This window comes from Rothia koreensis (genome assembly GCF_004136575.1).
GTDB lineage: Bacteria > Actinomycetota > Actinomycetes > Actinomycetales > Micrococcaceae > Rothia > Rothia koreensis.
Window position 1 is genome coordinate 1 of sequence record NZ_NOIQ01000015.1, and the last position, 57671, is coordinate 57671.

Here is a 57671-nt window from a genome sequence, read left to right on the forward strand (position 1 = left end):
GGCCGGGACCGGGGGCCGCCGACGGATTGCGTTCGGTGGTGGTTACCCGATTCGGTGCCTGTGCCCCCTCGGCGTTCGGTGGTGGTTACCCAGCTGGCCAGCCGTGGCCCGGCGTTCGGTGGTGATTACCCGATTCAGAGCTGGCTTCCGACGTTACGTGGGGGTTTGGCAGCCACCTTACAACGGAAAACGCCTCCCAGTCGGGTAACCGCCACGCGACCGTGGCGCGCAAGGCCACGACGTCGCCACCACCCCAGGCCATTCGGCGCGAGGTGGCAATTTTGAGCGAATTTGAGCCTCAAAACTGCACAAAACTGCCACTTCGGCCCGGAACGCAGTAGGCCCGGAACGCCGCCGCAGCCTGGCTAGAGCCGGCCCGTGCGCATGAATTCATCGAGTCGCGCGGTGTGGGCGTCGACGTCGAACCCCTCCTCGCGCAACCAGTCGGCGTTGTAGTACTTGTCGAGGTAACGGTCGCCGCCGTCGCAGATGAGTGCCACGACGCTGCCGCGCTCCCCGGCCGCAACCATGTCGGAGACGATCTTCAGGGCGGCGTAGAGCCCGGTGCCCGTGGATCCGCCCGCTTTGCGTCCGATCAGGCGGTCAAGCAGAACGATCGCCGCGATGCTTGCGGCGTCGGGGACGTGCATCATGCGGTCGATACTCGCGGGCATGAAACTGGCCTCCATGCGCTGGCGCCCAATCCCCTCGATGCGGGACCCCCTGTCCGTGGTGGCATCGGGATTCTCGTCCCGCCAGCCGGCGAAGAACGCCGAGTTGTCCGGGTCTGCCACGCAGATGCCCGTGGTTCGGCCCGTGTATCGGACGTACCTGGCCAGAGTGGCCGAGGTGCCGCCCGTCCCGGCGGTGGCCACGATCCACGCGGGTTCGGGGTGCGGCTCCAGCCGGAGCTGGTCGAAGATCGACTCGGCGATGTTGTTGTTGCCGCGCCAGTCGGTCGCCCTCTCGGCGTAGGTGAACTGATCCATGTAGTGCCCGTCCGTCTCCCGGGCCAGATCGGCGGCAACGGTGTAGACCTGGTCGGGACTGTCCACGAAGTGGCATTGTCCGCCGTAGGACTCGATCAACTCGACCTTGCGAGCGCTCGTCGTCTTCGACATGACGGCGATGAACGGCACGCCGATCAGACGGGAGAAGTAGGCCTCCGAGACCGCGGTGGACCCGCTCGATGCCTCGACCACCGGCCTGTTCGGGCGGATCCACCCGTTGCACAGGGCGTGGAGGAACAAGGACCGGGCCAGCCTGTGTTTGAGAGATCCGGTCGGATGGCTGGATTCGTCCTTGAGGTACAGGTCGATGCCCCACTCCTCGGGCAAGGGCACACGGATCATGTGCGTATCTGCCGAACGCTGGGCGTCGGCCTGCACAGCCTTGATGGCTTCGGCGGTCCAGCGCCGGGCGTCATCGCTGTACCTGTTGATGTCTTCCACCACGGTCGAGCGACCGGGATTTTGGGTAGTCATGGGAGTTGTCCCTCCGTGCGACCTGCAACTCGTTGAGATAGTTACACATCGTAGGGCCAACGGCGCGGAATACGGCGGAGGCCCACGGCCATTTGCCTCCTGACCGGGCGGAACGACCGCACCCCCGCCGTATCCCTGCGGGCTGGACCCCGCAAGCTGAGAACGGACGACGACCGCTCGATCAGGGTTCCACGATCTGCGAGTAGTCCGAGGAGTCGCCTTCCACCGAGTAGCTGCGCTCCCCTTTCACGTTGACCGGAACGTCCCCGGCAACGGTGATGCGGTTGAGCTTCCGGGGCTGTCGGTCGTAATTGTCGATGGCGTAATGCTGGGTGATGCGGTTGTCGAACAGGACCAATTGTTCGGGCTCCCACGTCACTCGCACCACGTATTCCGGCTTGGTCACGTGTCGTTGGAGGATCCGCAGGATGTCCAACGATTCCTCGGCGGTCACCCCCAGGATTTTCAACCGTTGGGCAAAGGCACCGATGAACAGGCCGCGTTCACCGCTGAGCGGGTGGACCCTCACCACCGGATGCACAGTGCGGAACGCGGAGGACACGAATTGTTCCTGATAGCTCCGCTCCGCATCCGAGGTGACGCGGTCGGGTCGGACATAGTCCGAGTCATTGCTGTGCACCGCCCAGAGTCGTTCCGCGAATCCTCGCAATTCCTCGGGGAGGTCGGCGTAGGCTGCGGCCGCGTTGGCGATCAAGGTTTCCCCGCCGTACTCGGGCAGGACCACGCTGCGCAGGGTCGAGAGCTGGGGAGGATTGATCACGAAGGTGACATCCGTGTGCCACTTGTTGGCGACCGAGGACTCGCTGTCCACGGGAAGCACATTGCTGGAGCTCTGCCCGGTAAAACGTACCGTCGGATGTGCCGCCGTGAGTGGGCCGAAATGCTCCGCGAATCGTGACTGTTCCTCGTCCGTGGTCAGCCCGGTGTTCTTGAAGACGAGCGCCTTGTGGCGGTTCAGCAGTTCCCGGATGCGAGCCACGGTGTCGGGGGCGAGTTCGCGGCTGAGGTCGAGACCTCGGATCTCGGCGCCGATGTGTTGCCCGAGGGGCCGGACGCTGAACCCGTGGTCGGTCGCACCGCTCGTACCGGTCGTAGAAGTCGAGGTGGTCTGCGACGTCGTGCTGGTATCGGTCATGGGATTCTCCTTAGAGGGTCGTGTTCCACCGGGAGACCCGGCGTTCCAGGGCGACGAGGGCGCTGTTGACGATCAGCCCCAGGAGGGAAATGGTCAGCACGCCCGCGTACATCTGTGGGATGAGGAAGCTGTTCTGGCTCGAGGTGATCAGGAACCCGAGTCCGGATTTGGCTCCGACCATCTCGGCCGCCACGAGGACCAGGATCGCCGAGGAGCCGGCAATGCGGATCCCCGTGAAAATCGTGGGAACGGAGGCCGGGAGGACCACCTGCGTGAACAGCTGGTACCGGTTCAGTCCGAGAGTCATACCGGCCCTGATCAGCAGCGGGTCCACGGTCTTGACGCCGGCGGCCGTGTTGAGCAGCACGGGGAAGAAGGCGGCGTAGACGACGATGGTGACCTTGGACAGTTCCCCAATGCCCAGCAGCAGCACGAAAACCGGAAGCAGGGCCAGTGCCGCGGTATTGCGGAACACTTCGAGGAGCGGATTGAGCGTTTCGTACAGCGCGCGGTACCACCCGATGAGCAGTCCCAGCGCGATCCCTGCGGCCGTCGCAATCGCGAATCCGACGATCGATCGGGCGAAGCTCGCAGCGAAGTGTTCCCACAGTTGTCCCGACACCAACAGCTCCCACCACGCCAGGGCGACCTCGTGGAAGCGAGGCAGAAATACCTGGAATGCCGGCGACCCGAGCAGTGGGGCAAATTCCCAGAGAAGTATGAAGGCGAGAATCGCGTACGAGCCGCGGAGTCGCGCGCGCCAGGCGGGCGCCGCCCGCCGTGAGGGTCCGGGTGTTCGACCCGCGCCGGACCGCTTCGGGTTCCGCCGTTCCCTCGACCCGACTCCGGGCGTCGTCCCGGACGACGTGAGGGTGTTCGTTCGCGAGTCGAGGGGTTTCTCGGTCGTCGTCGTGCTCATGAGGGGTTCCTTTCAAGGCGGTGCGCGTCTCCGGTCGGGCCGGCGATGGAGAGGTCGTGGGTTGCCGGAACGTGGTGAGCATCCGGATCCTCGGGGGCTTCGGCCAGGTGGTCCCGCCCGTGGAGAAGCTCCCAGACGCGTCGTCGGTGGGTGATGAACTCCGGCGTCGATCTAGGATCCGTACCGGCCGGGGGTTCCGGACGGTCGACGTCGACGACCGCTTTCACCCGTCCCGGCCGTGCCTCGAGCACGACGACGCGTTGGCCCAGGTACACGGCTTCCTCGACCGAGTGGGTGATGAACAGAACCGTGGTTCCCGTGCTCTTCCAGAGCCGGAGCAGCTCCGACTGCAGGAGTTCACGAGTCTGTGCGTCCAACGCCCCAAAAGGTTCGTCCATGAGCAGGATTTCGGGCTGGTACGACAACGACCGAGCGATCGCCACCCGCTGTTTCATCCCGCCCGAGAGCTGATGCGGGTAACGGTTCGCGTAGTCCTTGAGACCCACGAGCTCCAAATATTCCCTGGCCAAACGGCGCCTCTCCGCCCGGTGACGACCCCGACCGGCAGCTTTGAGGGCAAAGACGATGTTGTCCAGCGTGGACTTCCACGGAAGCAGGGCATACTGCTGGAAGACGACGCCGCGGTCGCGCCCGGGCCCGTTGATCGGCGTCCCGTCCACGAGAATGCTGCCGGAGGTCGGTGTCGTCAGCCCGGCTACCAGGTCGAGGATGGTGGTCTTTCCGGAACCGGAGGGACCGACCATGGTCACGAATTCGCCGTCGTGGACATCGAAGTCGACTCCTTCGACGGCGGTCGCGAGGTGCCCCGGTACTCGACGCGAGCCCGGTACTTCAAAGATCTTGTTCACGTCGCTGACGCGGATCTTGGCGCTGGTCATGACGATGCCTCCTTCGACGGTGTGGTGTGGATCAGTGAATTGGTGAAATAGCGGCGCGGGGAGGGCGGACCGTTGAGGATGTGGTTGTCGCGCAACCAGGTTTCCCACCGCGAGAAGTCCTCCGACTCCATCACCCCGCCGCGGGGCAGGCCGGTGGACTTCCAGTACTTGAGCGGGGAGGGGTCCTCTCCCCTGTCACGCTCGGAGACGATCCGCGTGAATCGTTCGACCACGGCTTCCCGGGGCTGATCGTTGGCCCAACGGATAGCGCGGTCGACCCCTTGCGCCAACTCGGCGGCGGTCTCGGGATGGTCATCGATCCACTCCTGCCGCATGACCATCTGCCCTGCGGGGAAGCTTCCGAAGAGGTCGACGTCGCGCCCCAGCGTTCTGAGGGTGCCATGGTCCATGGCGACGTCCTGAGCGATCCCGTCGATCACCCCCGCGTCCAGGTGCCCCCGAATAATGGATATCTCGAGGTCGCTCGGCGGGATGGGGACGAAAGTAATGTCGCTGATTTCCTGCGCGTTCAGGCCGCTTGTCGAGAGAAATTCGTAGAGGAAGGCTTCGGAGTGGGCTCCCAGCGTGTTCATGCCCACGGTCTTTCCGATCAGGTCTCGCGGTGAGGTGATGGGGCTCTTTTTGTCCACGAATACCCCCACGAACGTTTCGTCATCCGAACCGTAATAATTGGATACCCCGCGAATATCAATTCCTGCTTCCACCAATTTGATGACTGCACCGGAAAAAGCGTGGCCGATTTCGGCGTCCCCGGTCGCGACCGTCTGAATGTCCTGGGGGCCGCTCGTGGTGCTTCCAATATGTTTGAGGGTGACATGGGGGATGTACCCGAGATCCTGGGCGAGCTCAGCGAACAGCACCGTCTGGGGCCAGCCTTGATAACGGACGACGTCGCTGCTTTGGGCGGCCTTCGCGTCACCACCACAACCCGTGAGCAGCGCCCCCGAACCCAACGCCGCCAGGGAACCGAGGCCCAGAAGCGCAGTTCGCCTCGTCAGGCCTCCATCGAGGGACGGCGACGGGTCCGGTCCATGGCGTGAGGCAAGACCCTTCGGGAAAGATGGCATGGTGTGTGACCTTTCGCCCGAGACCCGAAATCCTCAGGTCCCGGTGACTGCTCGTGATGCATGAGTGATGCGTGGGCGCTTTTTACAATTCCTGCTGTCCAACAGGTATTGATTGAGGACGCTAGAGGAGCCAAAAAAGCCCGGTCAACGGCCTATTCACGCGGAGACTCGCAGGGAAATCCGTCATGGAATGCAATAGTTGAACGGGCGCTGACCAACGCCGTTTTCCCGTCGCGGAAAAGGGGACAAAGGACGGTCAATACGAATTATGTGGAGTGGTGTTTCGGCGGTGACGTCATGCGCCGTCGCGCAAGGACATACCCGAAAGTCACTCCCGGAGAGCGACTCACCGGAACGGCGACGAGTCCGGCCCCTCCTCAGCAGCGGTTGTGGAAGATAGCCTGAGACCATGCGCAGGCTTCTTCCGCTCTCCGCCCACGTACGTCTCCTGTACTCCCTTGTTCTGGGGATTCTGGTGGGGTTCTTCACGACCCTCGGCGTGAATGTGTCCTGGGGCGTTCTGGTGGGCCTGACCGTGGTGGCCCTGGCATTCGTGGTTCTGAATTGGTTGGTTCTGTGGCCCATGGATCCGGATCAGACGCAAAGACATGCCATGCGCGAGCGGTACAACCCGGTCTTGGAAGAACTGTTGATCACCATCGTCGCTGTCATCAGCATGGTGGGACTGGTCATGGTGATGGTCATCGACGATTCGGGGTACGGATCCCTTGCCGCACTCGTCGGATTGGCCGGGGTGTTTCTCGCCTGGGCGATGCTTCACGTGATGTATACGACCCAGTATGCTCACGTCTATTTCAGCGGCCATGAGTCCGGCGGCCTGGATTTCGGGAAGCCCGGAAAACCCCGTTACATCGATTTCCTCTACTTCAGTTTCATGGTCGGGATGACGTACGGAACCACCGACGTCGGGGTACTGACCACCACGTTGCGTGCCTTTGTGCTCCGCCACGGACTGCTGTCCTTCGTCTTCGGAACGGTGATACTCGCGACCGGTGTCAGCCTCGTGTCCGGGATCTTTACCTGACCTTCGCCTGCCATCAGCAAGCAGCGGGCCGGAGCGGTGCTTGCCGTCCGCCCGAGGTCACCGCGTCCCAGCATCCACCGGCCGGACACTCACGACGCCGATCCTGGAGGCCACGGCCCTTTCCAGGCCGCGGCACGTCAGGTATTCCGGATCTGACCGGCTCACACGCAGACCGACGTCGAGGTCGGTCTGGTTCGGTCGTCGGCCGCGGACACGCACCGTCCACAAGCCGTCGTCGACCGCAACGTCCGCGATCGTGTAGTCGAACCGGCCGGCAGGACCGTTGCGGTTCAGTGCGGCGCGGATCGCCGCCTGCTCCATGGGCCCATGGTCCGTGTATCCGCGCAGATATTCGCCGACCACCCGGCCCGAGAGGTAACGGTCGACGACGCCCACCGCCGAGTCGGCGTCCACGTTTCCGTAGTAGACGCCGTCGGGAACGAGGAGAATATTCGCGGCAAAACGGTCTCCACCGACGTGTGTGCATTCCCAGACGCACTCGGGCCACCGTTGGTCCAGGGCAGCCGCCACCGGCCGCCCCCGGATGGCACAGCAGACGTCGTGTTGGCCGTGGGCACAGACCAGGACGAGCGGGTTCTGCACGGCCCGCGAAGATGCGGAAGCCTCCGTACACCGTTGCAAGGCGGAGACGATGCCGAGCAAGTCCGAGTCCTCGCTCCAGGTCCCCCAGAGTTGTACCAGGTTCCCGGGCCCGCCGAGGTGCATGACGGCCCAGTGTGCGCTTCCTTCCCGGGCCCGCTTTCCGTGTCGCCTGATCAGCAGGATCCTGGCGCGAAGGGCCCGGGCAGCATTGAATACGTCGGTTTTCACGTCCGGATCGAGGTCGAGCCCGTCGAAGCCGTTAACAGGCCAACCGCCGCGGTATTCGATGAGTACCCAGTATGTTCCGCGGGGTGCCGTGCCACCGATGGAGTCACCGCGTTGCCGGGCCGCATCGGCGCAGCGGGCGGGGAATGATGACGCCGACACGACAGATCAGTGGGCAACCGGCACGAGCACGCCCGCTCTGACGAGACGTTCGGCGAGGTCGACGCCGAGGTTCCCCGCAGTCGTGATCCGGGCCGCGACCAGGGCACGGACATGCTCGAGATCCTCGTCCGAGAACTCCAGCCAGCCCACGCGGGTCCACAGACGTGAGCCGTCGAATCTCGCATCGAGGCTGTCGCGCAACTGGAGTGGCGTCTCTGCGGTCAGGTTCTGCAACAGTTCGTGCTGTGCCAAGGGCCCCAGTGGTCCGGGCCGGGCTTGGGAACGGTGGACTCGGGCCAGGTCAGGATAGGGATCAGCTTCCGGCACCGCGGAGAGGATTGCTTCCTTGACCATGTCCAGATCCGCCGAGTCCGGGGCGTCGATTCCGAGCGGCAGGCTGGCGCGCATCCGCGGATCGTCGCGCAGGTTCGCCAGAACCGAGGCGACCACCTGTTCGGCGACGGCGTATCGCGTCCTGTTGTGGATGCCGAGAGTCAGGTGGATCGATACCTCACCTTGGGCCGTGGCCGCGTGCAGCCACCCTCGAGGCAGGTAGAGCGCGTCTCCCGGCTCGAGGACGGCGTCGATGTAGGGTTCCCCAGCGGCCGCGGTGGCCACCGCATCCCGACGATCGGTCCATGGCTGGTCCCGCAGAGGGGAATCGAGAACCGGTTCGTGGATGACCCATCGCTTCGTGCCTTCAATCTGGAGGACGAAGACGTCGTGGACGTCGTAGTGGTCGTCAAAACCTTGATTCTGAGGAGGCGTGATGTAGGCGTTCGCCTGGATCGGGTTCGCGAGTTCGGAACCGAGCCGGGCCGAGAAATCGCCGACCGGTCCCCACGTTCTCTGGAGTGCCTGGAGAACCAGGGTTGCGCCGTCGTCGAACTGGCGCCACAGGGCCGTGTCATCGAGCTGGTCCGCAATCGTGGCCCCCACACCGGCCGGCCCGGTGAATGAAGAGGTAGGGAGAGTCGACCCGTCCTTTGCCACGCGCAGAAACGGTGACCGCAAGCCACGACGTGAGATGAGCTCGTCCACGGCCCGGCCCGAGAAGAGGTCGGAGAAGTCGCTCGCGCCCTTGGAGAGCAGGGCTCGTTTGCCCCAGACCTCGCGGGCGAAGGTGTCTTGGTCGCAGTTCGTGAGCAGAGAGTCCAACACCCCGGTCCCTGTTCGGGATCCGGGGCGTTGGGAGGTGCTATCGAAGGGATTCAAGAGCGGTCGGCTCCTCCATCGGCTCCGCCGTCGTGAACACCCGGGGTACCGGCAGCTCCGCCGTCAGCAGGACCCTCGGCCCCACCATCAGCACCACCGTCGTGAACACCCGGGGTACCAGCAGCACCACCATCGGCAGGACCCTCGGCCCCACCATCAGCACCACCATCATGAACACCCGGGGTACCAGCAGCACCACCATCGGCAGGACCCTCGGCCCCACCATCAGCACCACCATCATGAACACCCGGGGTACCAGCAGCTCCGCCGTCAGCAGGTCCTTCGTCTTCGTTGAAATTGTTGTTCGACTCAGTCATGGTTCCTCCTGAACTCGTTGACAAGAGCGGGACTCACAGTGGGTGCCGGCAAGGCGCCAGCATCAGTGGAAACGAGTCGCTCACTTGTCAGGCTACTCGTGAACCTGCCCTGAGTGAACGGGGCAACATTTATCTCTTGCCCCAAGGCACGACCGCGGCCTAGAACCCGCCGCCGTCGTTGGCCATGTTGGCGAACCGGGAGTAGTGGCCCTGGAAAGCAACGGTGATCGTCTTGGTCGGACCGTTGCGGTGTTTGGCAACGATCACGTCGGCTTCACCGGCTCGAGGCGATTCCTTGTCGTAGATGTCCTCGCGGTGCAGGAGGATCACCATATCGGCGTCCTGCTCGATCGACCCGGATTCACGCAGGTCCGAGACCATCGGTTTCTTGTCGTTGCGCTGCTCCGACCCACGGTTCAGCTGGGACAGGGCGATCACGGGAACCTCGAGCTCCTTCGCAAGGAGTTTGAGGGACCGAGAGAATTCGGAGACCTCTTGCTGGCGGGATTCGACGCGCTTGCCCGACGACATGAGCTGCAAGTAGTCCAGAACCACCAATTGCAGGTTGTTCTTCTGTTTGAGTCGGCGGCACTTCGCTCGGATCTCCATCATGGACATGTTCGGTGAATCGTCGATGAACAGCGGCGACTTGTCCATGCGGCCCATGACTTCCGCGATCTTCGACCACTGGCTGTCTTCCAGCGAGCCCCGCCGCAGGTCGGAAAGGTTCAGGGAGGCTTCCGCGGAAAGCAGTCGCATGGCGATCTCATTGCGGGACATCTCGAGCGAGAAAATGACGCTGGCCATGTTGTGGTGGATCGACGCCGAACGGGCGATATCCAGTGCCAAGGTCGACTTGCCGACGGCCGGACGGGCGGCGACGACGATCATCTGGCCACCCATGAGACCGTGGGTCAGCTCGTCCAACTCGTAGAAGCCGGTCGGCACGCCCTGCATACCATCCGTCTTGTCACCGTTCGCCTCGATCTCCTCGACCGTTTCGCCGATGATCTCCTTGAGGACCACGTAGTCCTCGGAGGTTCTCCGTTCCGCGACCTGATAGACCTCGGCCTGCGCTTGGTTGACGACGTCGTCGACTTCGCCGTCCGGGGTGTAGCCCAACTGGACGATCCGCGTGCCCGCCTCGACCAGCCGACGGAGCACGGCGCGTTCGCGCACGATATCGGCGTAGAAGCCGGCGTTGGCGGCGGTCGGGACAGAGGAGATCAGCGTGTGAAGATAGGCGGCGCCGCCGACTCGGCTCAATTCGCCGCGTTTGGTCAGTTCGTCGGCGACCGTAATGGCGTCAGCAGGTTCGCCCTTGCCATACAGGTCGATGATCGCGTCATAGATTGACTCGTGGGCGGGGCGATAGAAGTCGACCCCGCGCAGCACCTCGACGACGTCGGCGATGGCGTCCTTGGACAGCATCATGCCGCCGAGCACCGATTGCTCGGCCACATTGTCCTGGGGCGGCGTGCGCCCTACATCCTGCTCCTGGACCGCATCAGACATCGGTGGTGGTCTCCTCTTTCTGACCCTCGTGGTCACGCCCGGTGGGCATCACATCATAGTTCTTGTGGAAAACCTGTGTACAAGTTTCTTGCAGTTGTGGAGTCATTGGGGACAGCGCTGTGGACAAGGCCCTGCCACATACCGAAGACCCCGTCATTCCGCGCTCATGACGCCACACATCCTGTGGATAACAATCCCACGACCGTCCAACCATCACCCCTCACGTGAGGGTTGAACCTTTGGATTCTGCGGGTTGTCCTCAAGTTATCCACAAGGAGTCTACCGTTCGCTCATTCCATGTTCGAGGCGATCCGTCGCCCCAGCCTCCGAATGAGCGGCAGGGGTTCGGACAGACACCGCGCGACGTCGGGCTCCACATCGGTCAGCGCGTGGATCTCCTCGATGCCGACCCCGCGGACTTGGGCCGCGGACAAGTCCGTTGCCCCGCAGATCGCCACGGTTCGCACTCCCGCCTCGCGAGCCCGCTGGGCCACCCGCGCGGGCGCTTTGCCCTGGAGGGTCTGGGTATCGAAGCGTCCTTCGCCCGTGACCACGAGGTCGGCGCCGTCGACCGATCGGTCGAAACCGACCAGATCGAGCACCAGGTCGGCACCGGATTCCATCGTTCCGCCGAGCACCGCGAGGGAAGCAAAGCCCAGGCCACCTGCCGCGCCCGCACCCGGCGTTTCAGCGAAGGACCCAGCACGAACGCCCAGTTCCTCTTCCACGAGCCCCGCGAATCGGGAGAGGGCGTCGTCGAGGTCAGGTACATCGGTTGCGGCCACGCCCTTCTGCGGCCCGTAGACCGCGGCGGCACCCTCGTCCCCGCACAAGGGATTCGTGACATCGGAAGCGATCACGATCTCGGCCTCCGCGATCCGGGGGTCGATCCCCGAAAGATCCACGGTCGCCAATTCCTTCAGACCCGCGCCTCCGGGGCCGACCTCGTCTCCGGAATCCGTCAACAGTCGAGCACCGAGGCTGGCAATCATGCCCGCACCGCCATCCGTGGTTGCGCTGCCGCCGAGGCCGAGAATGATTCGTCGAGCCCCCTTGTCCAGGGCGTGGGCAATCAATTCACCGACGCCGCTCGAGCTCGCGTCCTTGCCGTCGGCGGTTTCGGTGCCGACCTCCGAGGCGGGAATCAGCCCGAGCCCGCAGGCTTCGGCGACTTCGAGGACCGCGGTGCCGCTTCCAGGATCGTAGGCGTAGACGGCCTCGGTGGGCCGCCCGAATGGACCAGTCACTCGGCATGTATGCCGTTCAAAGGATATGGACAAGGCGGCATCTGTCGTACCGTCGCCCCCGTCCGCCACCGGTACACACGTGATCTCGGCGTCGTCGAGCACGTCCGAGATACCCAGACGCAGGGCTTCCGCAACTTCGGAGGCCGTGGCCGAGCCTTTGAATTTGTCGCAGGCGATCACAATGTGTGCCATGAGTTCTCCTTGGTCGGTCCGGTCAGGCGATGGCGCTCGTCGCGAGCATGATCAGGATGAGGGGGTTCGTTGCCACGGAAATGATCAGGAGCAACAGGTTGAGGATCTTCCGGCGTCGGTACTTGAACAGACCGAAAAGGGCCAGGAAGCTCGCGAACGCTCCGGCGATCGAGGAGACCACCAGACACACCAGGAAGAACGCAAGGATCGAAGAGTTGGTTCCCGTATTTCCTGCAACGAAGCCGAGAACAATCAGGAGAACAGCGGCGATCCAGAACCCGGTCGCGATGACCAGCATCTTGGTGCTCGGGAGCAACGCTCTGCGCCCGTTCTTGCCTCGGCGCTTGCGCGGCGTCTCAGTCCGGGCGTCGTTCGTCGCTTCGTCCCACATGGTCTCCCAGTCGGACTGTTTGTCAGTGTGCGCCATGTACTCATCTTTTCATGCGAATCTCGGGATCGGATGTGACCCCCTGTCCGGGAATACAGCAATGCCCGGCATGTCCCCGAAAGGATATGCCGGGCATCACCGGATGCGCGGTGGAACACGATTTACGCGCTCCCCGCAGAGCCCATCGAACTAGGACGCAACAACGTCCAGTTCGACGCTCGCAACAACGTCTTCGTGAAGACGGACGGCCACGGTGTGGCGTCCGGTCTTCTTGATGTTGTTCTGGATGGTCACGGCCCGCTTGTCGACGGAACCGAGGCCGGCGGCCTCAATCGCTTCCGCGATCGAAGCAGGCTTGACGGTACCGAAGAGGCGACCCTCGGCGCCGGCCTTGACCGGGACGCTCACGACCGCAGCCGAGAGCTTCTCCGCCTGGACCTGTGCGTCCTCGAGGTTGTGCTGGGCACGTGCGGCGCGAGCCTGACGAATCGACTCGACCTGACGCTCGCCGCCCTTGGTCCACACCACGGCGAAGCCGCGGGGCAGCAGGTAGTTGCGTGCGTAGCCGTTCTTGACGTCGACGACGTCGCCAGCGGCACCGAGGCCGTTGACTTCCTGAGTAAGGATGATCTTTGCCATGTTCTTCTACTCTCCTTCTCTTTAGCGACCGGCGCCGGAGTAGGGCAGCAGAGCAACTTCGCGGGCGTTCTTGATCGCCTGCGCGATTTTGCGCTGTTCCTGCACGGTCACGCCGGTGACGCGACGGGCACGGATCTTGCCGCGATCGGAGATGAACTTGCGCAGGAGAGCGACGTCTTTGTAATCGATCTCAGTGACTTCAGCAGCCTTGAGCGGGTTCTGCTTTGGTTTGGGCTTACGAATTTCAGCCTTAGCCATCGTGGTGCTCCTTCATTGTTGTGGAGCCCGCAGGTTGTGTACCGCGGGATGGGTTATTGATTGGTTCGGAGGGTTGGCCCCGGATTAGAACGGCGGTTCGTCGTCCTGACCGGCGCTCCAGTCGTAGTTTCCGCCGGAGCTCTGGCCCCAGGGGTCCGCCGCGGGAGCCTGCTGGCCGCCCCGCGAATTGCCCTGGTTGAATCCGTTGCCGCCGTACCCGTTGGAACCCCCGGAGTTGCCTCCGAAGCCTCCCTGGTTGCCACCGGCGCCGTTGCCCTGGTTGAAGTTTCCACCGGGCCCGCCCTGGTTGCCTCCGAAGTTTCCTCCTCCGGAGCGCTGGTTGCGGTTGACCGACGCTGTGGCGAAGCGGAGCGAGGGGCCGATTTCATCGACGTCCAGCTCCATGGAGGTACGGCGTTCGCCCTCCTTGGTTTCATACGACCGAGCTTTGAGACGACCCTGCGCGATCACGCGCTGTCCCTTGGTCAGGGACTCCGCCACGTTTTCCGCGGCCTCGCGCCAGATCGAGCAACGAAGGAACAGGGCTTCCTGGTCCTTCCATTCGCCGGTCTGACGATCGAAAGTGCGCGGGGTCGAGGCGATCGTGAAGTTCGCGACTGCGGCGCCCGAAGGGGTGAACCGCAGTTCAGGGTCGGCGGTGAGGTTTCCGACAACCGTGATGATGGTTTCTCCAGCCATCATGACCTCCTGAGTCGTATTGAAGAGTGTCTCCAGTCAAGCACCGGTCGCGGTCCCTTGAGACCCCATCCGGTGAATGTGTGGAAACTTTAGGAGATCTTCTGCTCTTCCGGGCGGATGATCTTGGTGCGCATGATGGACTCGTTCAGGCTCAGAACGCGGTCCAGTTCCTTGGCAACTTCGGGATCCGACGTGAAGTTGACGACGGCGTAGATGCCCTCGGACTTCTTCTGGATCTCGTAGGCCAGGCGGCGGCGACCCCAGATGTCGATGTTCTCGATGGTGCCGTTGCCATTGCGGACAACGTCGAGGAACTTGTTGAGGGTCGGCTCAACGGCACGGTCGTCAACCTCGGGGTCGATGATGGCCATGAGTTCGTATTCACGCATGTTTGAACCCACCTCCTTTGGTCTTTGGCGGCTACGGTCTTTCCGCAGCAGGAGGTTCGCTTGCGCGTTGCCTGCGGGCTCGGGGGTTGGCCGAGTCGGCACAGACTTCACAGAGTTTACAGCACACAACGCCGCCTGACACCCACGGTGGGACGGAGTTCACGACGTCGTCGTCGACAGCGGCTCCGATGGGCGCTTTTGCCGGGGCTTTCGGGGCTCTCCCGGGACGGCCTCCGCGGTCGAGGTGGCAATCCCGTGCGGATTCCAACGCGAGACGGCACTTTTGTGCGGTTTTGGACCCAAATATCGCACAAATCTGCCACCTCGCGACGAAAACCGCACGGGATTGCCACCTCGGCCCGAAAACCGCACAAGGCTGCCACCTCGCCAGGAAAACCGCTCAGAAGCGACGACGATTGTTGGCGCGGGAGATCTCGGCCGCATTGATCAGGCCGACTCTGAACGGCATCGTGAACAGGTCGATGAACATCAGCAGACCCAGGAGAGCGAAGAAGAAGTAACCGACGAAGATCGGGGCCAGCAGCCATCCGAGACCGTGCAGGATCAGGTAGAAGATGCCCATGAAGGGCGCCCGCAGGTAGAACTTGTGGATCCCGAAGATCCCAAGAAAGAACCACAGGATGTAGGAGAGCAGAATGCTCTTCCGGACCACGTAGACGGGCCCCGGATTGGGACCGGGCCCGGATCCGTGATTGAAGTACTGGGGTGTGTGGTGTTCGGGGGTGGGGTGGCTCAAGGTTTCTCCTCCATGAATGGGTAATGGGCACGACGCCGGGTCGGTTCGGCCTCGCCCGCCGGTCGCAGGACCAGGTCGGGTTACCACCGCGTCCTTCTGCCCATGGATACAACGATGGCGACGGGTTTGTTCCCGTCGCCATCGTCACAGGGGTTCCGGAGCGATCCGGGTCCGGTCCTGCTTCTACTTCGGGTCACGCTGCGTGAAGGAGAAGTACCCCAGGATCAGGGGAACCAGTGACCACACCGCGTACCAGACGCCGGACTCCACGTACTTGGGGTCCTTCATCGGTTCGACCGGGTTGGTCAGGTTCGCCGCCAGGGCCGAGGGAATGTAGTTCTGGAAGTCCCTGACCCATTCCCACTGGAACGGCATGAGCAGCAACGGCAGGATGAAGAGCAGGACCACCAGGATCACGATCGCTCCGGCGTTGTTCCGGATGATCGCTCCGAGGCCGACGCCCATCCACGCCGTGAGCACGAAGACGACGATGAGACCAAGAATGTTCATCAGCGTCTGTTCTTCGAAGAGTTTGAACGTGATGTCCATGTCCGAGGTGGAAAGGACCCACTGCGTCACGGCCCAGGCCAGAACTCCCGAAACGATCGCGACGATCGCCGCGACGACCGTGATCTGCACGGTCTTGGCAACGTAGACCATGCCGCGCCGGGGCGAGGCCGTCAGCGTGGAGATGACCGACTTGGTACCGAATTCCGAGGCGATGAAGACCACGGCCATCGCGCCCAGGATGATGTATCCGAACACGTAGCCGGAGTCCACTGCCTGTCGGGCGAACTCACTCGGGTCACCGAGCTGCAGGTAGTACTCGGGGATCTTCTTTCCCCCAGTCATGGCCTCGTGCATCTGATCCGCGTAGTCCTTGGCCTGGAACGCGCTCAGCGCCGCGAAACCGATCATGATGACCGCAGTCACGATCATCAGGACCCAGCTGGAGACCAGGGTGCGGAACTTGAGGGACTCGGACCTCAACGCTCCGAAGAACGAGAGTTTGTACTTGGACGACGCCGAGCGCGCGGTGTCCGCGCCTCGGGGAGAATTCGTATCTGCGACAGTACTCATTGCTTACTTCTCCTCCTGGTTCCAGGGAGCCTGTTCGGTGGAGTGCGAAGGCTGGTAGTTCTCGCCCTGGCCGGTCGGGGTGGCCTCCGGCTGGGCCGCGGTGTGCGCGCCGCCGCCCGAATGCCCACCAGTGGATTCGGCACCCGCCGTCGAATTCGCGGCACCCGAGCCCAAACCGGCGTTCGGGTCCGAGGAACGGTACTCGACCGAGTCGCTGGTCATGGACATGTAAACCTGCTCCAGGGATGCCTGCTGAGGAGTGATTTCCCACAGCAGGACGCCTTGCGACTGGGCACGCTGGGCAACGTCGCGGCCATCGGCGCTCACGACGAGGGCACCGTCGTCCTGCTTGTTGACCCCCACCTGGTCCCTGCGAAGAGCCTCCGCGAAACCATCCGGGTCGTCCGTGCGCACCAGGACCTGGTCATCACCGGTCTGGTTGAGGAAGTCCTGAAGCGGCTGGTCGGCGAGGACCTTGCCCTGACCGATCACGATGAGGTGGTCCGCGGTCTGGGACATCTCCGACATGAGGTGGGAGGAGAGGAACACGGTCTTGCCCTGTGAGGCAAGGTAGCGGGCCATCTGGCGAACCCAGATGACGCCTTCGGGGTCGAGCCCGTTGACCGGTTCGTCGAGGATCACGGTGCTGGGGTCACCGAGAATGGCAGTAGCAATGCCCAGGCGCTGGCCCATACCGAGCGAGTACCCGCTGACCTTTTTCTTGGCCGCGCTGCTCAGTCCGGTGATGTCGATGACCTCGTCCACCCGGGAATTGGGGATCCCGTGAGTTCTGGCGAGGGCCCGTAGGTGGTTGATTCCGCTACGGCGGGGGTGCACGGCACGCGCTTCCAACAGGGCGCCGACCGAGGTGAGCGGCGATGACAGCTGACTGTATTTCTTGCCGTCCACCAGCGCCTGTCCCGCGGTGGGCCGCTCAAGGCCCAGGATCATGCGCATCGTGGTGGACTTGCCGGCACCGTTCGGGCCGAGGAATCCGGTGACCTTGCCCGGTTGAACGGTGAAGGAAATGTCGTCAACGGCGCGCTTGGACCCATAGTGTTTCGAGAGACCTGAGACCTCGATCATGGGGGCTCCTTTCCGGACCCGGAACACCCGGGTCCAACGTCGTCTGTGCCCCACCCTATAAGCAAAAACCTCCTCGCCCCCTGAGAATCCGGGGAACGAGGAGGATTTCATACCAGGGTATGAATGACAGTAGAGCTGTCTCTACCTCAGGTCAGTAGCCATCAAAGTCATGGCTGTCGTCAATCGACATGTCATTGGCTGAGATGTTGATCTTGAAGCTTCCGCTGATGGAACTTGTCGAGTCCCGTGACTTCCACTCGTCATCGTAGGACTTGTGCTGATAGTCGACCTTCGCATCTCCACTCTTGGTAGTACCGAGGTAGAGATCATGTGACGGATCGATTTCCTCAAGGTCGCTCGAGGACCGAGAGTAGATCGATCCAGCGGTATTCGAGAACCCATAGTCGGGATACTTCTTGATGCTCCACTGCGGGTCTTTGTCATCATCAGTGGATGAATAGGTCTTGAACCCGCATGCGTCGACTTCAAACTTCTTGACCTGTGTACACTCATCCAGCTTGGCGTTGGCCCGGGTAACGGCGTCGGCCAATGCTTGATCGGTCAGCTTCTGTTCGAAGGAAACCTCTTCAGACCCGCCGTCGATCGTCGAGTCCACCTTCTGGTCCGAGCCGTAGGTGATGTACTTTCCGCCCTCCGGTGCCGAGAACTTGTACTGACCCGGGAGCACAGTGAATGTCATGGTTTGAGCGGACGAGGAGTCGTCAGAACCGTAGAAACCGTAGGACGACGAACTGGGGCTTGGGGAAGCTGTCGCTGATTCCGGCAGTTTGACGTCCGTACCGTTGACCTTCACCGAATCCACTCCTTGAGGCACTTTGTACTCCACCGTTCGGTACAGTCCCGACTGATCCTTGTCGATTTCCCACGTGACAAGCCCGAAGGATCCGCCCTTCTTTCGCAAGTTCACATCGACGTCGCTGGTCTTCTGATCCTGTGTCACAGACACCTTGGCGACGGCCGTCTCCTTGTCATCACTGATCTTGACATCCTCTACGTCGTAGTCAGTGATCTTCTTGTCGGCCTTGTCATAGACGTCCTTGGTGAGCAAAGCCCTCTGATCGCTCTTAACGTTGGGATCAATCGTGTCGACGGCTTTCTCGACGTCACCCTTCTTGACCGCGTCAAAGTATTCCTTGACAACCTTGTCCGGGTTGTTAATCGTTGCGTTCGCAATCTTGACGCCTCCCAGAGCGAGCGCCAGAAGAAGGACGATGACGCCAACGACAATCGCCCCGACCTTAATTCGTTTTTTGGTCTTCGGATCCAAGGGCTTTGGTTCGCGGAGTTGTGCCTGCTCTGCCGCACCTCCACTCGCTGACCGGTTCGTCTTGTCGTGGGGGGCATCAGGCTCAGAGACGGTGCTCGTGCCCTCGGAGCCACCAGCAATTAATCCATCTGAAGCTCGAGGATGCCCGGAAAGAGCCAACAATGCGGGTGTTCCCATCAACCACGTTCTGGACTTCTCAGGAAGAACACGGGACAGTCCGAGCCCAGCGTAACGTGCAAGCGCCTCGACCAAGAACCCCCAGATCAAGAAAACGATGGGGGTCCACCAAGCCGGTCGAACTGTACCGCTACCACTCTCTCCGCTGAATGCTCCCCCGATGCCCACTGTTCCCATCCAGAGGATGACGAATCCAAGGAGCAGAAAGACTATGGGCATGACGAACCAACTCGATGTGGAAAAGGTCCGCGGGCGGCGGCCAAACCAGGCTACGGAGAGCAGGAGAATGCCGACCACGATGACAAGCCAGATCAGCATCGGCCATGCAGTCAGCCCATCGACGAAATCATCAGACCACAAGTACATCGTCGTATGGTCGCTACCTCCCACAGTTCCCCATGAAGACTGCACACCACTGATATGCCCCATAGCCAGGAGGTCGACGGCCCCAGGCCACCCGTAAAAGAGTGCCAGAGCACCAGATCCGATGCTCTCCCGTACGGCTGCTACGACGGACGCAACGATCGCTACGAGTGCGGTGACGGAGGCCGCGTAGGCCCCGGTTAGGTTGGCAGCAACCGCCACCCCAGGACAGAAGCGATGAATAACGTCGGACACGCGGTTCGGCATCGAGCCACTCGCTGACCGGCGCCCCCATACGGAAATCAAGGTTCCGAAGATCAGCGGGTAAAGTACCACCTGTGGGCTCATGGCGGTGAAGTGATACTTCACCGGCGACATGATCACCTCGATGCTTCCTCGCCCAGCGAGTGCAAGAGTGAGGATCACTGTGACCGCCACGAGCATGACTGCAGAAGCAAGCGCAGACAGCCAGATGCCCACGCTCGTGATGTGGTGACCGTTCCTCAGCTGCCACTTAGTCACCAAACGTGACGCAACAAAAAGGACGATTGCTCCAACCGCTGTAACCACAAGAGGCAGGATGTGTGCGGAAATTGTGATGGAATCGCTCGAGTAGCCGGTTCCATCCGTCAGTTTCCAGTGAAGTGTTCCGCCCATCGACATTGCGACGAGCTGGAAGATCAACGCCACGGCAGAGTACACGCCGGAGAAATCACCGAAGATTTGGCTGTAGTCGCCCACTTCTGCAGGAACATCCGACATTCCGCTCTTTATGCTGGCCACAAAAATGATCCCCAGGACCACGGATGCGATGAGCATGGAGACATACGTCCCGACAGCCACAACCAGTGACGTGGTCCAGGTTGAAGCTCGCGTCAAGACTCCTTTGGCCCCGTCTTGAGGCACTTGGCCGTTGGTCGCCTCATGCTTTTGAGTGCCAGACGATTCGTTTCGATCAGTGCCAGATCTCTGATCGGAATCCTCAGCGTCATTGCGCAACTCGGGGTCTTGGTTCTGGTCCTGAGGCTCGGAGTTCCCTCCGTCTGCCGAATGTGCCATGGGATACCTCTGAATTGGTGGTACGAGTGATCTTCACAACGTATCCACCAGTAAAGGGTATTTCCAAGTCAGTGCCCTAATTCCGCATCATGAGTCGTCGGAGGAGGCCCACCATTCTTTCAGGCGTCGTTCGGCCTCTTCCTCGCCGAGGGAACCTTCGTCCAACCGGACATTGAGCAAATAGTTATATGCCTTGCCGACCATAGGTCCCGGATCGATCCCCAGAATCGCCATGATCTGCTGGCCGTCGAGGTCCGGGCGCATCGAATCGAGTTCTTCCTGCTCGGCGAGTTCCCCGATGCGGCGCTCCAGGTCGTCGTAGGCGTGGGCCAGGCGCTGGGCCTTCTTCTTGTTCCGCGTCGTCACATCGGACCGGGTCAGACGGTGAAGCCTCTCGAGCTGCTCCCCCGCGTCCCTCACGTAGCGGCGAACCGCAGAGTCGGTCCACCCGGCCTCCCCATATCCGTAGAAACGCATATGCAGCTCGACCAGGCGCGCCACGTTCTTGATCGTCTCGTTGTCGAACCGGAGGGCGCGCATGCGTTTCTTGACCAGTTTCGCTCCCACGACGTCGTGGTGACGAAAACTCACCGCCCCGGTACCGTCCAGTTTCCGTGTGGCGGGCTTCCCGACGTCGTGCATGAGGGCCGCGAATCGCAAGGTGAAGTCGGGGGCGGGAACGGGGCCGTCGCCGTCGGTCTCCCGGTCCTTCGCCTGCATCAACACGGTCAGTGAGTGCTCGTAGACGTCCTTGTGGTGGTGCTGAGCGTCGGTCTCCAGCTTGAGGGCAGGGATCTCCGGCAGCACATAGTCGGCGAGCCCCGTGCTGACCAGGAGTTCGACGCCGCGACGCGGGTTGTCACCGTTGATCAGTTTGATCAGTTCGTCCCGGACCCGTTCTGCGGAGATGATACGGATGCGCTCGGCCATGTCCGTCATGGCCGCAACCAGGTCCGTGGACGGGTCGACATCGAGCCGGGAGACGAACCGCGCGGCCCGCATCATCCGCAAGGGATCATCGGAGAAGGAGTCCTCAGGCTTGCCCGGTGTGCGAAGAATGCCTGCCGAGAGGTCTTTGATGCCGCCATAGGGGTCAACCAGGTCCAGGCTCGGAAGCCTCAGCGCCATCGCGTTGATCGTGAAGTCGCGCCGGAAGAGGTCGTCCTCGAGCTTCCGTGCGAACGCAACCATGGGTTTCCTGGAGTCCGGGTCGTATGCTTCGGCGCGATAGGTGGTCACCTCGATCATCGCGTCACCCTTGCGCAGACCGATGGTCCCGAACTCGCGGCCTATTTCCCAGTGGGCATCGGCCCAGTCGCGGGCGACGTCGAGCGTCTCGTCGGGCGTTGCATTGGTGGTGAAATCGAGGTCCAGCGCCGCCGACCCGAGGAAGAGATCGCGCACGGGGCCACCCACGAGCGACAGCTCGAATCCTCTGGCTTCGAAGAGCTTTCCGAGGTCCAGGGCGGCAGGGTGAATGGATGAGCTGTCAAAGAGGTTAACCATAGTCCTTAAATCGTGCCAGAAAACCCCGCCATGGGGCGCTTCAAAGCGCAGAAGGACCCATTGAACAAAGGTCACACACGCGGTCTCCCAGCACGTGTCAAGGTGTGACTCTGTAAGGTGGACGTATGACTTTTCCAGTACCCCGGGCGCCGAAGAAGCGGGCATTCACCCCGCCTTCCCCCTTGCCCACGGTGGAAGAAGTCTCTGCCGGGGGTATCGTCGTCGATCTGGAGACCCCGGGACATCCTGTCGCGATCATCGCCCGCATCAACCGAGGGGGGCGCCTGGAGTGGTGCCTGCCGAAGGGACACCCGGAGGGCGAAGAGAGCAACGAGGAAGCAGCATGTCGGGAAATCGAGGAGGAGACCGGCATCGCGGGTCGTATCCTGGCCCCGCTGGGCTCGATTGACTACTGGTTCACCGTTTCCGGTCACAGGGTCCACAAAACGGTGCACCACTTCCTGCTGAAGGCTACGGGCGGCTACCTGACCACCGAGAAGGACCCCGACCACGAGGCGATCGACGTGGCATGGTCCGACATCGACGATTTGGGGCGTAAACTCTCGTTTCCGAACGAACGTAGGATTGCGGACATCGCTCGGGAATACATCATCCACCAGATCTAGAACCGCAGGGCTGGCTTTCCGGGCGGGTGCCGATCCGAAGAATTCATCGATAGGGCTTAGCAAATATGGCACGAACTGGTGCTCGTTCCAGCGCCATCATGGCCGCGGGAACCATGGTTTCCCGCCTCTTGGGCTTCGTCAAGACCATGCTCCTGGCCATTGCCATCGGAGCCTCGACGACGGCCGGCAACGTCTTCGCACTCGCCAACACCTTGCCGAACCTGATTTACGTGCTGGTCGCTGCCGGCGTATTCAATGCCGTCCTGGTCCCCCAGATCATCAAGGCGTCCAAGAAGCCGGACGGCGGCGCCGATTACATCTCCCGCCTTCTGTCTCTGGCGGTCATCGGTTTGTTCGTCATCACCGCGATCGTGGTCCTGTGTGCGCGCCCGATCATCACCATCATGGCCAATGGTTGGTCGCCCGAGAAGATTGATTTCGGCACGACCTTCGCCCTCTGGTGCTTCCCGCAGATCTTCTTCTACGGCCTCTACACCGTGGTCGGGCAGATCCTCAATGCGCGAGGCGCGTTCGGCGCCTACATGTGGGCTCCCGTGTTGAACAATCTGGTGGCGATCGTCTCGCTCCTGGTGTTCATTTTCATGTTCGGCTCGTGGGGCACCGCGCACCACGACCCGTCCAACTGGAACGCGAACAAGACGTTCTGGCTCGCCGGCATGGCGACCATCGGCGTCGCGGCCCAGGCGCTGATCCTGTTTATTCCCCTCAAGGCATTGAAGCTCGGTCTCGGCATCAAGCTGGGATGGCGGGGTATCGGTCTCGGCACGGCGGCCCGCATCGGAAGCTGGACCCTGGCGACCGGCGTCGTCGCCAATCTGTCCTTCCTGTTCCTGGCCCGTATTGCCACCAAGCCCGAGGGAGCCCAACAGGACTTCTCCCATCCGATTGCCGGCAACAACGTTCTCGACCAGTCCACCATGCTGTACCAGTTGCCGCACGGCGTCATCGGGCTGTCTATCGCCACGGTTCTCTTCAACCAGATGTCTCGCTTCGCTGACGAGAACGACGACGCCTCCCTGGTGCAGACCCTCTCCCGCGGTCTGCGCGTGGCTTCGGTCGCGACCATTTTCTGCGCGGTCGCCCTCGTGGTCTACGCCGGCCCGGTCGGCATGCTGTTCGGTGGTGGAGATCCGGCCCAGGGTGCGGTCATCGGACAGGTCATTTCGATCATTGCCCTCGGTGGGCCGTTCCTGACGATCGCCTTCATGATGGGGCGTGCGTTCTATGCCCACGAGGATGCCAAGACGCCCATGATCAACCAGGCGATCTCCGCGGTGATCGTGATTGTCCTGGGTTTCGCGGTCGGCAAGCTCCCGCCGCAGTACATCGTGTTCTGTCTTGCTGGGCTCTACGCGTTGCAGAATATTCTGGCCACGCTCCTCTTCCACCGGGGGCTGCGTCGCTGGCTCGGGGACTACGACCTCGGAAGCATCGTCAAGACTCACCTGCGGGTCACAATTTCCGCGATCGTTGCCGGCGTCGTCGGCTTCGTGGTCCTGCACCTGATGGGTGGCGCCGCGTTCGACGGCTTCGCCTGGCGCAACCAGATCACGGCCCTCGTAACGATTCTGATCGGTGGCTTGGTCATGGGAGCCGTCTACTTCTGTGCCCTCCGGGTCTTCCGAGTCCGCGAGCTGGACAGCATGCTCAAACCGTTGATGTCGCGTCTCGGCAGGTAATTCGGACCACTCGGACCGTGACGCCGGTATCATCTAACTGTTACTACGACCCAACTCAGCGCGGGGGTATTCTTGACGCAGGCGATTCAGCTCGGCACCGTACTCGGTGGCCGGTACAAAGTGACCGCTCAGATCGTTACCACCGCGGCGCAGGACCAAGTGCTCGACGGCAAGGACCAGGTCCTGGAGCGCAAGGTTTCAATTCTCGTTGCCAGCGCTGAGCACAGTGATCTTCTGATCGAGAATGCCCGTGACATCGCGACCGGTTCGCGCTCCGGGAGTCTCCAGGTCTTGGACCTCGGGCAATCCGACGAAGTGACCTACCTGATCACATCCCACGCTCCCGCCAACGATCTCCTGGATCTGCTCCTGACAGAGAGCCGGGAAGAAGAGGGCTCGGAGAACGAGGAACTCGGCGGCGAGATCTTCGGCGCGGACAGCGCACCGGCAGCGACGTCGTCCGACTACGAGCAGGTCGGCACGGTGACATCCCCCCAGGAAGAGGTCGCGCAGGACCACGCGGAAGAGACCTCCCCGGTCACCGAGTGGACGGATGCTGATTACGAGGCCTTCGGGGAGGAGCCCCCCGCGCGGCGTTCGTCCCAGTCCTCCCAGGGCGGTGGCACCCTCTTCGACCGTGCCGCAACCGACGTCGCCGGGGGATCCAGCGCGGCCGCTGCGGCGTCACTGCGCGACGAGGACAGCTCCTACGACGGCGACAATCGCTACCAGTACCAGGACGACGACTTCGCGCCGGCCGGGGACTACGGGAACTATGGGGACTACGACGAACCCGAGGAACCGTACTACGATGACGACGACGAATACTACGACGATCGTCCGCGTCGCCGAACTCCGGCGGGCGTGTGGATCACCGCCGCGGTCGTCGTCATTCTGTTGGTCCTGTTGGTGATCTTCGGGTTCAACAAATTGGGCTCCCTGGTTTCGGGCTCCAGCTCTTCACCCAGCGGGACCGTGAGTTCGGCCGAGAGTGGTTCCGAGTCCCCGTCCGAGTCACAGACTTCGACCTCGGGGTCCTCCACCAAGCCCGAAGTCGCGAACGTGTCCCGGGTGATCCCTGACAATCCGGACTTCATGTCCGACCAGGACTCGACCCTGAGCAAAGCTTTTGACGGCAATCCGTCCTCCTACTGGACCAGCTATGGGTTCTCCAATCCGAGCTTCGGTCAGCTGATTCAGGGGCTGGGGATCGCGGCCGAGTTGAAGGAACCGACGAAGGTCAAGCAGGTCACGGTCAACACCCCCAAGAGCAATGGCGGCCAGTTCACCGTCTACACGAGTGACTCCCCCAGCATCGACGGCGCGACCAAGGCCGGCGAAGGTTCCTTCTCCAACGGCCCGACCACCGTGGATCTGTCCGGCGACGCCGCGTCGAAAGACGCCAAGTACGTGATCGTCTACGTGACCCAGCTCCCGCAGGTCAGCCAGCCCATCGGCGGCTACAACTACGGTCTCCACGTCGGAGAGATCAGCGTGAAGTAGCCTCTGGGCACCGCCTTCTGATCTCCTGTGGAGCCGACCACGGGTCTCCGCGGGGTCGGCTCTTTCGATGCGGAATATTTACGGACCTCCTCAGGTTTCAACCATCAGATCATCGTAGGGGCCCGACGCCGGAGTGCGCGGGCCTTCTCGCACAGGCCAGCGCATGGCCCGCACGGAAGGAAATAAGTGACCGACAGCGTGTTCTCCCAGGGATCGGGTTCCCTGATCGACGTGAAGACCCAGAACGTAGCGGAGACCGAACCACGGGAAGACGGTTCGGACCGTGTTCACGACATCGCAATCATCGGGTCGGGCCCGGCCGGCTACACCGCGGCCGTCTACGCTGCACGGGCCAATCTGCAGCCGGTGGTGTTCGCCAGCTCCGTCGCGGCAGGTGGTGACCTCATGACCACCACAGAGGTGGAGAACTACCCGGGCTTCATTGAAGGCATTCAGGGACCCGAGTTGATGGCCAATATGCAGCAGCAGGCGGAGCGTTTCGGCGCCGACATCCAGTACGAGGACGTCGATTCGGTCGAGCTGGAAGGCGAGGTCAAGAAGATCACCCTCCAGGACGGCACGGTTCACTGGGCGAAGGCCGTCATCATCTCCACGGGCTCGGAATACCGGAAGTTGGGTCTGGACGACGAAACCCGCCTGTCCGGCCACGGAGTCAGCTGGTGCGCAACCTGTGACGGTTTCTTTTTCAAGGACAAGCCGATCGCCGTCGTCGGCGGCGGCGATTCCGCTCTCGAAGAGGCCCTGTTCCTGACCAACTTCGCATCGAACGTGACGATCATTCATCGACGCGATTCGCTCAGGGCATCTGAAATCATGCAGGAGCGGGCACTCAACAACCCGAAGATCACCTTCATTTGGGACTCCGCAGTGGTCGGTATCGAAGGTGAGGCCAAGACCGAGGCCCTCCAGGTGGAAAACCTCAAGTCGGGACTGACTCAGCGCCTCGAGGTCGACGGTCTGTTCGTGGCGATCGGTTCGGATCCCCGTACCGACCTCGTGAAGGACCAATTGGAGCTGACTCCTGAGGGAACCATTGCAGTGAACGGCAGGTCCTCCAAAACGAATGTTCCTGGCGTTTTCGCTGCCGGCGACGTCATTGATCCCACCTACAGGCAGGCCATTACGGCCGCGGGCTCGGGTTGTGTGGCCGCGATCGACGCCCAGCACTACCTCGAATCCCTCTGACCGACATCGTTACGACGAGGTCGACGACCAACCACAGCGAAAGGAAAAACAATGAGCAACGCAAAGGCTGTCTCTGACGCCACGTTCGAAGATGATGTCCTCAAGAACGACCGTCCGGTCATCGTCGATTTCTGGGCAGAATGGTGCGGACCCTGCCGCCAGGTTGGCCCGGTTCTCGATCAGATTGCCGAAGAACACGCGGGCAAGGTCGACGTCGTGAAGTTGAATGTGGACGAAAACGGTGAAACGGCTGCGAAGTACGGCATCACCTCGATTCCCGCGATCTACGTGTTCAAGGACGGCGACGTCGCCAAGACCTCTGTCGGCGCCAAACCGAAGGCCGTCCTGGAGAAGGAATTCGCCGAGTTCCTCGGCTGACTCTCTCGTCAGCTGACACCCTGGAACAAAGACGCCGCCTCGTTTCACGTGAAACGAGGCGGCGTCTTTGTAGTTACATCAATCCCCGCTCAGGAGGAATCCGGGACGCCTACTCCCCCTCGATCTTCGGGTCCAGAACAGTAATGATCCTGTTCAGATCGTCGACCGATGCGAACTCGATCGTCATCTTGCCCTTGCGAGCTCCCAGATTGATTTTCACGTTCGTATCGAGCTTGTCCGAGAACGCGTCTGCAATGTAGTCCAGTCGTTCGTGGTGCTTATTCGGGGTCGCGGGCTTCCTTGGCTTCTGCTCGCCCTTCTCTGCCGCGCCCGACTGAATAATCTCCTCGACCGAACGAACTGACAGACCCTCGGCCACAATGCGCTGCGCGAGGCGCTCCATGGCCGCAGGATCGGTCAGAGCCAATAGCGCACGTGCATGGCCCGCGGACAGAATTCCGGCGGCCACCCGACGCTGGACCAAGGCAGGAAGGCGCAGCAACCGGATGGTATTGGAGATCTGCGGCCTTGACCGGCCGATTTTCAGGGCCAGCTCATCCTGGGTTGTACCGAACTCGTTGAGAAGCTGTTGATACGCGGCCGCTTCTTCCAAGGGGTTGAGCTGGCTCCTGTGGAGATTCTCCAGCAGTGCATCGCGCAACAGATCAACGTCTTGGGTTTGGCGAACGATGGCGGGAATGGTCTCGAGACCAGCCCTCTGGGTAGCTCGCCAGCGTCGCTCACCCATCACGAGTTCGTACTTGGCGTCACCCTCTTCCCGACTTGGACGAATCACGATGGGTTGGAGAAGCCCGATTTCCCGGATGGAGTGGACGAGCTCCTCCATCTCGTCTTCATCAAATTCCTGCCGTGGTTGCTTCCGGTTGGGGTGAATGTCAGAGACCGGGATATCCCCAAAATGCGCCCCTGGCACGGGAATCAGGGTGGGACCCTCCGCTTCCCCATTGGCAGTCTCCTCAGGCTGGGCTGTCGATGAAGAAGCGGTCGCATTCTGCCCCGTTTCACGTGAAACGGACTGATTCGTGCCCGACTTCTTGTCTTCTGCGGAATCAGTAGAAGCACCGCTTGCAGGAACGGCGGATTCATCGATCGACTTCTCGGCAGAGCCCAGGGGCTCACGCCGGTTGTCCAGTTCGGAGCTTGAGTCCGGGGCATCAGCACTCGCCGACTCCGACGGTTGGAAGAAGAAGTCCACGGGCCGGCGGCCACCCGCACTCTTTCGCAACGCCGCGCCCATGTCTGCCCTGGGGGTGCCGGATTTCCGCGTACCGCGTGCCTTGCCGTCCGAGCCCGAGGAGCCCTCCGACCCTGCGGTCTTCTGCGACGACGGGCCTTTGGACCCGGATCCCTCGGTTGCGTTCTCAGACACCTTGGGCGATTTGTTCGACGAACTACTGGACGTCCGACGTGACGATGTCTTACCTGACGTCTGGGGCGACTCCTTGCCGTCTGCGCCGGAATTCTCGCGCTTTCCACCTGCCGATGCGGCACTCGCCTTCCCGTTCTTGGCTTTGGACTGTGTGCCGGATCTGTACTCCCGATTCTCGCCGGTGCCCTTGGTCGAGCTTGCGTTCGATTTCTTGGAGGCAGCGGACGTCTTGGATGCGCGAGCAGTCGATGCCTCACTTGTTTCACGTGAAACGCCGCCTTCGGGATCCACCTTCCCATTTGGCCCAGACGTGCTGTCGACCCCTTGTTCCTCGGACTCCCCTGCTGGTGAGCTCGGAATGAGCGATCCCAAGCCCCGGCCCAGTCCACGTCTCTTTTCAGCCACGGTGCTCCTTCTTCATATGTTGGGTACTGACTCCAGTCTATAGTGCCCCAACAGCATTGTTGGCAATGCGGTCGGTCCGGCACCATCTATTTCATGTCATTCGTGCACCTTACGAACTGGAGTCCGTGGCGACCGTTTCACGTGAAACCGTGGACAATGATGCGCAGGAGTCCGGCGCTCAATCAACGGAGTAGGCTGCTGGTCCTGTTCTCTTCGATCCGGTGCGGTCGGACCCTCGGAATCCACTCCTGCCTCGTCCGTTTCACGTGAAACGACGTGCATGCACAACGGCAGGACTAGGCCACGTGACCACACGGACTCCAGGGCCGTTCCCGATATTTACCGACACGCCACAGCGCCACTAGATACTATCGAATGAATCCTTTGCACCCCGCGGCCAAACCTGCGCCTGGCGCTGAACTCACCATGGACCTCGGGGTTCACATTCACAGGCTTCGACACTTTTCTACGTACGAGCGAGTTGGTATTCCTGCTCCCGGTTTCACGTGAAACGGACCAAATGAGCGTACGACCACAGAACCAGCCCCGGAAGGATCTGACGCGCCTCATGCCTATGTTCCGAAGTCGCGATCAGCGTACTGTTCATTGAGCCGGCGCGCCCAAAACCGTCCATATGTCACGCGTGGACAAGCCTGCAGCCCGTTTCACGTGAAACGGTGACCCTCTTGAGGCTCCAGAATGGGGGAGACCCGCTGCTTCCAGATCCACACCGTGGCAGGGACGTAGTAGGGGCATCCGCGGATTGTTTCACGTGAAACGGCCCCGCTTCCAGACCATGTCGGATAGCCTGAACGAGCTCGGCCTCAACCGCCGCGCAGGTCCTCAGGCGTCACTTGCCTTGGCCGTTCTAAGCTCAACCGATTGCGCAGCACTTTCACGGACACCAACGGACGCTCTCTGAGCGACGGGGAAAGAGACCACGCGACGTGCACATGCGCGAGGGGAGCAGAACGTCGATCAGTTGGAACTCAGTTCGCGCCTCGCTGCGCTATTTCCACAGCTGCTTCGAGGTAGGACAATGCACCTGTGGACTGAGGATCGTACGTCAGCACAGTCTGCTGGTAACTCGGAGCTTCGGATATCCGGACGGACCTGGGAATCATGGCATTCAGAACCTCGTCCGGGAAGTGCTGCCTGACCTCGTCTGCGACTTGCGACGCCAGATTGGTTCGACCGTCGTACATGGTCAGGAGAATCGTGCTGACCCGAAGCGTGGGGTTCAAGTGCTTTTGCACCAATTCAATATTCTTGAGGAGCTGACTCAACCCCTCGAGTGCGTAGTATTCGCACTGAATGGGTATCAGAACCTCTTTGGCGGCCACGAACGCATTGATCGTGAGTAGGCCCAGGGACGGCGGGCAGTCGATGAAGATGTAGTCGAGGCGGGGGAATCCCGCTTCCTCGCGAGCCTCCGCGTACTCCCGCAGAGCCCGATCCAATCGCTGTTCCCGGGCCACGAGTGACACCAACTCGATCTCGGCTCCCGCCAAGTCGATATTGGATGGAATGCAGTACAGATTGGGGTAATCGGGGCACTGCCTGACGACATCCTTGACGGGCGTCCCCTCGATGAGCACGTCATAGGTCGAGTCGACGTCCATGCCGTGCTCGATATTCAGTGCCGTCGACGCATTGCCTTGGGGATCGATGTCAACGACCAGGGTCTCGAAGCCACGGTCCGCCATGGCCGCCGCCAGGTTGACCGCCGTGCTCGTTTTGCCGACTCCGCCCTTTTGGTTGCTGATGGTCAGCACTCGCGTGTGATCGGGGCGGGGAACCGGTTGCTTGGCCAGCTGCTTCCAGCGCTTCTTCTCGTTCATTAGCTCTCTCGCAACGGGGGATTTGAGGCGGTCCGATATGGCGATCCGCGACGTGATGGAATCGATCGTTTCATGTGAAACATGGCGTCCCTGATCCGGAACAACCGTTTCGGATTGATCTTGTGGGTTGGGTGGCATCCCGTCGTCGGGTGCCCTATGTCTTCCTACCACCAGGTCTCCATTTCACGATCCGATGCTTGATTACACATCAGTCCAGGGTACCCGTTCAGGCTTTAAGGAAGTGGCACGATCCCGTTGTGTGGACGAAACACACTCGACGGCGCGAACGCCCGCCGGAGTCCGCCTCACAGCGCCACAGGACGCTCAGAGGCCGATGTGGACCACTGTCGTCGGTTGTTCGAGGACATCTTCCCCGACTGTGACGATCTCTGTGGACCTCACCCCGTACTTGTCGAGCTTCTTCTTCGACTTCTGGATCTCTTCCTCGGCCGATTTGCCCTTCAGGGCCAAGAGCTGCCCCGTACCTCGCAACAGAGGCAACGTAATGTCCAGCAGCCCGACGAGGGCGGATACTGCTCTGGCGGTCACGACGTCGACGTCGATGTCACCGACCAATTGCTCCGCACGGCCGCGTCGCAGGTCGACGTTCTCGATTCCGAGGTCCTCGATCACCTCGTCCAGCCATATGATCCGGCGTTCGAGGGGTTCGATGAGCGTGATGTAGAGGTCGGGCCGGGCGATGGCCAGGCACAGACCGGGCAGGCCCGCGCCGGAGCCCACGTCGGCAACACGCTGGTCCGGCCCGATGAGCTCCTGGACCACAGCGCAGTTGAGGACGTGCCTGGACCAGAGGCGGGGGAGCTCTCTGGGGCCTATCAGGCCACGCTCGATGCCGCTGGTCGCCAGGTGCTCTACATAGCGTTCCGCCTGGGGAAGGCGATCTCCGAACACCGATGTCGCCGCGAGGAGGTCTTCACCGGAGAGTTCGATCTTCTCGGAGTTCACGCGTCACCCTCGACGACGTCGTCCCTTGTTGCCTCGACCGAGATGACGATGTGCCGCTTCGATCCCTCGCCCTCGGATTCGGAGTGCAATCCGTTCTCGGCCACGATGTCGTGGACAATCTTGCGTTCGTACGGGCTCAACGGTTTGAGGTGGCATGCATTGCCCGAATCCTTGACCGAGGCGATGGCGTCCTCTGCCATGGTCTTCAGCTCATCTCCACGACGATCCCTGTAACCGGCGACGTCGAGAATCAGACGTGACCGCTGCCCCGTGGAAGCGAGCACGGAGAGCCGAACCAGTTCCTGCAGAGAATCCAAAACCTCACCACGGCGGCCGACCAGCAGTTCCAGGTCCTCTTCGTTCTCCTCGGTCACCACGGAGATGTACGCGCGGTTCTGGCGGACCTCGATGTCGATGTCCCCGTCCAGGTCCGCGATGTCGAGAAGTTCTTCCAGATAGTCGGCGGCGATTTCACTCTCGTCTTCCCCGCTGACCTCGGCGTCACCGGAAACGACCTCGTCGTCGTTTCCCTCGGCGGGCTCTTCTGCCGCGGTCTCGGTCGGCGTCGTTTCCGGCTCTGCAGCCTTGTCCGGGGTGCCGAGTTCATCCGTCCGCTCCTGGTTCGCGGACCGGTCCGGCGTTTCCTCGTTCTGTTCGACCATCGGTTCTCCTGCTCCGCACCGGTGAGCCGGCGCAGTCATCGATTCGACCGCTCAGTGCACCTCGCACGAGCTGCATACGGTGTGGACGGCATGGAACATTCCGAGCCGCCACACGCCCGCTAGTTCTTCTTTTTCTTCTTCTGCCGGTTCTTGCTCACCGGCTGGTTCCGCTGACCGCCCTGGGCGCGCTCACGCTGTGCCTCGAGCTCCGCCTCGTGCTCTTCACGGGACTTGCCGACAGGGGGAAGCCCCTTGGCCGCCCGGCGCTCGTTGAGCTCTTTCTCGGCCTGGGAACCGGCCGTGGGATTGTTGCGGATGACCCACCACTGCTGACCCATGGCCCAGAAGTTCGAGACGGTCCAGTAGACGAGCACACCGAGCGGGAAGTTGATACCACCCACGGCGAAGATGATCGGGAACAGATACATGAGCATCTGCTGCTGCCGATACATCGGGGATTCCTTGGCCTGGGCGCTCATGTTCTTGGCCGTGAGCTGCCGCTGGGTGATGAACTGGCTCAAGGACATGGCCACGATCATGATGATGGCCAGAGCAATCGTGCTCGTGTGGTTACCGTTGCCCGGATGAGTCAGCGTCGAGAACAGGGGGGCGCCGAGGATGAAGGCGTCGTTGAACTGGTGGACCATGTCGGCCGAAAGCACCAGGATGCCTTCGTGATTTCCCGAGGCCGCGGGAACCCCGCGGAGAACCTGCAGGAGCCCGAAGAACACGGGCATCTGCACGATGATCGGGAAACACGAGGAGAGGGGATTGGCTCCCTTGCTCTTGTACAGGGCCATCTGCTCCTGCGCCATGGCCTGGCGGGACAGCTGGTCCTTCTTTCCCTTGTACTTGGCCTGGATCTTGGCCATTTCGGGCTGAAGCTCCTGCATGCCGCGCATGGACTTGATCTGCTTCAGGAACAGCGGAACCGTCAGGATACGCATGACGAAGGTCATGAACACGATGGCGAGGACCCACGTCCAACCGGAGGCCGGATCCATGCCAATGGCAGTGAACAAACTGTGGAAGACCCACAGGACCGCGGAGACGATCCATTTGAAGGGCCACAGAATGATGTCGATTGGGTTCATCAGGAATTGACTCCTAGCCCCGAGGCTGGTGGGGCATCGTGTTCTCCGCTTCTGGCGGATGGTTCAACAGCAAGATCTTCGGTTCGCGTCCCGGCGCGAATTTGCGCCGACCAGCGGGCACGGGGTCCACACCTCCGGTTGCCCAGGGGTGACACCTCAACAATCGTCTCACGGTCAGACCGGTTCCTCGGACGAGACCGTGAAGGGCGACCGCTTCGAGCCCGTAGGCCGAGCAGGTAGGAAAATATCTGCAGACATCTCCGTACAGGGGAGAAACGATCCGTCGGTACGCCCGGAGGAACGCGATCGCGAGGTTCTGAGGGAACGTCCACAGGGCGTGAACCCACCCATCCGGGTGCACGTATTCTCTCGGCGCCGACGCGAGGCGCTCTTCCGGGGAACCGTCCGACGGATTCCGGCTCATTCCGTGTTCACTGTTCATCGCGTGCGCCGACGATCGAGGGGTCACGGCCTTCTTCGACATCCGGCTCGCCGAGCTTCTTCCGGAGGCTGCGCCGTGCGCTGCGATAATCGCGGGCCAGGTCGTCCCACGTTGCGTCGGCCGACGCCGGCAACGCCCGGACCACGAACGCGAGGCCGTTCGGATTCTCCCGCACGGACTCGGCGGCCAGCTCGCGAAGTCGCCTCTTGACCCTGTTGCGCACGACGGCGTTGCCCACGGCCTTCGACACCACGAATCCGGCGATGCTGGGGGATGAGCCCTCTGATCGGCTCGCATATAGAACTAAGTTCCGGCGTCCGCTTCGGACGCCGGAACGTGTAGTCATTGAGAACTGTGTGGACGTCCTCATTCGGTGCTGTTGTGCCAGCACGTCAAGGCTCCTTCAACGCGAACCGGATGGCGCCTGAGCCCCGGAGGAAACCATGACTCAGGAGACGCCCCTTCGAGAGGGGAGTCGGTCAGGCCGAAACGGAAGCGCGACCCTTGGAACGGCGGTTCGCCAGGATGGCGCGGCCGGCGCGGGTGCGCATACGAAGACGGAAGCCGTGCTTCTTGGCACGACGGCGGTTATTCGGCTGAAAAGTCCGCTTGCTCACTGTGGTAACTCCAAGACTGTTTGTTCGGGCCTGCCCGTTCAGGGGACCTTGCGGGCGATGTTCATGCGAAGGAACACGAGGCAGGCGCTTTCGGTTCTGCTGCGCCGTCGGAGTTCTGCTGCCCTCCGGGTCCCAGAAGACGGCGGAATCGGGCACGCGGGCACAATCCGACGCACAGACGACTAACAAACAATACGAGCACACCGAGCTGGTGGTCAAGTCCCGCACCCCGCGAACCGACGTCCCGCGACGAAGAACACCGTCGTGTCCGGCCACGGGGTTCGTTCCTCCGCCGGACCCACCACGTTGTGCATTCGGCTCGATGCACAGCTGTGGATAATCCCAAATTTTTTTGCCGGCCCACAGGCCGCGGGATGACGGGAAACTACAAACCTGTGATTACAGTTTCCCGCGAATTCGAGCGTCAGACGCCCGGATTTATGACCTAAGCTAGCTAGAGCCATCCACGGTTATCCACATTTTCCACAGCTGTGGAGAACGATGTGGAGAACTTGGGTACAGCCCGTGGATGAGCGGCCTGGGCATCGTCATTCTCTGCCGTTTCCGCGTCCTTTGACGGACCGGACGCGGGGTTCGCGGGTGTCGAAGGCTGTGTCAGATGTCCCCCTCGACAACAAGGAGAACAGTGAGCATTCAGGGCAACAACGAGATCCAGGCCCAGTGGGACGCCTGCATTGCTGATCTCCAGGCAAACGCCGCCATCGCCCGCCGCTTGCGCGCTTTTCTTCCCCTCGCCAAGCCCCAAGGCCTTTTCGGGACGACGCTCATCGTTGCTGTCCCGAACGAGTTCACCCGTGGGATCTTCCAGTCGGATATCCATGAGGCGTTCAAGGACGCGATCTCGACGTCCTTCGGCGAGAACATCACGGAAGCCTTCGTGATCGATCCGGAGATGGATGTCTCCGAACCGCAGTCGACGGCGTCGTCGGCCTCTGCCGAACAGCCCCGGAACGAATCCGTGAACAACGCCGACGCCGCTCCCGCCGCCGCGTCGGCTGGAAACGTTCCTCAGCCAGAACCGTCGGTCGCTCACGAGAATTCGGTCACCGTCTCCGGCGTGCCGATCCCTCCGATCAATGAGCTCGAGGCCGAGCGCGGGCACGCCACGTCGCACACGTCGCCTCTGGACAGGCAGCCCACGGATCTCGCTTCCGGGTCACGCAGCGATGAGGTCCAGTTGCCCGCTCCCAGGGTCGATCCGCCCGCCCAGGAACGAGATATTCCGAAGGAATCATACGAGCGTTCTCAGGGCGATATCGAATGGGACAGCTCGGCCCGTCTGAACGACAAGTACATGTTCGACACCTTCGTGATCGGTCAGTCCAACCGCTTCGCCCATGCCGCGGCCCTGGCCGTGGCCGAGAATCCGGCCAGCGCGTACAACCCTTTGTTCGTGTACGGGGACTCCGGGCTCGGAAAGACCCACCTGCTGCACGCGATCGGCCACTACGCCAAGCGGTTCTACCCGAATCACCGGGTCAGGTATGTGAACTCGGAGGAATTCACCAACGACTTCATCAACTCCATCCGCGACGACGAGGGATCGAGTTTCAAGCAGATCTACCGCAATGTCGATCTGTTGCTCATTGACGACATCCAGTTCCTGGCGGGCAAGGAGCACACCCAGGAAGAGTTCTTCCATACGTTCAACGCGCTGCACAACCACAAGAAGCAGATCGTGATCACGTCGGATCTGCCGCCCAAACAGCTCTCGGGCTTTGCAGAGCGTATGCGGTCGCGCTTCGAGTGGGGACTGATCACGGATGTCCAGCCGCCCGAGCTGGAGACCCGCATCGCGATTCTCCGGAAGAAGGCCCAGAACGAGAATCTGGATGCGCCCGGCGACGTCATGGAATACATCGCCTCCAACATCACCACGAACATCCGTGAGCTCGAGGGCGCCCTGATCCGGGTCACGGCCTTTGCTTCGCTCAACAAGCAACGGGTCGATCTTCCGTTGGCGGAGCTGGTGCTCAAGGACCTCATCACGGATGACGGCGTCCCGGAGATCACCGCGTCCGCGATCTTGGGTCAGACGGCCAACTACTTCGAGATTTCTCTGGAGGAGCTGCGCAGCAAGTCTCGCAACAGGACACTCGTGACGGCCCGCCAGATCGCCATGTATTTGCTCCGCGAGCTGACCGACATGTCCCTGCCGAAAATCGGCCAGGAATTCGGGGGACGCGACCATACGACTGTGATGCACGCCGATCGCAAGATCCGGAAGCTCATGGCCGAGCGCAGGCAGATCTTCAATCAGGTCACCGAGCTGACCAACCGCATCAAGCAACAGCAGCGCGAAGGCTGACCCCTGTCCACAGTTCCGCGGGATACCGCCCCAAGACCTGTTTATTAACACCTGTGGACAACTCTGTGGATCAATGCCCTTTTTCTGTGGAGCTTAAGGGGACAGCCGGGCCGGCGCTGTGGAATCGCCGTCAGAGCGCCCGAAAGTCTTCACATCGGCTCCACCGGTGCCCTCGATTTAAACCACAAATTTTCTACAGACTCGATGGCATCCTGGTGCGGATGAAGGCGGTTATCCACAGTATCCACACGGGTTATTAACACTACCCATCGTTTAAAGAGATCATTCCGAATAACAAAGTTCCGCTCCCAGGCCTGCCGGCGGGACCAGGTGCGACCCCAGTCGCCCAAGGAATCGGTAATTACAAGAATCCTATGGAGACTCCGTCTCCGGTAGGCTCTGTCCTAGGACTCACCATCTTCGAGAGAGGGACTTCGCGCACGTGAAATTCTCAGTTGACCGAGACGTACTGGCCGAAGCCGTCACATGGACGGCTCGCTCCCTCTCACCCCGTCCTCCTGTGCCGGTTCTGTCGGGTCTTCTGATCAAGGCCTCCGGCAACGAGGTCTCGATCGCGAGCTTCGACTACGAGACCTCTGCCAAATTGAACATCGTTGCCGAGGTCCAGGAAGAAGGGGAGACCCTGGTCTCCGGCCGCCTGCTGGCCGACATCTGCCGTTCGTTGCCTTCCGCACCGGTCGATCTGGAAACACGTGACTCGAAGGTCTACCTCACGTGCCGTTCCTCGAAGTTCAACCTCGCTGCCATGCCGGTTTCCGAGTACCCGGAGCTTCCGGCACTTCCTGAAATCTCGGGGACGATCGACGGCGCCGCATTCGCGCACGCGATTTCGCAGACCATCGTTGCGGCCAGCAAGGACGACACCCTCCCGATCCTGACCGGTGTCCGGGTCGAGATCGAGGGATCCACCATGACCCTGCTGGCGACCGACCGCTACCGTCTCGCGATGCGGGAGCTCACCTGGGAGCCCACCGATCCGAACATCTCGACTGCTGCCCTGATCAAGGCCAAAACCCTCAATGAGGTCGCCAAGACCTTGGGCAATGCCGGCCAGATGAACATTGCACTCTCGGATTCCCACGAGCTGGTCGGCTTCGAATCCGGCGGACGACGCACCACGAGCCTGCTGGTCGACGGCGAGTACCCGAAGATCCGGTCCCTGTTCCCCGACCAGACGCCGATCCACGCCGTCGTCAAGACCTCCGAACTCGTCGAGGCCGTACGCCGCGTGTCCCTGGTCGCGGAGAGAAACACACCCGTGCGCCTGGCGTTCTCGCAGGGACAGCTTGCGCTCGACGCCGGTACCGGCGAAGACGCCCAGGCCAACGAAATCCTTGATGCCCGACTCGACGGCGACGACATCACGGTTGCCTTCAACCCGGTCTACCTGAGCGAAGGTCTTCACGCCTTCGGCAGCGAGTACGTGCGCTTCTCGTTCACGACGCCGCCCAAACCAGCGGTTCTGTCGGCTCAGGACGACCTCGAGGGCGACGACGGCAGGGACTACCGTTATCTCCTGATGCCAGTACGCCTGCCCAACCAATAAAGGGGCCGCGAGGTGTACATCGATCACCTCTCGCTCATGGACTTCAGGACCTATGGGTTCCTGGATCTCCCGCTGACCACTGGGCTGACCGTCATGGTCGGCCCGAATGGTGTGGGCAAGACCAATATCGTCGAGGCCGTCGACTACAGCGCAAATTTGGCCTCCCACCGTGTCAGCAACGATGCCCCGCTCATCCGAGTGGGAGCTGACCGTTCGTACATCAGGTTTCGAGTGGTCCGGGGGCACCAGCAGACCGTCATGGAACTGGAAATCACTCCTGGCAAGGCCAATCGGGTGCGCATCAATCGTGCCGCTCCCGTGCGGGTCCGGGAGGCGCTGGGCATATGCCAAACGGTCCTGTTCTCGCCGGAAGACCTCGACCTGATCAAGGGGGATCCCGCCGGACGACGTCGTTTCGTGGACGACCTTGCGGTCTCTCTCCGACCCGTTCTGGGCGGGTACCGCGCGGACTACGAAAAAGTCCTGCGCCAGAGGAACGCGCTGCTCAAGTCGCTGCGCAAACAAGGGCCGGGCAAGAAACTGAGCGAGGACGAACGGGCCACGCTCGACGTCTGGAACGGGCAACTGGTCAACCTGGGCTCACGCATCATGCAGGCGCGTTTTCAGATTCTCGCTGCCCTGCTGCCCCAAGCGGACCACGCGTACGGGCAACTGACCGATGGGGGCAAGGATCTCGGATTCGTCTACGAATCCTCCGCACTCGGCCCTCGGGACGGTTCGGACATCACGTCCCTGGCCCGTATTCCGCTTCCGGAATTGGGTTCCATGATGGAGTCGGCCCTCGAAGAGCGAGCGGCCGATGAGATCGAGCGCGGAATGAGTCTCGTGGGTCCGCACCGGGACGAGATCGCACTCATGCTGGGAGATATTCCCGCCAAGGGATATGCTTCTCACGGTGAGACCTGGTCCTACGCGTTGTCCTTGCGGCTCGGGTCCTGGTACCTCCACCAAGCGGATCATGAGGATCCCACGGCATCTCCGATCCTGATTCTCGACGACGTCTTCGCCGAGCTCGATGCCACGCGCCGTTCACGACTGGCTCGCATCGTATCCGGCGCCGAACAAGTCCTGGTCACGTGCGCGGTCGAACAGGACCTTCCCGAAGAATTGGATTCCGCCCGGAGGATTGTGCGGGTCGAGCCGGGCCGGGCCGTCGTCGTCGGCGATGTCACGGCGGCCGACGCCGAACGGGACCCCGAGGGCGATATCGATCCGACGGAACGCGAGGGATCATCGTGAGCTCATTCCGGTCCGACGATCCCAGGGGAGAGAGCGCCCGTCGATCGATGGAACAGAATCGCGTCGATGCCCCGGCGTCGCTCCTTCAACGCCTGCGCACCGCGGCGAAGCAGAGGGGCGAGGGACGGCTGACGGGAAATGCCGCCAAGAAGATCATCCGCGACTTCGGAGACATCGTCTCTGCCGAGCCCGGCACGTCGACCAAGAGGCGTTGGCGCGAGGAAGGCTGGGACCCGCGCACGCTCGGAGGATATACGGGGCCCGGCAAATCCTCGCGGGACCCCCAGGGGCTGGGATCCGTGCTCGATCACATGATCGCCTCACGCGGGTGGAAGGAGCCCGTTGCGGTCAGCAGCGTCCTGGCGCGTTGGTCGGACATCGTGGGCCCCTCGATCGCCGCGCACTCGACGCCGGAGAACTATGAGAACTCCGAGGTCGTGATCCGGTGCGACTCGACCAATTACGCCACCATCCTGCGCACCATGACGCCACAACTCATGCACACCTTCGAGACCGAACTCGGACCGGGCATCGTGACCAAGATCAGCGTGTTCGGACCCAACGTTCCGAGCTGGCGCAAAGGGCGCAGAGTGGCCCCCGGGGGCCGCGGCCCGCGGGACACCTACGGGTAGGCGAGTTCCGTTGCGGGTACCACCCGGTGGTCCCCGCTGTAGATGACGAAGCGGTTGCCGCGCACGAAGCCGGCAAGGGTCATGCCGGCGTCCTTCGCGAGGTCGACGGCCAAGGACGACGGCGCCGAGACGGAGGCCAGCATCGGAATGCCCGCCATCGCGGCCTTCTGGGTGAGTTCGAAACTCGCCCTCCCGGAAACCATCAGCACGTGGTTGCTCAGGGGGAGCTTCCCGTCGAGCAGTGCCCCGCCCAGGACCTTGTCCACGGCGTTGTGCCTGCCCACGTCCTCTCGGATCGAGACCAGTTCGCCGGTTCGCCCATCGAAAAGGCCCGCCGCATGGAGTCCGCCCGTGCGGTCGAAGACCTTTTGTTTGGCCCGCAGGGTCTCCGGCATCCCCAGAACGAAGTCCTCCGAGAGGCGCATCGGGTCATCGGCCACGGGAAAAAGAGATTTCTGGTGCACCTGGTCAATGCTCGTGCGACCGCACATGCCGCAGGCGCTGGACATCAGAACATTGCGTTCCTGGTAGTGGAACGGCGGGAGCACCCACTTGTGCAGGACGACGTCGACCGTGTTGTCGCCGTCCTCGGCTCCCGGGCCGAAGTCCTTGCGGCAGTATCGAATGGACGAGACCTGCTTGCCGTCGGTGATGACGCCCTCGCTCAGGAGGAACCCGGCGGCCAGGGAGAAGTCCTCGGTCGGCGTCCTCATGGTCACGGCGAGACGACGGCCGTTGACCCGGATTTCGAGCGGTTCTTCGGTGGCCACCATGTCGGCCCGGGAATCGCGATGACCTTCCTGATCAACGCGGATGACTCTGGTGCGGGATTCGCTGCGGCTCATTGGACCCTAGTCCTTCGGGTCCGTGTCGACGCCGGCGTCGCGACGGGTTCGGGCGACCAAGTCGCGTACCTGTTCCGAGAGCTCCTTGAGCTGGTCTTCGGCGGGCACGGTGTCCTCTCCCGCCTCGGACTGCGCGGCCAGACGAAGTCCCAGGGCAACGCCCACGAGGTAGGAACTCGTCGGGGCTCCGGGCCGTACGATGCCGTGAGCCACGTCCTTGGTCATCTCGAGAATCGGGCCAGGCGCCACCACGTCGGACGGCAGGTCGAGTTCGACCGCGACCATCTCGAGCCACTCCGTGAGATTCGGCAGATGCTGATCGGTCATTTCGAACTCTTCGCTTTCTTCTCGACCACCGCGGCGGATTGCGGTGGGCTTTTCGGATGGTGAGGATCGGGAATGGGCCGACGGGCTCATTCCGCTTCTCTTGGGCTCGGGACTGTCTGAGTGTGAACCCACAGGTGCGAGGGTCCGACGCCGTCTGAGGGCCGTCGAAGGCCTGTGAAAGCCACTGACCTCCTCAAAGGATGCTCTGAGCGGAGCGAATTGGCCCCTGTGAGCGCCCGAGTCCGGTAGAATGGATGTCAGATCCAACGGTGGCCAGCTTCGCGATCCGACCACATTGCAATGTTATCGATTTCGCGCACCTGCCCGCCATCCCCAGACCGGACCCCTCGTGGGTCCGGAAGCTAGGAGCTGAAACCTCAAAGTGGCAGCCGAAGAAAATCACGAATACGGTGCGAGCGACATTACGGTCCTCAAGGGACTGGAAGCGGTCCGCAAACGACCGGGCATGTATATCGGTTCCACCGGAGAACGCGGCCTCCACCACCTCGTCTACGAGGTCGTGGACAACTCGGTCGATGAGGCGCTCGCCGGATACTGCGACCACATCGAGATCACGTTGCTCGCCGATGGCGGCGTCAGGGTCGTGGACAACGGCCGAGGCATCCCCGTGGACATGCACCCGACCGAAGGCAAGCCGACCGTTGAAGTGGTCATGACCGTTCTTCACGCGGGCGGCAAGTTCGGTGGCGGGGGATACGCGGTCTCCGGTGGCCTGCACGGCGTCGGCATCTCCGTGGTCAATGCCCTCTCCACGCGGGTGATCACCACGGTGCGCAACCAGGGGTACGTCTGGACCACGAGCTTCCACAACGGAGGCCACATCGATCAGCCGCTCGAACGCGGTGCCGAAACCAGTGAGACCGGTACCGAACAGGTCTTCTACCCGGACCCCGAGATCTTCGAGACGGTCGATTTCGACTACGAAACCCTTCGCGCCCGGTTCCAGCAGATGGCATTCCTGAACAAAGGACTGCGTATCACCCTGACGGACGAGCGGGAAGCCGCCGACTTCGACGACGAGGTTGCCGAGGAGAAGAAAACTTCGGAGCAGAAGCTCAACGAAGAAGGCACCACGTCCGAGGGCTACCGCGTGGTCGTCTACCAGTACGACGACGGCCTTCTCGACTACGTCAAGTTCCTCAACGCCAGCCAGAAGACCAACGTGATCCACGATGACGTCATCGCGCTGGAGGTCGAGGACACCGAGAAGAAGCTCTCCCTCGAGCTGGCCATGCAGTGGACCGAGTCCTACAAGGAATCGGTCCATACCTACGCCAACACCATCAACACCCACGAGGGCGGAACCCACGAAGAAGGTTTCCGCACGGCGCTGACCTCACTGATCAACCGGTACGCGCGGGACAACAAGTTGCTGCGGGAGAAGGACGAGAACCTCACGGGCGACGACGTCCGCGAGGGTCTCACCGCGGTGATTTCCGTCAAGATCGCCGAGCCCCAGTTCGAGGGCCAGACCAAGACCAAACTCGGCAACTCGGAGGTCAAGACCTTCGTGCAGCGTGAGGTCTGGGACCAGATGGGGGACTGGCTCGAACGCAACCCCAACGAAGCCAAGGACATCGTCCGGCGTTCGATCACCGCCGCCCAGGCCCGTATGGCAGCGCGCAAGGCTCGCGAGACCACACGCCGCAAGGGGTTGCTGGAGTCCGGCGGAATGCCGGGGAAACTCAAGGACTGCTCCTCCAAGAACCCGGAGATCTCGGAGATCTACCTCGTCGAGGGCGACTCGGCGGGCGGCTCCGCGGTCCAGGGGCGCGACCCCGAACGGCAGGCGATCCTTCCCCTGCGAGGCAAGATCCTGAACGTGGAACGTGCGCGGCTGGACCGTGCCCTCTCCAATGCCGAGGTCCAATCGATGATTACCGCCTTCGGTGCGGGCATCGGCGAAGAGTTCCAGATCGAGAAGGCCCGGTACCACAAGATCGTTCTGATGGCGGATGCCGATGTCGACGGCCAGCACATCACCACCCTTCTGCTGACCCTGCTCTTCCGCTTCATGCGTCCGCTGATCGAAGCCGGATACGTATATCTCGCCCAACCTCCGCTGTACCGGATCAAGTGGTCCAATGCCCCGGACGACTACGTGTTCACGGATGCGGAGAGGGACGAGGCGGTTGCCCGCGGGCTGGCCAACAACCAGCGCCTTCCCAAGGAGAACGGCATCCAGCGCTACAAGGGTCTGGGCGAGATGGACTACAGCGAGCTGTGGGAAACGACCATGGACCCGGAGCACAGGACGCTTCTCCAGGTGACCATGGACGATGCCGCCGCGGCCGACCAGGTCTTCTCTGTGCTGATGGGCGAGGACGTCGAATCCCGCCGCGAATTCATTCAGAAGAACGCCAAGGACATCCGGTTCCTCGATATCTAGCCGAAGCCGAATATTTGGCATAAGGCATATATCGGCACCGAGAGACTGAAGACTTTCAGCAGGACGGAACACAGAGAAACATGAGCACCGAAGACAACGGTTCGAATCAGAATCCTCAGGAGGGCGCCCCCATCGAGGGCGAGGTCGTGGGCGGCGACGTCGCGGCCACCACGGGCACCGACCGAGTCGAGCACGTGGACCTCCAGACCGAGATGCAGCGGTCGTACCTCGATTACGCGATGGCCGTGATCGTCGGTCGTGCACTCCCGGACGTGCGAGATGGCCTGAAACCGGTTCACCGGCGCGTCATCTACGCGATGTACGACGGCGGATACCGGCCGGACCGCTCCTTCAACAAGTGCGCCCGCGTGGTCGGCGAGGTCATGGGTCAGTACCACCCCCACGGTGACTCCGCCATCTACGACACCTTGGTGCGTCTGATCCAGAACTGGATCATGAGGTATCCGCTCGCGCTGGGACAAGGAAACTTCGGTTCCCCCGGAAACGACGGCGCCGCTGCGCCTCGGTACACCGAGTGCAAGATGGCACCGCTGGCCATGGAGATGGTGCGGGACATCCAGGAAGACACCGTCGACTTCCAGGACAACTACGACGGCAAGAACCAGGAACCCGTGGTGCTTCCCGCACGGTTCCCCAACCTGCTGGTCAACGGGTCCTCCGGCATCGCGGTGGGCATGGCGACCAACATTCCCCCGCACAACCTGCGCGAGGTCGCCGAGGGTGTTCAGTGGTACCTGGAGCACCCCGAAGCGGACAACGAGGAATTGCTCGATGCCCTGATCGCTCGCATCAAGGGACCCGATTTCCCCACGGGCGCCCAGATCCTGGGTCACAAGGGAATTGAGGACGCCTACCGGACTGGGCGCGGCTCAATCACGATGCGCGCGGTCGTCGACGTGGAAGAAATCCACGGTCGCACGTGCCTCGTGATCACGGAACTGCCCTACCAGGCCAATCCGGACAACCTGGCGATCAAGATCGCCGATCTGATCCGCGAGGGCAAGATCAGCGGCATCGCCGATCTCCGGGACGAGACCTCGGGCCGCACGGGCCAGCGCCTCGTCGTCGTCCTCAAGCGGGACGCGGTCGCCAAGGTGGTGCTGAACAACCTCTACAAGCACACCCAGTTGCAGGAGAACTTTTCCGCCAACATGCTCGCGATCGTGGACGGTGTGCCCCGGACGCTTTCGCTGGATGCCTTCATTCGCCACTGGGTTCAGCACCAGATGGACGTCATCGTCCGGAGAACGCGGTTCCGCCTGCGCCAGGCCGAGGAAGAAGCCCACATTCTGCGGGGGCTCCTCAAGGCGCTGGACGCCCTCGACGAGGTCATTCAGCTGATCCGTAACTCGTCCACGGCCGACGACGCCCGCACGGGGCTCATGGAATTCCTGGACATCGACGAAGCCCAGGCCCAGGCCATTCTGAACATGCAGCTGCGCCGTCTCGCCGCACTGGAGCGCAAGAAGATCCAGGACCGGCACGACGAACTCATGCGTCTGATCGAGGAATACAAGGAGATCATCGACTCCGAACAGCGCCAACGCGACCTCATCTCGGAGGAAATGCGGGACGTGGTCAACCGTTACGGCGACGACCGTCGGACGCAGATTCTCATGGGCTACGACGGCGACATGTCGATCGAGGACCTCATCCCCGAGGAAGACATGGTCGTCACGATCACGCGCGGCGGATACGTCAAACGGACCCGCATCGACCAGTACAGATCACAACACCGTGGCGGCAAGGGGATCCGCGGGGCCCAGCTGCGCGGCGACGACGTCGTCGAGCATCTCGTGGTCACGACCACCCACAACTGGATCCTGTTCTTCACGAACTTCGGGCGCGTCTACCGCACCAAGGCTTACGAACTCATCGAGGCAGGGCGGGATGCGAAGGGGCAGCACGTGGCCAACCTGCTGGCCTTCCAGCCGGACGAGAAGATCCAGAGGGTCATGGCCCTGCGCACCTATGAGGATGCGCCGTACCTGGTTCTGGCCACCAAGCACGGTCTGATCAAGAAATCGCGCCTCAGCGACTACGACACGAACCGGACCTCGGGCGTCATCGCGATCAATCTGCGGGAGGACGACGAACTCATCTCCGCGCAGCTCACCCACTCGAACGACGACCTCATGCTCATCTCCCGCAAGGGGCAGTCCCTCAGGTTCACGGCGACCGACGACGCGCTCCGGCCGATGGGCCGCGCAACCAGCGGTGTGACCGGCATGAAGTTCCGGGATGGCGACGAACTCTTGGCCGCCAACGTGGTCACCGATGATTCTTACGTCTTCGTGGTGACCGAAGGCGGCTACGCCAAGAGGACCAAGGTCGATGAATACCGGGTCCAGGGGCGTGGCGGTCTGGGCATCAAGGTGGCCAAACTCGTCGAGGACCGCGGAGATCTGGTCGGTGGCCTGATCGTCGGTGCCGACGACGAAGTCCTGGTCGTCATGCAGTCCGGCAAGGTCGCCCGGTCCCTCGTGTCGGAAGTTCCTGCCAAGGGCCGGGACACCATGGGCGTAATATTTGCCAAGCCTGGCAAGAGCGACAGGATTCTTTCCATCGCCCGAAATCAGGACAAGGGCATTGACGAAGGCCAAGAGATTGCCGACGACGGTTCCGTTGAGGTGTTGGACGGCGAAAATGAAGTACCGTTGGACAACGGTACTGAACAGACCGATACTCCGGCCGAGTCGGAAACTTCATCACACGGAGGTAATGAGTGAGCACGAACAATCCTGGTAACGCGGCGGGGAAACCTTCCGCGTCCGCGAGCTCCTCTGCGCAAAAGCCCGCGGACAACCGACGCAAACCGGCCGCTGGTTCCGGACGCGGAGATTCGGTGACCGCTTCCAAGTCCGCTCCCTCGAACGGGCCCGCGAACGGCAACAAGCGCCAGGCCTCCTCGAACGGCCGACCGCTGGTTCGACCCGCGCCCCGTTCCAAGGTGCGTCGCGCGCACCTGACCGTGGCCAAGGTTGATCTCTGGTCGATCGCCAAGCTGGTTTTCCTGTTGTCCGTGGCCGTCGGGATCGTCGTGGTCGTGGCCAGTGTGATCCTGTGGCTCGTCTTCGACATCACGGGCATCTTCGGTGGCATCGACTCGGTGCTCTCCATGCTCTCGAGCCAGGGCAACGCCGTGTCCATCACGGACTACTTGTCTCTGGGTCAGGTGGCGCTCTACGCGACGATCCTCTCCATCGTGAACGTGGTGCTGATGACCCTGCTGGGTGTCATTTCGGCTTTCCTGTACAACATCGCCGCCCGCCTCGTGGGCGGCGTGGGAGTCACGCTGACGGACGACTGATCGGGGTGCCTTCCTGTGCGGGAGGTCACCACTGGCCTGATTTGGCCCGGACCGGGTCGTCATGTAATGTTTAATCTCGGTCCGAGGGCCAATAAGGGCGTATAGCTCAGACGGTTAGAGCGCTTCGCTGATAACGAAGAGGTCCCAGGTTCAATTCCTGGTACGCCCACAATCCTTTTCACGAGGAGGTTCCCATGAGGAAAACGCTGGTGGCTCTTGCAGCCGGCGCGGTAGCCTTTGTGGTGACCAAACGTGTGAAGGACGCTCAGGAAACCAAGGAAACCTGGAAGGCTTCCACAGACACGGTTGACTGACCCTCGGGGGCGTGGCGCAATTGGTAGCGCATCTGCTTTGCAAGCAGAGGGTTAGGGGTTCGAGTCCCCTCGCCTCCACCGAACACAGAGGACCCGGCATCGAGCCGGGTCCTCTTTTTTGTACTCCTACCGTGATGGTACGTCCCCATCGGAACAGGTCACCCGGGGGTTGCGGCTCCACCGCGGCACACCGACCCCGAGATACGCGACCCCGGTCAGTGCCACCGCCACCGCAACCGGAAGCCACGTGGGACGGACCCGTTGCGGCACCACGGGTGTCACCAATGACGCGAGGATTCCCGGGAATGCGGAGAAGGACAACATCCCGCTGTACCGGGGTCCATCCCGGCGTCCTATGCCCGAATCCCGCCACGTGCAGAAAAATCCCGAGCAGATCCAGCTGCTGGGGCACGATGAACACACGCCGGCACACGCCCACGATCGCGGGCATGTCGTCTATCCCTCCACAGGGGTTCTGTCGATGGTGACCGAGGACGGGTCCTGGGTTGCTCCACCCAATCGAGCCGTGTGGATTCCGGCGGGTTTCGTGCATCAGCACCGTGCCCACGGAAGCACCGATATGCGGATCGCGTTCATGTCCGAGAGCATGGCAGAACTCCTGCCCCGGAGGCCCGCGGTGTTTGCACTGACTCCAGTGGCCAGGGAAGCCGTCGTGGCACTGACGGAGCCGTCCTCGCGATCGTTCGAGGCCCGTGACCGGCTGAGGAGACTCATCATCGACGAATTCTCTGCGGCACCGGAACAGCCGCTGCACCTTCCCGAATCGCACGACGACCGCCTGCTGGCGGCAACACACCTGGTGGGCCGGGACCTCGAGGAGCCCATGACCCTGGCGGATCTGGGCCGCCGCATCGGTGCGAGCGAGAGGACCCTCAGTCGGCTGTTCCACCAGGAAACCGGGATGAGCTATAGGCAGTGGCGTATTCAATTGAGGGTCCACAGGTCCCTGATCATGCTGACCGAGGGGGTGTCCGTGGTGGACACGGCTGTTGCTTGCGGTTGGTCCAACCCCAGTGGTTTCATAGAGGCTTTCGTGTCGCTGGTAGGGATGACACCGGGCAAGTACCAGCAATCGTTGCGATGATCGCCACGAACGGTTCAAGCGCGACGATGATTGCCGAAATCACAGTCCGACGGCGGCGAAGTTAACCTTCCGTTCACGTATTCACCTCCAGGACTTCAGTTCCATGTCCGCATAATTCAGGTGTGGCACCTGAACTCATCATCCTCGCAATTGTCATCGTCACGGCGTTGGTCTTCGACTTCACCAACGGCTTCCACGACACCGGCAACGCCATGGCAACGTCGATCGCGACGGGCGCACTCAAGCCCAAGGTGGCGGTCGCTCTCTCGGCGATCCTGAACCTGGTCGGAGCGTTCCTCTCCATCGAGGTCGCGAAGACGGTCGGCAAAGAGGTCGTGAACCTGAATCTCACCTCCGGCAGCGACCTGATGATCATCGTGTTCACCGGTTTGGTCGGCGGCATCACCTGGAATCTCCTGACCTGGTTGCTCGGCCTCCCCTCAAGTTCCTCACACGCCCTGTTCGGCGGCCTCATCGGTGCCACGATTGCCGGTCTCGGACTCAGCGGCGTCCTGTGGACCAGCATTGTCGCCAAGGTCATCATCCCCGCGGTCGCTGCCCCGCTGGTCGCGGGAATCATCTCGACGGTCGGCACGGCCCTCATCTACCGCTTCACGCGCTCCGTGGGCGACGAGCAGAAGGAACGCGGGTTCCGCTGGGGACAGGTCGGCACCGCATCGCTGGTGTCACTGGCCCACGGGACCAACGACGCCCAGAAGACCATGGGCGTGATTTTCCTGGCCCTGGTCGCCTCTTCCTCGATCGATCCGAGCGCCGACATCCCCTTCTGGGTCAAGCTCACCTGCGCCGCGGCGATCGCCCTGGGAACCTACCTCGGCGGATGGCGGATCATCCGCACCCTGGGCAAGGGTCTCGTGGAAATCGAGTCCCCGCAGGGCATGGCCGCCGAGGGTGCTTCCGCAGCCATCATCCTGACCTCCTCCCACTTCGGTATGGCCCTCTCGACGACCCACGTGGCCACGGGATCGATCCTGGGTACCGGTCTCGGCCGCAAGGGTGCCGAGGTTCGGTGGGGAGTAGCCGGTCGGATGGTTGTCGCCTGGATCATCACCATTCCGGCGGCCGCGCTCGTCGGCGCCGTCACCTGGTTCATCGGGCACATGGTTGCCATGGTCTCCAACGAACTCGTGGGTGCGTTGGTCATCTTTGCCCTGCTCGTGGTGCTTGCCGGGTACATGTGGCACCGCTCCCGCCAGGCCCCCGTCACGCACGACAACGTCAACGACCAGTGGGTCGAGGAAGAGCCTGAGACGCCGGTCGTGGAACAGACCGAGACGCCCGACCAGGACAACGCCTTGACCGGAACCATGGTTCACGCCAAGGTGGGCGAGATCATCGGTCACGATTCACGAGCCGGCGCCCACAAGCACTTTTCCAACCAGTAACCCGGGAGTCCGAGCATGAACTTTCTCCACCTTCTCTCGAACCTCGTTCCCGTGACGATCGCGGGATTGCTCCTCGGCGCCGGTCTCCCCGCGCTCTTTGCCTTGGGGATGCGGATCTCTGCCGGACAGACGCAACGGACCGAGGACGGCGGCGTCATCCAGGTGCGCCCTCCCTCCACGGCCATGAGAGCCATCGGAGGGCTGATCTTCGCGATCATCCTGGTGGCCATCGTGATGGGCATCCTCTGGATTGCCAAAGATTTTCTGTTCCACATGACAGGATTCAATTTCCTGGGTCTCGCCAAGAAGTAGGGACCGCACCGGAGCTCTAGGAAAGGGGGCGACATGCGAAACCTTGCTGCCTCCGTGATCAGATGGCTCCGAGCCGGCTACCCCAATGGCCTGCCGTCGCAGGACTACGTGCCGCTCGTCGCCGTCCTCCGGCGGAGGCTGGCCGAGGACGAAGTCGTCGAGATCTGCCGCCAACTCATTGCCGAAGGCGTCATGCCGGCCGGCAGCGTGGACATCGGCGTCGAAATCACGAAAATTACCGACGAGATGCCATTGCCGGGCGACGTCGCCCGCGTCGAGGAACATTTGCGGCACGTCGGCTGGGATCTCTGACCCCACATACCGTGGCCGACTGCGCCGGGCCTCCGCTCCGGATGGTGCCGTCCTCAGACATCCATGGTTCCGGAACAGCCATCAGACCAATAAAAAACGCCGCCGCGCTCGATGAGCGCGGCGGCGTGGTGCGGCGTCCAGGACGCCGGGGCAGTCAGTTATTTATTTGTCATCCTGTCCCGACTTCGGAGCCTGGTGCTTGCCCGCGGGCTTTTCCTCGGTGTTGCTCTGCGAAGCCTCACCCTGGCGAGGAGTCGAGGACTTGGTCTCGTCAGCCTTCTTGGTTTCCGAGGCCTTGTCCGCTGCGGGCGTGCCCTGAACCGGAGTGGCCGGCTTGTCCATCGGAGCACCGGGAGCCGGGTGGCTCGTGTCCTTGGGATCGTTCAGGGACTTGACCTCCTGGTTGGAAGGCGCGGCGGCCGAGGACGGCTTGCTCACCTTCTGCTCCGCAGGATCTGCCTTGGCCCCGGCGGCCGAGGAATCGGCGGAATCCTTGGCGGCGGGCTTCTTCTCTGCATCCGCCGGAGTCTTCCAGGGATCCTCGACCGGGCGGGAGGCACGCCACGCGGCGACGCCGGCAGCGGTGGCCGCAGCGAGCAACCCGAAGAAGACGAGGCCCTTGTGCGACTTCTTGTTGGCCTTCTTCTGCTGCTTGGCGAATTCCTCGGCCCGCTTCGCGGCTGCCTTCTGTGCCTTCTTCACGGACTTCTTGTCACCGGTGACCTTGGCCGCCAGTGCCTCGACCTGAGGGTGGGCCTCGGTGGAGTTCAGCTTGTCTGCGATGGCCGTGGCCGCCTCGCCGGCGCGCTCGCGACCTTTGGCCACGGCGTTCTCGACGGCCGGGGTCGCACGATCGATCTGCTCCTGGATACGGGGTGCAACCTCCTTCTGCGCCCAGTCGTTTGCCTGATCGGCCCGCTGCTGCAACTTGTTGCTCAGCTCGTTGACCTTGTCGACACCCTCGGAGTAGCGGGCGTTCGCCGTCTTCCGGGCCTCTTTCGCGGCCTGCTGGGCCTTCTTTTCAGCCTTCTTCTGGCATCCCATGAGTTACCTCCTCGTGGATCCGGTGCGCAGACAGAATCTCTGTCGGCGCCATCCGTGGAAAACGGGATGTTTTACCGAGTCAGTTGTAGTCCACTCTCAGGATATGTAATACGGCCCGACGTGTCCCCAACCTCAAGGGGTGGGAGCGTGTTGTTTTCACTGTAGGCGGAACAGTGTTGGGGGTAGGGCGGCATCATGGGAAAATATTTGTCATGACTGCGATTCCCACTGCCAAAGCGACCCTTCACACGAACCACGGCGACATCGTGGTTAACCTGTTCGGTCACCAAGCACCCAAAACCGTCAAGAACTTCGTCGGTTTGGCCGATGGTTCCCAGGAATGGACCGATCCCAAGACCGGCGAGAAGAAGAACACCCCGCTCTACGAAGGCGTGATCTTCCACCGCATCATCCGGGACTTCATGGTCCAGGGAGGCGACCCTCTCGGCCAGGGAATTGGCGGTCCCGGCTACCAGTTCGACGACGAGATCAGCCCGGACCTGAACTTCAACGAGCCCTACATGCTGGCCATGGCCAACGCCGGCATACAGAACGGCAAGGGAACCAACGGCTCCCAGTTCTTCATTACTACCGTTCCGACCACGTGGCTCCAGGGCAAGCACACCATCTTCGGTGAAGTTGCCGATGACGATTCCAAGAAGGTCGTCGACGAGATCGAGGGCGTGGCCACGGGAATGATGGACCGTCCGGTCGAGGACGTCGTCATCAAGAACATCGATATCGAACAACTCTGAGTCCGAGAGCATCGGCACCGGGAGAACCCGGTGTATCGAAGAGCGAGGCCCTTCCGCTGTACTGCGGTTGGGCCTCGTTCTGTCTCTGGGCACGTCACCTTCTGAGAGGAACCCCCGTTCATGAATCAGGAACCGCCACAGTACGGACAACGCGACGAAGCCGCCTCCCACGGTGAAGGCCGGCCAGTCTGTCCCCGGCATCCGGACACCGTCTCCTACGTGACCTGCACTCGGTGCCACCGCCCCGTATGCCCGCGCTGCCAGGTCCAGGCCCCGGTCGGTATCCAGTGCGTGGACTGTGTGCACGAGGTCGACCAGAACGCCCGAGGTCGTGACCATGCGCGGGGGAGAGGCGGGGGACTCCTGCCCGGCGGTTCGGGGCTCACCGTGACCTGGACCGTGATCGCTGTGACCGTCGTGGTCTTCGTTCTGCAATGGGTCATCCCGCGGCACCTGGTCCTCAATACCCTGGCCTACGCCCCGATCCTTACCACGGCCGAGCCCTGGCGTCTCCTGACCAGCGGTTTCGTCCATTCGCCGGGGAACCTGCTCCATATCGCGTTGAACATGTACACGTTGTACATCTTCGGTGCCGCTCTTGAACCGCGCATGGGGAGATGGAGATTCCTCGCCGTCTACCTGCTGTCGATCATTGGTGGTTCCTTCGCCGTCTACCTGTTGGCGAGTCCGTACACGCTGGTGGTCGGCGCGTCGGGCGGGGTTTTCGGCCTGTTCGGTGCTCTCTTTGCCTGGACCCGGTTCCGCGGAGGCGACACTCGGGGTCTGTTAGTTCTCGTGGCCGTCAACCTGGTGTTCGGGTTCCTGGTTCCAGGGATCGCTTGGCAGGCGCACATCGGAGGCCTCGTGGTGGGAGCCGTGATGGCGTGGATCTTCGACATCACACAGCATCGTGGCCGGCGAAAGGGACGAGCCGGCGGAAAGATGTGATTACAAGATTTTGCGTGGGCGACAGGTTTTCCACAGGACTTTCCCACAGCTGTTAATAACTACAGGGCTGTAACTCCACATGTGTTAATAACCTTGTGGATAGCGGTCTGTCCCGCCAGATCGAGGAGTTGGGGAGAGAGGTCCTGGGAACCATCCCTCGGTTACCCACACCTGTGGAAAACTCTGTGCACAGTTGGGGATTTCCGGACGGAGCGCAAAGGCCGAAAGTTGTAATTTGTGATCGGCCGGCGGGATCTGTCGATGCGCTGCCGGCGGCCTCCGGGGCCTTCGGACCCCGATCCGGAAGAACATGAACAATTGACTAACTTCGTTCCATTCGAACAAAAAGGTCAATTACAATACTTCTTTCCCTGAGGCAATAGGACAAATCTTCGAATATCGAGAAGGCGTTCCGAGATTCACATAAATCGTGCGCATCGGCATTGTGCCGGGGATCCACTGACTTGCGTTTGACTAGGGGTGACTGGGGATACCTAATAAAAAATCACTGTGCTATATTGAGTCCGCCGATTGAAATTCAGGTCGGCTTCCTTGGGTTGTTTGCCTAACCCTGCCGCGGCCCAGGGAACCTGTACACAGGACAACCTTTGGCGGGGGCGAGGTGTTGGATGAGGGTTCTCTTCCTCACAAGACTCCGAGGGTAAGTGGTTTTGCTGACTGGGGTTCCTTGATGGATCTTGCACCAACCGCGCAGGCAAAGAGGAGAAACCCATTTCTCATGGCTCAGCAAATCACTCGTGTTCGCCCAGTTACCCAGTCACACTTCTTCCGCAACACAGGAATCGGATTGGCGACTCTCGGAGCAGTCGCCGGATCCATGACTTCGGCGAACGCCTTCGCAACCGCAACTCCGTCCACTACTCCTTCGACGCCTCACATCACGCCGAGCCTGGCGCTGGCGACGTCGCCGTCGGTCTCGCACGACTTCGTGTCTGCGCAGGCTTCCGGCCAGGCGGCACCGGCTGTCCAGCAGCAGGCGCCCGAGCAGGCCGCTCCGGCCCCCTCCGTCCAGGCACAGTCGGCCGACAACACGGTCCAGGAACCGTGGGCGCAGCAGTCAGTCGCCCAGGCCGCCCCGGCACCGGCCGAAGCTCCTGCGGCTCCGGCCGCTGACAATGCCACGATCCAACCCGCCGCGGACATCACTCCCGCAGAGGATGCGGCACCTGCCGTTGACGCTGGGGCGGCGCCGTGGGACTCCGGTGCAGCTCAGCAGGATCCGGGTGTGCAGGGCCAGGCCGAGGCGGCCGCTCCCGCCGCGGATGGCACCCAGGTGGGAGCCGATGGCACGATCCAGACGATTCCGGCCGCCGAGACCGACCCGCAGACCGCGGATGGTCAGGCGATCGATCAGACCCAGGCTGCTCCCGCAGACCAGGCCCAGTCGGCCGAGGCCTACAACGGCCAGGCGACCGAGGTCGAGCCTGCAGCGCAGACCGACGCCGTCACCGGTAGCCGTGCACAGGTCGTGCAGGACGCGATGGCGGGCGTGGGCGGTGCCTACGTCTGGGGCGGAAGCGACTACATGGCCTGGGACTGCTCAGGTTTCGTCTCTTATGTCTACGCGCAGTCCGGGGTCAACCTGGATTCGTACACCTACAGCATGGTGAATCAGCTGACCCCGACCGCGAATCCGCAGGCGGGCGACGTCGTCTTCACCAACAACTATGCGCACGTGGGGATCTACCTGGGAGACGGGCAGATGGTTTCTGCTCTCAACCCGGAACAGGGAACCCAGGTCACTGCCGTTGATGGCGGCGGAATGATGACCGTGGACGGGTACTACACGTCCCCGGCCCTCGGCTAAAACCATCGGCAGGCCCTTCACGGGGCGGGGCCGGCTGGCGACCGGACGGGACATCGACTCCCGGACGGGCTCGGCAGCCGGCCCTTTTCCATGTCCACGTGAAGGGGCAACCGCGCGACGTCGTCCGCGCCTCTGCCCGGACTGTGGAGGCTCGAGGGGCTGGGGCCGGGGCGATGTCCCTGGGTCCCAGTGAATGACGGGCTTGGTCGAACCGCGGCATCCCGTACGGCCTCGAACCGGACACAAAAAAACCTGTGGCGGGCCACCTTCTCGGGTGGCCCGCCACAGGCAGGTTCAGGCGATGCTGGCCTCAGCCCTTGAGCTTGTTGCCAATATTGCGGGCCGCATCCTTGACCTTCTCCGCGCCGTCCTTCACGGCGGCGCCGAGCTGGTCGCCCTTTCCTTCATTCTTCAAATCATCATTGCCCACGGCTTCGCCGACTTTTTCCTTGGCGTTGCCGGTGGCATCCTGAAACTTGTTGTTGGCTTTGTCCTCGATACCCATACGGGACTCCTTTCCTTGGGGTTCCCTCAGGAATCATCCGAGGGACAAGCAAGAATGGCCTCAGGAAGAAGAATTAGTCCTTGTTGCCGAACTTGTCGTTCAGCGCGTCCTTGGCCTTGTCGACATGCTCGTCCTTGACGGTGTCCTTGCCGGTCTTGTCGTTGACGGCGTCCTTGCCCTTGTTCAGAGCGTCGCCTGCCTTGTCACCAATATCGAAACCCATAATCGGCTCCTTTCATCCCGGCGATCCATACTCTGTCAGTGATGCGGATCGCCACTTGCCTTCGACATTAGGGCAAATGGCGAGTGATGTGAACCGCTGGTGCGGAACACAGTCCGTTGTTCACCCCTGGCAAAACGTCACGTAGCAATTCCTAAGAATCGCCCAGGTTGTTGTGAGACAAAAGAAAGGTTGTTCAGTTCTTGTAGTGCTGGCATTCGGGGAGACCGAATTACCGCTTGGCGCGATAGAACTGGTCGGGCCATTCGATGTCCTGACGCAACTCCTGCGCCGCCCTGAGCGCCCACCGAGGGTCCCTCAGTGCCTCGCGAGCCAGGCTGACGGCGTCCGCCTGTCCGGTGGCGATGACGTGCTCGGCCTGGACCGCGTCCGTGATGATGCCGACCGCGCTCGTGGGCAGCCCGGTTTCGCGGCGGATGTGAGCCGCGAACTCCGTCTGGTATCCGGGAACCGGGCGCACCTGGGGCTGCGGCAGGTTGCCGCCGGACGAGACATCGACCATGTCGACTCCCGCGGCCGCGGCCTGGCGGACGAACTCGGTGATATCCGCCAAGTCGGCGTCGTTGGCCTCACGAGCTGCTTCCGTGCCCGCTTCTTCCTTCCAGTCGACAGCGGAAACCCTGAGCATCAACGGCATGTCATCGGGGATCGCTTCGCGGACCCGGCGGACGACCTCGAGGGGGAACCGCATCCTGTTCTCCAGATCGGTGCCGCCCCAACGATCATCGCGGGTGTTGACGTCCTTCTGGAGGAACTCGTGCAGCAGGTAGCCGTGGGCGGCGTGGATCTGGACGGTGTCCACCCCGGCGTCGACGGCGCGGCGCGCCGCATCAGCGAAAGCCTGGGCGGTCTCGAGGATCTCGGACTCAGTCATCGCACGGGGAGCATCGAACGGCCCGAAGGGCTCGTCCGTGGGGGCCAGCGTGGTCCAGGCGCCGTCCTCCGGGCTGAGAGAACCTTCCGGGTAACCGGGCAGGGCATGGTACGTGGAGGCCTTTCGTCCGGCGTGAGCCAATTGGATCCCGAACTTCGCACCCTGACCGTGGGTGTGCACGAAGTCCGCGATGTGCGCGAATTCGCGAGCCTGATCGTCATTCCAGAGCCCCAAGTCCCCTGGCGAGATGCGGCCCTCGGGGACAACGCCGGAAGCCTCGGCGATGATCAGCCCGAAGCCTCCGGTCGCGAAGGAGCCCAGGTGCATGAGGTGCCAATCGGTCGGGATGCCGTCGTCGGCCGCGCTGTACTGGCACATGGGGGCGACGAAGGCGCGGTTCTTGAATTCAAGACCGCGCAGGGTCAACGGCTGGAAGAGATACGAATACGCCATGGGGTCGCCTTTCGAGGGACGATGTGTTGCAGAGTGCGCCCATCGCAACTTGGCACGACGGGTTGTTATTCCCCTTCACCGGGTGCAGGGCCCTCACTGTCGCGCATCGCACACCCCGGAGCGACCGAGACGACATCACGTTTTGATAAAGACCCGCGTGCCACCTTGTGAGGTGTACTCGCGAGTGTTTTATTTGAACCCGTCGATATCGACGGATGTGTGCGCACATCGCATATTCGGCCGCATGCGCCTGCAATGCGGCGGAATCAAGGGAATGAACCACGTGA

Annotated in this window: 55 protein-coding genes and 2 tRNA genes; 23 read left to right on the forward strand and 34 right to left on the reverse strand. The window is 62.2% G+C overall.

What is annotated here, in order from left to right:
* Nucleotides 1–365: 365 nt before the first annotated feature.
* The 5 genes from EWU68_RS09790 to EWU68_RS09810 form a co-directional block, all read right to left on the reverse strand.
* Nucleotides 366–1484, reverse strand: coding sequence for a PLP-dependent cysteine synthase family protein (locus EWU68_RS09790; RefSeq protein WP_129315951.1), 1119 nt, complete (start codon nt 1482–1484; stop codon nt 366–368).
* 181 nt (nt 1485–1665) lie between these two features.
* Nucleotides 1666–2640 carry a TauD/TfdA dioxygenase family protein gene (locus tag EWU68_RS09795; protein WP_129315952.1) on the reverse strand — a complete coding sequence of 325 codons (975 nt, stop codon included), beginning with the start codon at nt 2638–2640 and terminating at the stop codon, nt 1666–1668.
* Between the two features lie 10 nt (nt 2641–2650).
* On the reverse strand, nt 2651–3559 hold the full coding sequence (locus EWU68_RS09800) for an ABC transporter permease (RefSeq protein ID WP_129315953.1): 909 nt from the start codon (nt 3557–3559) through the stop codon (nt 2651–2653).
* On the reverse strand, nt 3556–4458 hold the full coding sequence (locus EWU68_RS09805; protein ID WP_129315954.1) for an ABC transporter ATP-binding protein: 903 nt from the start codon (nt 4456–4458) through the stop codon (nt 3556–3558). Before EWU68_RS09805 ends, EWU68_RS09800 begins: the two co-directional genes overlap by 4 nt.
* On the reverse strand, nt 4455–5546 hold the full coding sequence (locus EWU68_RS09810; RefSeq protein ID WP_129315955.1) for an ABC transporter substrate-binding protein: 1092 nt from the start codon (nt 5544–5546) through the stop codon (nt 4455–4457). The genes EWU68_RS09805 and EWU68_RS09810 overlap by 4 nt, the downstream gene beginning before the upstream one ends.
* Before the next feature lie 409 nt (nt 5547–5955).
* Between EWU68_RS09810 and EWU68_RS09815 the strand changes: the two genes are divergently transcribed.
* A complete protein-coding gene (locus EWU68_RS09815) occupies nt 5956–6591 on the forward strand; it encodes a DUF1345 domain-containing protein (protein ID WP_129315956.1) in 636 nt (211 codons plus the stop codon).
* A gap of 57 nt (nt 6592–6648) precedes the next feature.
* On the opposite strand, the gene EWU68_RS09820 is transcribed toward EWU68_RS09815, so the two are convergent.
* From EWU68_RS09820 to EWU68_RS09890, 15 genes are all read right to left on the reverse strand, one after another.
* The gene (locus EWU68_RS09820) at nt 6649–7581 is read right to left on the reverse strand and encodes a sucrase ferredoxin (protein WP_129315957.1); all 933 of its coding nucleotides are present in this window, start codon (nt 7579–7581) and stop codon (nt 6649–6651) included.
* Nucleotides 7582–7587: 6 nt separating this feature from the next.
* Nucleotides 7588–8796: a cupin domain-containing protein gene (locus EWU68_RS09825; protein ID WP_129315958.1), complete on the reverse strand. Its 1209-nt coding sequence runs from the start codon at nt 8794–8796 to the stop codon at nt 7588–7590.
* A complete protein-coding gene (locus EWU68_RS09830) occupies nt 8780–9037 on the reverse strand; it encodes a hypothetical protein (protein WP_193554046.1) in 258 nt (85 codons plus the stop codon). The genes EWU68_RS09825 and EWU68_RS09830 overlap by 17 nt, the downstream gene beginning before the upstream one ends.
* A 235-nt stretch (nt 9038–9272) precedes the next feature.
* On the reverse strand, nt 9273–10628 hold the full coding sequence (gene dnaB / locus EWU68_RS09835; RefSeq protein ID WP_129315960.1) for a replicative DNA helicase: 1356 nt from the start codon (nt 10626–10628) through the stop codon (nt 9273–9275).
* 290 nt (nt 10629–10918) lie between these two features.
* On the reverse strand, nt 10919–12067 hold the full coding sequence (locus tag EWU68_RS09840; RefSeq protein WP_129315961.1) for a glycerate kinase: 1149 nt from the start codon (nt 12065–12067) through the stop codon (nt 10919–10921).
* A gap of 22 nt (nt 12068–12089) precedes the next feature.
* A complete protein-coding gene (locus EWU68_RS09845) occupies nt 12090–12494 on the reverse strand; it encodes a hypothetical protein (protein WP_129315962.1) in 405 nt (134 codons plus the stop codon).
* Nucleotides 12495–12644: 150 nt separating this feature from the next.
* Nucleotides 12645–13094 (reverse strand): 50S ribosomal protein L9, encoded by a 450-nt coding sequence (gene rplI / locus EWU68_RS09850; protein ID WP_129315963.1) that lies wholly within the window; start codon nt 13092–13094, stop codon nt 12645–12647.
* Nucleotides 13095–13115: 21 nt separating this feature from the next.
* A complete protein-coding gene (gene rpsR / locus EWU68_RS09855) occupies nt 13116–13352 on the reverse strand; it encodes a 30S ribosomal protein S18 (RefSeq protein ID WP_048680746.1) in 237 nt (78 codons plus the stop codon).
* 84 nt (nt 13353–13436) lie between these two features.
* Entirely contained in the window at nt 13437–14051 is a 615-nt protein-coding gene (locus tag EWU68_RS09860) for a single-stranded DNA-binding protein (RefSeq protein ID WP_129316006.1), read from the reverse strand.
* An 89-nt stretch (nt 14052–14140) separates the two neighbouring features.
* Nucleotides 14141–14440, reverse strand: coding sequence for a 30S ribosomal protein S6 (gene rpsF, locus EWU68_RS09865; protein ID WP_129315964.1), 300 nt, complete (start codon nt 14438–14440; stop codon nt 14141–14143).
* Nucleotides 14441–14840: 400 nt separating this feature from the next.
* Nucleotides 14841–15197, reverse strand: a complete 357-nt coding sequence (locus EWU68_RS09870; RefSeq protein WP_156265523.1) for a TM2 domain-containing protein — start codon at nt 15195–15197, stop codon at nt 14841–14843.
* Between the two features lie 183 nt (nt 15198–15380).
* Nucleotides 15381–16277: an ABC transporter permease subunit gene (locus EWU68_RS09875; RefSeq protein ID WP_129315966.1), complete on the reverse strand. Its 897-nt coding sequence runs from the start codon at nt 16275–16277 to the stop codon at nt 15381–15383.
* 3 nt (nt 16278–16280) lie between these two features.
* Nucleotides 16281–17363: an ABC transporter ATP-binding protein gene (locus EWU68_RS09880; RefSeq protein ID WP_129315967.1), complete on the reverse strand. Its 1083-nt coding sequence runs from the start codon at nt 17361–17363 to the stop codon at nt 16281–16283.
* A 151-nt stretch (nt 17364–17514) separates the two neighbouring features.
* Nucleotides 17515–20010, reverse strand: coding sequence for a DUF4878 domain-containing protein (locus EWU68_RS09885; protein WP_162421482.1), 2496 nt, complete (start codon nt 20008–20010; stop codon nt 17515–17517).
* A gap of 327 nt (nt 20011–20337) precedes the next feature.
* Nucleotides 20338–21756 (reverse strand): CCA tRNA nucleotidyltransferase, encoded by a 1419-nt coding sequence (locus EWU68_RS09890; protein WP_129315969.1) that lies wholly within the window; start codon nt 21754–21756, stop codon nt 20338–20340.
* Between the two features lie 125 nt (nt 21757–21881).
* Between EWU68_RS09890 and EWU68_RS09895 the strand changes: the two genes are divergently transcribed.
* The 5 genes from EWU68_RS09895 to trxA all read left to right on the forward strand — a co-directional run bounded on the left by EWU68_RS09895 (nt 21882) and on the right by trxA (nt 27169).
* On the forward strand, nt 21882–22382 hold the full coding sequence (locus tag EWU68_RS09895; protein WP_129315970.1) for an NUDIX hydrolase: 501 nt from the start codon (nt 21882–21884) through the stop codon (nt 22380–22382).
* A 65-nt stretch (nt 22383–22447) separates the two neighbouring features.
* Entirely contained in the window at nt 22448–24082 is a 1635-nt protein-coding gene (gene murJ / locus EWU68_RS09900) for a murein biosynthesis integral membrane protein MurJ (protein ID WP_129315971.1), read from the forward strand.
* A gap of 72 nt (nt 24083–24154) precedes the next feature.
* Nucleotides 24155–25585, forward strand: coding sequence for a discoidin domain-containing protein (locus EWU68_RS09905; protein WP_129315972.1), 1431 nt, complete (start codon nt 24155–24157; stop codon nt 25583–25585).
* A gap of 225 nt (nt 25586–25810) precedes the next feature.
* A complete protein-coding gene (gene trxB / locus EWU68_RS09910) occupies nt 25811–26791 on the forward strand; it encodes a thioredoxin-disulfide reductase (RefSeq protein ID WP_238692425.1) in 981 nt (326 codons plus the stop codon).
* Nucleotides 26792–26842: 51 nt separating this feature from the next.
* On the forward strand, nt 26843–27169 hold the full coding sequence (trxA, locus tag EWU68_RS09915; RefSeq protein WP_129315974.1) for a thioredoxin: 327 nt from the start codon (nt 26843–26845) through the stop codon (nt 27167–27169).
* A gap of 109 nt (nt 27170–27278) precedes the next feature.
* On the opposite strand, the gene EWU68_RS09920 is transcribed toward trxA, so the two are convergent.
* The 8 genes from EWU68_RS09920 to rpmH form a co-directional block, all read right to left on the reverse strand.
* A complete protein-coding gene (locus tag EWU68_RS09920) occupies nt 27279–28427 on the reverse strand; it encodes a ParB/RepB/Spo0J family partition protein (RefSeq protein WP_129316007.1) in 1149 nt (382 codons plus the stop codon).
* A gap of 1526 nt (nt 28428–29953) precedes the next feature.
* Entirely contained in the window at nt 29954–30943 is a 990-nt protein-coding gene (locus EWU68_RS09925) for a ParA family protein (RefSeq protein ID WP_165162138.1), read from the reverse strand.
* A gap of 186 nt (nt 30944–31129) precedes the next feature.
* A complete protein-coding gene (gene rsmG, locus EWU68_RS09930; protein WP_193554047.1) occupies nt 31130–31771 on the reverse strand; it encodes a 16S rRNA (guanine(527)-N(7))-methyltransferase RsmG in 642 nt (213 codons plus the stop codon).
* Nucleotides 31768–32433 carry a Jag family protein gene (locus EWU68_RS09935; protein ID WP_129315976.1) on the reverse strand — a complete coding sequence of 222 codons (666 nt, stop codon included), beginning with the start codon at nt 32431–32433 and terminating at the stop codon, nt 31768–31770. The genes rsmG and EWU68_RS09935 overlap by 4 nt, the downstream gene beginning before the upstream one ends.
* Nucleotides 32434–32552: 119 nt before the next feature.
* Complete coding sequence (gene yidC / locus EWU68_RS09940; RefSeq protein WP_129315977.1) at nt 32553–33527, reverse strand: membrane protein insertase YidC; 975 nt, start codon at nt 33525–33527, stop codon at nt 32553–32555.
* Between the two features lie 13 nt (nt 33528–33540).
* The gene (gene yidD / locus EWU68_RS09945; protein WP_238692417.1) at nt 33541–33951 is read right to left on the reverse strand and encodes a membrane protein insertion efficiency factor YidD; all 411 of its coding nucleotides are present in this window, start codon (nt 33949–33951) and stop codon (nt 33541–33543) included.
* A gap of 7 nt (nt 33952–33958) precedes the next feature.
* On the reverse strand, nt 33959–34360 hold the full coding sequence (gene rnpA / locus EWU68_RS09950) for a ribonuclease P protein component (RefSeq protein ID WP_129315979.1): 402 nt from the start codon (nt 34358–34360) through the stop codon (nt 33959–33961).
* Nucleotides 34361–34448: 88 nt separating this feature from the next.
* Nucleotides 34449–34586, reverse strand: a complete 138-nt coding sequence (rpmH, locus tag EWU68_RS09955) for a 50S ribosomal protein L34 (protein WP_129315980.1) — start codon at nt 34584–34586, stop codon at nt 34449–34451.
* A 646-nt stretch (nt 34587–35232) separates the two neighbouring features.
* On the opposite strand from rpmH, the gene dnaA reads away from it, so the two are divergent.
* From dnaA to EWU68_RS09975, 4 genes are all read left to right on the forward strand, one after another.
* Nucleotides 35233–36915 carry a chromosomal replication initiator protein DnaA gene (dnaA, locus tag EWU68_RS09960; protein ID WP_238692418.1) on the forward strand — a complete coding sequence of 561 codons (1683 nt, stop codon included), beginning with the start codon at nt 35233–35235 and terminating at the stop codon, nt 36913–36915.
* A 442-nt stretch (nt 36916–37357) separates the two neighbouring features.
* Nucleotides 37358–38482 carry a DNA polymerase III subunit beta gene (dnaN, locus tag EWU68_RS09965; RefSeq protein WP_129315982.1) on the forward strand — a complete coding sequence of 375 codons (1125 nt, stop codon included), beginning with the start codon at nt 37358–37360 and terminating at the stop codon, nt 38480–38482.
* A gap of 12 nt (nt 38483–38494) precedes the next feature.
* Nucleotides 38495–39742 carry a DNA replication/repair protein RecF gene (gene recF / locus EWU68_RS09970; RefSeq protein WP_129315983.1) on the forward strand — a complete coding sequence of 416 codons (1248 nt, stop codon included), beginning with the start codon at nt 38495–38497 and terminating at the stop codon, nt 39740–39742.
* Nucleotides 39739–40374 carry a DciA family protein gene (locus EWU68_RS09975; RefSeq protein WP_238692419.1) on the forward strand — a complete coding sequence of 212 codons (636 nt, stop codon included), beginning with the start codon at nt 39739–39741 and terminating at the stop codon, nt 40372–40374. Before recF ends, EWU68_RS09975 begins: the two co-directional genes overlap by 4 nt.
* Here the strand turns inward: EWU68_RS09975 and fdhD are convergent.
* A complete protein-coding gene (fdhD, locus tag EWU68_RS09980) occupies nt 40365–41219 on the reverse strand; it encodes a formate dehydrogenase accessory sulfurtransferase FdhD (RefSeq protein ID WP_129315984.1) in 855 nt (284 codons plus the stop codon). The genes EWU68_RS09975 and fdhD overlap by 10 nt on opposite strands.
* Nucleotides 41220–41225: 6 nt before the next feature.
* Nucleotides 41226–41546, reverse strand: coding sequence for a DUF6457 domain-containing protein (locus tag EWU68_RS09985; protein ID WP_129315985.1), 321 nt, complete (start codon nt 41544–41546; stop codon nt 41226–41228).
* Nucleotides 41547–41928: 382 nt separating this feature from the next.
* Here EWU68_RS09985 and gyrB point away from each other — a divergent pair, with 382 nt between their 5' ends.
* The 10 genes from gyrB to EWU68_RS10030 all read left to right on the forward strand — a co-directional run bounded on the left by gyrB (nt 41929) and on the right by EWU68_RS10030 (nt 50736).
* Complete coding sequence (gene gyrB / locus EWU68_RS09990) at nt 41929–43956, forward strand: DNA topoisomerase (ATP-hydrolyzing) subunit B (protein ID WP_129315986.1); 2028 nt, start codon at nt 41929–41931, stop codon at nt 43954–43956.
* An 80-nt stretch (nt 43957–44036) separates the two neighbouring features.
* The gene (gyrA, locus tag EWU68_RS09995; protein WP_129315987.1) at nt 44037–46706 is read left to right on the forward strand and encodes a DNA gyrase subunit A; all 2670 of its coding nucleotides are present in this window, start codon (nt 44037–44039) and stop codon (nt 46704–46706) included.
* On the forward strand, nt 46703–47287 hold the full coding sequence (locus EWU68_RS10000; RefSeq protein WP_129315988.1) for a DUF3566 domain-containing protein: 585 nt from the start codon (nt 46703–46705) through the stop codon (nt 47285–47287). Before gyrA ends, EWU68_RS10000 begins: the two co-directional genes overlap by 4 nt.
* A 95-nt stretch (nt 47288–47382) precedes the next feature.
* Nucleotides 47383–47456: transfer RNA gene (locus tag EWU68_RS10005), tRNA-Ile, on the forward strand.
* Nucleotides 47457–47481: 25 nt separating this feature from the next.
* The gene (locus tag EWU68_RS13310) at nt 47482–47601 is read left to right on the forward strand and encodes a DLW-39 family protein (protein ID WP_238692420.1); all 120 of its coding nucleotides are present in this window, start codon (nt 47482–47484) and stop codon (nt 47599–47601) included.
* A 5-nt stretch (nt 47602–47606) separates the two neighbouring features.
* Nucleotides 47607–47679 (forward strand) — tRNA-Ala (locus tag EWU68_RS10010).
* Nucleotides 47680–47974: 295 nt separating this feature from the next.
* Nucleotides 47975–48706, forward strand: a complete 732-nt coding sequence (locus EWU68_RS10015) for an AraC family transcriptional regulator (protein WP_238692421.1) — start codon at nt 47975–47977, stop codon at nt 48704–48706.
* 122 nt (nt 48707–48828) lie between these two features.
* Nucleotides 48829–50112, forward strand: a complete 1284-nt coding sequence (locus EWU68_RS10020; RefSeq protein ID WP_162421483.1) for an inorganic phosphate transporter — start codon at nt 48829–48831, stop codon at nt 50110–50112.
* A gap of 15 nt (nt 50113–50127) precedes the next feature.
* A complete protein-coding gene (locus tag EWU68_RS10025; RefSeq protein WP_129315990.1) occupies nt 50128–50424 on the forward strand; it encodes a hypothetical protein in 297 nt (98 codons plus the stop codon).
* A gap of 33 nt (nt 50425–50457) precedes the next feature.
* Complete coding sequence (locus EWU68_RS10030) at nt 50458–50736, forward strand: DUF3349 domain-containing protein (protein WP_129315991.1); 279 nt, start codon at nt 50458–50460, stop codon at nt 50734–50736.
* A 162-nt stretch (nt 50737–50898) separates the two neighbouring features.
* On the opposite strand, the gene EWU68_RS13120 is transcribed toward EWU68_RS10030, so the two are convergent.
* Nucleotides 50899–51780, reverse strand: a complete 882-nt coding sequence (locus EWU68_RS13120; RefSeq protein WP_193554048.1) for a hypothetical protein — start codon at nt 51778–51780, stop codon at nt 50899–50901.
* Nucleotides 51781–51992: 212 nt separating this feature from the next.
* On the opposite strand from EWU68_RS13120, the gene EWU68_RS10040 reads away from it, so the two are divergent.
* From EWU68_RS10040 to EWU68_RS13315, 3 genes are all read left to right on the forward strand, one after another.
* Nucleotides 51993–52535 carry a peptidylprolyl isomerase gene (locus EWU68_RS10040; protein WP_129315992.1) on the forward strand — a complete coding sequence of 181 codons (543 nt, stop codon included), beginning with the start codon at nt 51993–51995 and terminating at the stop codon, nt 52533–52535.
* Nucleotides 52536–52655: 120 nt separating this feature from the next.
* Nucleotides 52656–53483: a rhomboid family intramembrane serine protease gene (locus tag EWU68_RS10045; RefSeq protein WP_129315993.1), complete on the forward strand. Its 828-nt coding sequence runs from the start codon at nt 52656–52658 to the stop codon at nt 53481–53483.
* An 808-nt stretch (nt 53484–54291) separates the two neighbouring features.
* Nucleotides 54292–55311 (forward strand): C40 family peptidase, encoded by a 1020-nt coding sequence (locus tag EWU68_RS13315; RefSeq protein WP_238692422.1) that lies wholly within the window; start codon nt 54292–54294, stop codon nt 55309–55311.
* Nucleotides 55312–55621: 310 nt separating this feature from the next.
* Here the strand turns inward: EWU68_RS13315 and EWU68_RS10055 are convergent, their stop codons facing one another.
* The 3 genes from EWU68_RS10055 to EWU68_RS10065 form a co-directional block, all read right to left on the reverse strand.
* Entirely contained in the window at nt 55622–55816 is a 195-nt protein-coding gene (locus EWU68_RS10055) for a CsbD family protein (protein ID WP_129315994.1), read from the reverse strand.
* A 73-nt stretch (nt 55817–55889) separates the two neighbouring features.
* Nucleotides 55890–56039, reverse strand: a complete 150-nt coding sequence (locus EWU68_RS10060) for a ribosome recycling factor (protein ID WP_129315995.1) — start codon at nt 56037–56039, stop codon at nt 55890–55892.
* A gap of 229 nt (nt 56040–56268) precedes the next feature.
* Complete coding sequence (locus tag EWU68_RS10065) at nt 56269–57384, reverse strand: NADH:flavin oxidoreductase/NADH oxidase (protein ID WP_129315996.1); 1116 nt, start codon at nt 57382–57384, stop codon at nt 56269–56271.
* Between the last annotated feature and the right edge of the window lie 287 nt (nt 57385–57671).

Excerpts from the sequence above, each read along its gene's own strand:
- dnaB (WP_129315960.1), bottom strand. The coding sequence starts at position 10,628 with ATGTCTGATGCGGTCCAGGAGCAGGATGTAGGGCGCACGCCGCCCCAG.
- fdhD (WP_129315984.1), bottom strand. The coding sequence starts at position 41,219 with ATGAGCCGCAGCGAATCCCGCACCAGAGTCATCCGCGTTGATCAGGAA.
- EWU68_RS09810 (WP_129315955.1), bottom strand. The coding sequence starts at position 5,546 with ATGCCATCTTTCCCGAAGGGTCTTGCCTCACGCCATGGACCGGACCCG.
- EWU68_RS13120 (WP_193554048.1), bottom strand. The coding sequence starts at position 51,780 with ATGGGATGCCAGAAGAAGGCTGAAAAGAAGGCCCAGCAGGCCGCGAAA.
- EWU68_RS10055 (WP_129315994.1), bottom strand. The coding sequence starts at position 55,816 with ATGGGTATCGAGGACAAAGCCAACAACAAGTTTCAGGATGCCACCGGC.
- EWU68_RS09795 (WP_129315952.1), bottom strand. The coding sequence starts at position 2,640 with ATGACCGATACCAGCACGACGTCGCAGACCACCTCGACTTCTACGACC.
- EWU68_RS09890 (WP_129315969.1), bottom strand. The coding sequence starts at position 21,756 with ATGGTTAACCTCTTTGACAGCTCATCCATTCACCCTGCCGCCCTGGAC.
- rplI (WP_129315963.1), bottom strand. The coding sequence starts at position 13,094 with ATGGCAAAGATCATCCTTACTCAGGAAGTCAACGGCCTCGGTGCCGCT.
- EWU68_RS09885 (WP_162421482.1), bottom strand. The coding sequence starts at position 20,010 with ATGCTCATCGCATCCGTGGTCCTGGGGATCATTTTTGTGGCCAGCATA.
- yidC (WP_129315977.1), bottom strand. The coding sequence starts at position 33,527 with ATGAACCCAATCGACATCATTCTGTGGCCCTTCAAATGGATCGTCTCC.
- EWU68_RS09790 (WP_129315951.1), bottom strand. The coding sequence starts at position 1,484 with ATGACTACCCAAAATCCCGGTCGCTCGACCGTGGTGGAAGACATCAAC.
- EWU68_RS10060 (WP_129315995.1), bottom strand. The coding sequence starts at position 56,039 with ATGGGTTTCGATATTGGTGACAAGGCAGGCGACGCTCTGAACAAGGGC.
- EWU68_RS10065 (WP_129315996.1), bottom strand. The coding sequence starts at position 57,384 with ATGGCGTATTCGTATCTCTTCCAGCCGTTGACCCTGCGCGGTCTTGAA.
- EWU68_RS09935 (WP_129315976.1), bottom strand. The coding sequence starts at position 32,433 with ATGGTCGAACAGAACGAGGAAACGCCGGACCGGTCCGCGAACCAGGAG.
- EWU68_RS09800 (WP_129315953.1), bottom strand. The coding sequence starts at position 3,559 with ATGAGCACGACGACGACCGAGAAACCCCTCGACTCGCGAACGAACACC.
- EWU68_RS10030 (WP_129315991.1), top strand. The coding sequence starts at position 50,458 with ATGCGAAACCTTGCTGCCTCCGTGATCAGATGGCTCCGAGCCGGCTAC.
- EWU68_RS10045 (WP_129315993.1), top strand. The coding sequence starts at position 52,656 with ATGAATCAGGAACCGCCACAGTACGGACAACGCGACGAAGCCGCCTCC.
- yidD (WP_238692417.1), bottom strand. The coding sequence starts at position 33,951 with ATGAGCCGGAATCCGTCGGACGGTTCCCCGGAAGAGCGCCTCGCGTCG.
- EWU68_RS10025 (WP_129315990.1), top strand. The coding sequence starts at position 50,128 with ATGAACTTTCTCCACCTTCTCTCGAACCTCGTTCCCGTGACGATCGCG.
- EWU68_RS09840 (WP_129315961.1), bottom strand. The coding sequence starts at position 12,067 with ATGGCACACATTGTGATCGCCTGCGACAAATTCAAAGGCTCGGCCACG.
- EWU68_RS09845 (WP_129315962.1), bottom strand. The coding sequence starts at position 12,494 with ATGGCGCACACTGACAAACAGTCCGACTGGGAGACCATGTGGGACGAA.
- rpsR (WP_048680746.1), bottom strand. The coding sequence starts at position 13,352 with ATGGCTAAGGCTGAAATTCGTAAGCCCAAACCAAAGCAGAACCCGCTC.
- EWU68_RS09875 (WP_129315966.1), bottom strand. The coding sequence starts at position 16,277 with ATGAGTACTGTCGCAGATACGAATTCTCCCCGAGGCGCGGACACCGCG.
- EWU68_RS09805 (WP_129315954.1), bottom strand. The coding sequence starts at position 4,458 with ATGACCAGCGCCAAGATCCGCGTCAGCGACGTGAACAAGATCTTTGAA.
- EWU68_RS10040 (WP_129315992.1), top strand. The coding sequence starts at position 51,993 with ATGACTGCGATTCCCACTGCCAAAGCGACCCTTCACACGAACCACGGC.
- EWU68_RS09925 (WP_165162138.1), bottom strand. The coding sequence starts at position 30,943 with ATGCCACCCAACCCACAAGATCAATCCGAAACGGTTGTTCCGGATCAG.
- EWU68_RS09830 (WP_193554046.1), bottom strand. The coding sequence starts at position 9,037 with ATGATGGTGGTGCTGATGGTGGGGCCGAGGGTCCTGCCGATGGTGGTG.
- EWU68_RS09860 (WP_129316006.1), bottom strand. The coding sequence starts at position 14,051 with ATGGCTGGAGAAACCATCATCACGGTTGTCGGAAACCTCACCGCCGAC.
- EWU68_RS09880 (WP_129315967.1), bottom strand. The coding sequence starts at position 17,363 with ATGATCGAGGTCTCAGGTCTCTCGAAACACTATGGGTCCAAGCGCGCC.
- murJ (WP_129315971.1), top strand. The coding sequence starts at position 22,448 with ATGGCACGAACTGGTGCTCGTTCCAGCGCCATCATGGCCGCGGGAACC.
- EWU68_RS13310 (WP_238692420.1), top strand. The coding sequence starts at position 47,482 with ATGAGGAAAACGCTGGTGGCTCTTGCAGCCGGCGCGGTAGCCTTTGTG.
- EWU68_RS09895 (WP_129315970.1), top strand. The coding sequence starts at position 21,882 with ATGACTTTTCCAGTACCCCGGGCGCCGAAGAAGCGGGCATTCACCCCG.
- trxA (WP_129315974.1), top strand. The coding sequence starts at position 26,843 with ATGAGCAACGCAAAGGCTGTCTCTGACGCCACGTTCGAAGATGATGTC.
- EWU68_RS09815 (WP_129315956.1), top strand. The coding sequence starts at position 5,956 with ATGCGCAGGCTTCTTCCGCTCTCCGCCCACGTACGTCTCCTGTACTCC.
- gyrA (WP_129315987.1), top strand. The coding sequence starts at position 44,037 with ATGAGCACCGAAGACAACGGTTCGAATCAGAATCCTCAGGAGGGCGCC.
- rpsF (WP_129315964.1), bottom strand. The coding sequence starts at position 14,440 with ATGCGTGAATACGAACTCATGGCCATCATCGACCCCGAGGTTGACGAC.
- EWU68_RS09985 (WP_129315985.1), bottom strand. The coding sequence starts at position 41,546 with ATGACCGATCAGCATCTGCCGAATCTCACGGAGTGGCTCGAGATGGTC.
- EWU68_RS09920 (WP_129316007.1), bottom strand. The coding sequence starts at position 28,427 with ATGGGCGCGGCGTTGCGAAAGAGTGCGGGTGGCCGCCGGCCCGTGGAC.